The sequence below is a fragment of the Rhizobium sp. NZLR1b genome, assembly GCF_019685155.1.
Taxonomy (GTDB): Bacteria; Pseudomonadota; Alphaproteobacteria; order Rhizobiales; family Rhizobiaceae; genus Rhizobium.
In genome coordinates, this window is the sequence record NZ_JABDWC010000038.1 from 1 (window position 1) to 40,439 (window position 40,439).

At 57.2% G+C, this 40,439-nt stretch carries 34 protein-coding genes, 5 pseudogenes and 1 riboswitch; of the genes and pseudogenes, 20 read left to right on the forward strand and 19 right to left on the reverse strand.

The window, feature by feature from the left end; genetic code table 11:
- Positions 1-339 precede the first annotated feature (339 nt).
- The 13 genes and pseudogenes from HJB84_RS31850 to HJB84_RS31910 all read right to left on the reverse strand — a co-directional run bounded on the left by HJB84_RS31850 (position 340) and on the right by HJB84_RS31910 (position 13,281).
- Entirely contained in the window at positions 340-1,713 is a 1,374-nt protein-coding gene (locus tag HJB84_RS31850) for an ISNCY family transposase (protein ID WP_018445319.1), read from the reverse strand.
- 181 nt (positions 1,714-1,894) lie between these two features.
- Positions 1,895-2,986: an ABC transporter ATP-binding protein gene (locus tag HJB84_RS31855; RefSeq protein ID WP_221117843.1), complete on the reverse strand. Its 1,092-nt coding sequence runs from the start codon at positions 2,984-2,986 to the stop codon at positions 1,895-1,897.
- A gap of 115 nt (positions 2,987-3,101) precedes the next feature.
- The gene (locus HJB84_RS31860; protein ID WP_221117844.1) at positions 3,102-4,556 is read right to left on the reverse strand and encodes an ABC transporter substrate-binding protein; all 1,455 of its coding nucleotides are present in this window, start codon (positions 4,554-4,556) and stop codon (positions 3,102-3,104) included.
- Positions 4,557-4,600: 44 nt separating this feature from the next.
- Positions 4,601-5,629, reverse strand: a complete 1,029-nt coding sequence (locus HJB84_RS31865; RefSeq protein ID WP_221117845.1) for a carbohydrate ABC transporter permease — start codon at positions 5,627-5,629, stop codon at positions 4,601-4,603.
- The gene (locus HJB84_RS31870; protein ID WP_221117846.1) at positions 5,626-6,501 is read right to left on the reverse strand and encodes a carbohydrate ABC transporter permease; all 876 of its coding nucleotides are present in this window, start codon (positions 6,499-6,501) and stop codon (positions 5,626-5,628) included. Before HJB84_RS31870 ends, HJB84_RS31865 begins: the two co-directional genes overlap by 4 nt.
- Positions 6,498-6,665 (reverse strand): annotated as a pseudogene (locus tag HJB84_RS31875) (PfkB family carbohydrate kinase); the annotation flags it as partial. The gene HJB84_RS31870 and the pseudogene HJB84_RS31875, both read right to left, overlap by 4 nt.
- Before the next feature lie 42 nt (positions 6,666-6,707).
- Positions 6,708-7,163 (reverse strand): RbsD/FucU family protein, encoded by a 456-nt coding sequence (locus tag HJB84_RS31880; RefSeq protein WP_011654715.1) that lies wholly within the window; start codon positions 7,161-7,163, stop codon positions 6,708-6,710.
- A gap of 233 nt (positions 7,164-7,396) precedes the next feature.
- Positions 7,397-7,576, reverse strand: a pseudogene (locus HJB84_RS31885) (transaldolase family protein); the annotation flags it as partial.
- A 161-nt stretch (positions 7,577-7,737) separates the two neighbouring features.
- Positions 7,738-8,796 (reverse strand): ABC transporter permease, encoded by a 1,059-nt coding sequence (locus HJB84_RS31890; protein WP_018517315.1) that lies wholly within the window; start codon positions 8,794-8,796, stop codon positions 7,738-7,740.
- Between the two features lie 13 nt (positions 8,797-8,809).
- A complete protein-coding gene (locus tag HJB84_RS31895; RefSeq protein WP_011654713.1) occupies positions 8,810-9,799 on the reverse strand; it encodes an ABC transporter permease in 990 nt (329 codons plus the stop codon).
- Positions 9,792-11,276, reverse strand: a complete 1,485-nt coding sequence (locus HJB84_RS31900) for a sugar ABC transporter ATP-binding protein (RefSeq protein WP_011654712.1) — start codon at positions 11,274-11,276, stop codon at positions 9,792-9,794. Before HJB84_RS31900 ends, HJB84_RS31895 begins: the two co-directional genes overlap by 8 nt.
- An 82-nt stretch (positions 11,277-11,358) precedes the next feature.
- Positions 11,359-12,357 carry a substrate-binding domain-containing protein gene (locus HJB84_RS31905; protein ID WP_011654711.1) on the reverse strand — a complete coding sequence of 333 codons (999 nt, stop codon included), beginning with the start codon at positions 12,355-12,357 and terminating at the stop codon, positions 11,359-11,361.
- Positions 12,358-12,435: 78 nt separating this feature from the next.
- Positions 12,436-13,281 (reverse strand): sugar phosphate isomerase/epimerase, encoded by an 846-nt coding sequence (locus HJB84_RS31910; protein WP_011654710.1) that lies wholly within the window; start codon positions 13,279-13,281, stop codon positions 12,436-12,438.
- Positions 13,282-13,605: 324 nt separating this feature from the next.
- Between HJB84_RS31910 and HJB84_RS31915 the strand changes: the two genes are divergently transcribed.
- From HJB84_RS31915 to HJB84_RS31935, 5 genes are all read left to right on the forward strand, one after another.
- Positions 13,606-16,071, forward strand: a complete 2,466-nt coding sequence (locus HJB84_RS31915) for a thiamine pyrophosphate-dependent enzyme (protein ID WP_018517314.1) — start codon at positions 13,606-13,608, stop codon at positions 16,069-16,071.
- A 29-nt stretch (positions 16,072-16,100) separates the two neighbouring features.
- On the forward strand, positions 16,101-16,337 hold the full coding sequence (locus tag HJB84_RS31920; RefSeq protein WP_011654708.1) for a lipoyl domain-containing protein: 237 nt from the start codon (positions 16,101-16,103) through the stop codon (positions 16,335-16,337).
- Positions 16,334-17,128, forward strand: a complete 795-nt coding sequence (locus HJB84_RS31925; protein ID WP_221117848.1) for an alpha/beta fold hydrolase — start codon at positions 16,334-16,336, stop codon at positions 17,126-17,128. Before HJB84_RS31920 ends, HJB84_RS31925 begins: the two co-directional genes overlap by 4 nt.
- Before the next feature lie 4 nt (positions 17,129-17,132).
- Complete coding sequence (locus HJB84_RS31930; protein WP_011654706.1) at positions 17,133-18,089, forward strand: carbohydrate kinase; 957 nt, start codon at positions 17,133-17,135, stop codon at positions 18,087-18,089.
- Positions 18,090-18,270: 181 nt separating this feature from the next.
- Positions 18,271-19,254, forward strand: a complete 984-nt coding sequence (locus HJB84_RS31935; RefSeq protein WP_011654705.1) for a sugar-binding transcriptional regulator — start codon at positions 18,271-18,273, stop codon at positions 19,252-19,254.
- Positions 19,255-19,906: 652 nt separating this feature from the next.
- Here HJB84_RS31935 and HJB84_RS31940 read toward each other — a convergent pair.
- The 3 genes from HJB84_RS31940 to HJB84_RS31950 all read right to left on the reverse strand — a co-directional run bounded on the left by HJB84_RS31940 (position 19,907) and on the right by HJB84_RS31950 (position 22,365).
- Positions 19,907-20,893: a molybdopterin-dependent oxidoreductase gene (locus HJB84_RS31940; protein ID WP_221117849.1), complete on the reverse strand. Its 987-nt coding sequence runs from the start codon at positions 20,891-20,893 to the stop codon at positions 19,907-19,909.
- A gap of 4 nt (positions 20,894-20,897) precedes the next feature.
- Positions 20,898-21,917 carry a carbon-nitrogen hydrolase family protein gene (locus HJB84_RS31945; RefSeq protein ID WP_221117850.1) on the reverse strand — a complete coding sequence of 340 codons (1,020 nt, stop codon included), beginning with the start codon at positions 21,915-21,917 and terminating at the stop codon, positions 20,898-20,900.
- Positions 21,918-21,981: 64 nt separating this feature from the next.
- On the reverse strand, positions 21,982-22,365 hold the full coding sequence (locus tag HJB84_RS31950; protein ID WP_221117851.1) for a RidA family protein: 384 nt from the start codon (positions 22,363-22,365) through the stop codon (positions 21,982-21,984).
- 179 nt (positions 22,366-22,544) lie between these two features.
- Here HJB84_RS31950 and HJB84_RS31955 point away from each other — a divergent pair, with 179 nt between their 5' ends.
- The 12 genes and pseudogenes from HJB84_RS31955 (at position 22,545) to HJB84_RS32005 (ending at position 34,258) form a co-directional block, all read left to right on the forward strand.
- Positions 22,545-23,465 carry a LysR family transcriptional regulator gene (locus HJB84_RS31955; protein ID WP_018517308.1) on the forward strand — a complete coding sequence of 307 codons (921 nt, stop codon included), beginning with the start codon at positions 22,545-22,547 and terminating at the stop codon, positions 23,463-23,465.
- Positions 23,466-23,627: 162 nt separating this feature from the next.
- Complete coding sequence (locus HJB84_RS31960; RefSeq protein ID WP_221117852.1) at positions 23,628-24,833, forward strand: aminotransferase class V-fold PLP-dependent enzyme; 1,206 nt, start codon at positions 23,628-23,630, stop codon at positions 24,831-24,833.
- 1,175 nt (positions 24,834-26,008) lie between these two features.
- Positions 26,009-27,070, forward strand: a complete 1,062-nt coding sequence (locus HJB84_RS31965; protein WP_221117853.1) for a homoserine dehydrogenase — start codon at positions 26,009-26,011, stop codon at positions 27,068-27,070.
- Positions 27,067-28,485 carry an aldehyde dehydrogenase family protein gene (locus HJB84_RS31970; RefSeq protein ID WP_032984729.1) on the forward strand — a complete coding sequence of 473 codons (1,419 nt, stop codon included), beginning with the start codon at positions 27,067-27,069 and terminating at the stop codon, positions 28,483-28,485. Before HJB84_RS31965 ends, HJB84_RS31970 begins: the two co-directional genes overlap by 4 nt.
- A gap of 45 nt (positions 28,486-28,530) precedes the next feature.
- A pseudogene (locus HJB84_RS33890) lies at positions 28,531-28,683 on the forward strand (dihydrodipicolinate synthase family protein); the annotation flags it as partial.
- Positions 28,684-28,689: 6 nt separating this feature from the next.
- A pseudogene (locus HJB84_RS31975) lies at positions 28,690-29,583 on the forward strand (lyase family protein); the annotation flags it as partial.
- Positions 29,567-30,373, forward strand: a complete 807-nt coding sequence (locus tag HJB84_RS31980) for a homoserine kinase (RefSeq protein WP_221117855.1) — start codon at positions 29,567-29,569, stop codon at positions 30,371-30,373. The pseudogene HJB84_RS31975 and the gene HJB84_RS31980, both read left to right, overlap by 17 nt.
- Complete coding sequence (locus tag HJB84_RS31985; protein WP_018517303.1) at positions 30,370-30,861, forward strand: Lrp/AsnC family transcriptional regulator; 492 nt, start codon at positions 30,370-30,372, stop codon at positions 30,859-30,861. Before HJB84_RS31980 ends, HJB84_RS31985 begins: the two co-directional genes overlap by 4 nt.
- 461 nt (positions 30,862-31,322) lie before the next feature.
- Positions 31,323-31,540: pseudogene (locus HJB84_RS31990) on the forward strand (IS110 family transposase); the annotation flags it as partial.
- 431 nt (positions 31,541-31,971) lie between these two features.
- A complete protein-coding gene (locus HJB84_RS31995; RefSeq protein ID WP_011654690.1) occupies positions 31,972-32,913 on the forward strand; it encodes an amino acid ABC transporter permease in 942 nt (313 codons plus the stop codon).
- Positions 32,910-33,713: an amino acid ABC transporter ATP-binding protein gene (locus HJB84_RS32000; RefSeq protein WP_011654689.1), complete on the forward strand. Its 804-nt coding sequence runs from the start codon at positions 32,910-32,912 to the stop codon at positions 33,711-33,713. Before HJB84_RS31995 ends, HJB84_RS32000 begins: the two co-directional genes overlap by 4 nt.
- A gap of 77 nt (positions 33,714-33,790) precedes the next feature.
- Positions 33,791-34,258, forward strand: a complete 468-nt coding sequence (locus HJB84_RS32005) for a RidA family protein (protein ID WP_221117856.1) — start codon at positions 33,791-33,793, stop codon at positions 34,256-34,258.
- A gap of 64 nt (positions 34,259-34,322) precedes the next feature.
- Here the strand turns inward: HJB84_RS32005 and HJB84_RS32010 are convergent, their stop codons facing one another.
- Complete coding sequence (locus tag HJB84_RS32010) at positions 34,323-35,276, reverse strand: LysR family transcriptional regulator (RefSeq protein ID WP_011654687.1); 954 nt, start codon at positions 35,274-35,276, stop codon at positions 34,323-34,325.
- A 165-nt stretch (positions 35,277-35,441) separates the two neighbouring features.
- Between HJB84_RS32010 and HJB84_RS32015 the strand changes: the two genes are divergently transcribed.
- The gene (locus tag HJB84_RS32015) at positions 35,442-36,281 is read left to right on the forward strand and encodes an ABC transporter substrate-binding protein (protein WP_115156523.1); all 840 of its coding nucleotides are present in this window, start codon (positions 35,442-35,444) and stop codon (positions 36,279-36,281) included.
- A 126-nt stretch (positions 36,282-36,407) separates the two neighbouring features.
- A complete protein-coding gene (locus HJB84_RS32020) occupies positions 36,408-37,595 on the forward strand; it encodes an aminotransferase class V-fold PLP-dependent enzyme (protein ID WP_221117857.1) in 1,188 nt (395 codons plus the stop codon).
- Between the two features lie 349 nt (positions 37,596-37,944).
- Here the strand turns inward: HJB84_RS32020 and HJB84_RS32025 are convergent, their stop codons facing one another.
- On the reverse strand, positions 37,945-38,115 hold the full coding sequence (locus tag HJB84_RS32025; RefSeq protein ID WP_221117858.1) for a hypothetical protein: 171 nt from the start codon (positions 38,113-38,115) through the stop codon (positions 37,945-37,947).
- A gap of 555 nt (positions 38,116-38,670) precedes the next feature.
- On the reverse strand, positions 38,671-38,889 hold the full coding sequence (locus HJB84_RS32030) for a RodZ family helix-turn-helix domain-containing protein (RefSeq protein WP_020048045.1): 219 nt from the start codon (positions 38,887-38,889) through the stop codon (positions 38,671-38,673).
- 620 nt (positions 38,890-39,509) lie between these two features.
- Positions 39,510-39,621, forward strand: a riboswitch (TPP riboswitch).
- 93 nt (positions 39,622-39,714) lie between these two features.
- On the opposite strand from HJB84_RS32030, the gene HJB84_RS32035 reads away from it, so the two are divergent.
- Positions 39,715-40,439, forward strand: a 725-nt coding sequence (locus tag HJB84_RS32035; protein ID WP_221117859.1) for a phosphomethylpyrimidine synthase ThiC, incomplete at its 3' end; no start/stop codon positions are given.

The window sequence follows — 40,439 nt, forward strand, 5'->3', positions numbered from 1 at the left end:
TCATGGTCTCGACCAGGCTGAAGATCGTCATCCTTGCTCCCAACATTGGCTTTGACCAGTGCGTCGAGAGGCGAGACTGTCGCATCTCTAACTGGCCCAACTGTCGCATTACTAAATAGCCCCTACAATAACTGTGGCGGCAAGGTTGAATTGTCCGCCGGTTTGCAAAGTAGAAATGTCACTTTGGGCGCGTCTTCAGCCATTTAGAAATGCAACACTCGACATGTCCTTGCGCTGCGGCAAGCCCCCGACCGGACCGGCTGGGCCGGGTTGCAAGGGAAGGGAGGGGGCGGGTGAGACGCACCAACCGGCTTTAGCTTTGACAGTTGGAGCAGCCGGTCATTCCGCCGCCTGCTGCCGGGACAGCGCTCGAAGCCGCTTGGCGATGACGACTGGATCATTCATGAAATCCGTCTGCTTGCCCGGCTTGCGGCCCCGCGGTGTGTAACCGTTCTTCTCGCTGTTGGTCTTCACCTTCGGCGGCAATCGCTGATCCTGCTGTTCCTTGATGTAGGTCAGCACGTCGGAAAGCCGCTTGTTGTCGGTGATCGCTGCATGCGTCACCCGCTGGTCCTTGTCGAACACCCGATAGGACAGCGAATGGCCCTTCCAGCGCACGTCGAGCCGGCCATCGGCATAGGCATAGGTCTCGACATAGCGGCCGACCAGCCCACGCGTGATATCGGTCTCTTCCAGCATGATCCGCTGGCGCTCGAACGAGAATGTCAGCTGCGCCCCGACATACCGCTGCTCACGCTTGCACAGAATGTCCTTGAGCCGGTCCAACGCCAGGTTCACCGGCCGGTGCAGATTGTCAGATCGGGCAGGGGCAACCGCAAACCGCGCGTTGTAGCCTTCCATGAACGTCGGCAGAAACGCATTGCCCGCCTGCATGTCGCAGATCCCTGCCAATCGCATATCCTTGATCAATCGGTCCTGCAATGTCTGGTTCATGCGCTCGACGCGGCCCTTGGCCTGGCTTGAATTTGCGCAAAGAATCTCGATGTTTAGCTCGCAAAGCGCCCGGCCGAACTGGGTCATGCCCTGGCCGCCCTTGGCGTCCTTCTTCGCCACCCGGAACACCGAATGCTTGTCGGAATAAAACGCCACCGGCGCCCCGTGATCCTGCAGATAGAGTTCCAGCGCCGCAAAATAACTGAAGGCGCTTTCCGAGCGCACAAAGCGCAACTGCATCAGCTTGCCCGTCGCATCGTCGATGAACACCAAAAGCGTACATGGTGGCCCACGATCTTCGAACCAGCGATGCTCGGAGCCGTCGATCTGCACCAGCTCACCATAAGCCTCACGCCGCAATCGTGGCTGATGGAAGCTGCGACGCTGCTGGCGCGATTGCCAGATACCGGCCGCCGTCATCCATTGCCGAAGCGTCTCGCGCGACACCGTCAGCCCATCGAGCTCTGCAAGCTTCTCGGCCGCCAGCGTCGGCCCGAAATCCCAATAGCGCTCGCGAATGAGCGTCAAAGCATAATCGCGAAGCCCATCGTTGATCCGGTTGTTCGACAGCCGGCCGATCGCCTTGTGCCGGATCGACGCCGCGCCACCCGTTCTGATCCGCTCCAACAGCCGGCGCACCTGGCGCTCGCTCAGCGCCAGAACATGCGCCGCCGACACCAACGTCATTCGACCGTCGATGACTTTCGACAAAACCTCGATCCGCTGCAGGTCACGCTCGCTCATCGCAATCAGTCCCATCGGCAATCTCCCACGTCATCAAACGCGGGGAGTGTGACATTCCAACTTTGCAGAAACAGGACACTTCAACTTTGCGGCTACAATAACGTATCGCATAACCTAATTTATGGAACTGCAGCTTTGAGAGAAAAAGATGGCAATGTCGCGGCCAGACCCAGTTGAACGGTGACACCCCGCAGGTTCAGCGTCTCAGAGCCTCACCAGTACTTTTCAAGAAGAAATGCATCTTTTCCGGATCGATCGGAACATCGATCGTGTCCTCCGGTCTGACCCTGGATGAAGCGTGAATCTGAGCGGTAAACGCACTCGCACCAGCTTTACCGATGGCAAGCGTGTGCGGGCCGAGAGGCTCGATATCCGCGACGTGCACGCGAATCGTCGGAAAGGTGCTGTCCGCGGTCATCGTGTGCTCTGGCCGAATACCGAGAACGACAGCCTGGCCAATACCTCCCGAGAGATGCTCCTCCATGCGTGCGGGAACGGCAATCGCCACGTCGCCTTCCGCCCGGAAGACAACGCCGCCGTCGCCGGCCTCCAACCGTCCTTGAACAAAATTCATGCTGGGCGCGCCGATGAAAGCGGCGACGAAGAGGTTCTTCGGCGATTCATAAAGCGTGATCGGGTCGGCGGCCTGTTCGATCCGACCCTGGTTCATCACCACGACCCGGTCGGCCATGGTCATCGCCTCCACCTGGTCGTGCGTCACATAGACGATCGTGGTCTGCAGACGGCGGTGCAGCAGCTTGATCTCGGTGCGCATTTCGATGCGCAGCTTGGCGTCCAGATTGGATAGCGGTTCATCGAACAGAAAAACATCGGGCTGGCGTACAATGGCGCGCCCGATGGCGACGCGCTGACGTTGACCGCCCGAAAGCGCACTCGGTTTGCGATTGAGATAGGCGCCGAGATTGAGAATGCGCGCAGCATTTGCAACAGCAGTGTCGATGTCCTCTTTCGGCATTCCACGCACCTTCATGCCGTAGCCAATGTTTTCGGCGACTGTCATATGCGGATAGAGTGCATAATTTTGAAACACCATCGAACAGTTGCGCAGCCCCGGACGCAACGCAGTAACGTCCCGCTCGCCGATGCGGATTTCTCCAGACGTCGCCTGTTCCAGCCCAGCAATCATTCGCAGCGTGGTTGTCTTCCCACAACCCGAAGGCCCGACGAGAACCACGAATTCCTTATCCGAAATTACCAGATCGAGCGGAGGAATGACCGCAACGCTACCAAAGGACTTGGTGACCTGATCCAAACGCACCTGCGACATGCTGCAACCTTTTCATGAGAATTCCATCGCCTACCCGAAGCGGCGATGGTCCCTTCCTCTGCCAACGATGCTGATCCCACCCCGCAGAGCCGGGATGGGATTTATTGAAGACGGCCTACTTCGCAGCCAGGCCCATTGACGAGCGATAGGCTGCCCGTTGTTTGTCACGGCCGAACTCGTCCGTAAGTTTGTTCCATCCGTCAGCCACGGTATCCAGCGCCTGCTGGGGCGTCACCTCTCCAGCCAATGCCTTGGAAAGCTCGATCTCGAGAATTTCCGTGTAGGAGAAGTAGCCCGGCAGGCGCATATCGAGCGCCGTGTTTTTCGCTGTGACGGCGTCCTTCTGCGCGCCGAGATATTCCTTAGCCTCGCGCTCGGAAAAGATCTTCGACCACAACTTGGTATTTGTCGTATGCGAAAGGCGATAAGGGTTGACGCCTGTGCCGCCGGTAATCGCCGCCTGACCGGAAACCGCCGGGCTCGTCAGGAAGTGGATATAGTTCCAGGCCGCCTCCTGGTTCTTGGAGGACGACGGAACAGCCGCCTGCCAGCCACCGAAGGCCATGAAGGAGGTCTGGACGACCTCGGCCTGCTTGTCCCACTTCTTGGTCTTGTAGTTCCAGATTTCGTCCGAGCCCGGCAGCGATGCCGAACCGACATTGCCAGCAACCTTCGACTGTTTCGGGTCGGCGGCGATGACGCCGGTGTCGCCCCAGCCGATCGATTCCGCGACCTGTCCGCCCGCAAAGGCGGCATTGACTTCGCCGAAGGAGAAGTTGAGCGCGTTCGGCGGTGCGAGCTTGGAGGCGCGGATATATTCCTCAAGGCCGCGAACCCAGCCCGGATTGTTGACCTGCGCATCCATCGTATCCGGATCGAAGAACATGCCGCCCGGATTGTCGGGATGGCTTGTGTAACCGGCAACATGGCTGAACAGGAACCAGAATTGCTGGCCACCACGGCGGAAGGCTTCCGCCGTGCCCCAGAGGCCCTTATCCGGCTGCTGAAAGAATTCAGCGATGTCGAGATACTGCTTCCATGTCTTCGGCGGGGCTAGATCGTAGCCATACTTTGCCTTGAAGGCGCTCTGGTTTTCGGCGTTTTCAAACAGATCGATGCGGTAGGTATAGGTATGGGCGTCACCGTCCATGGTCTGCGACAGGACCTTGCCGTTCCAGACCATCAGTTGCTCGCGGTAAACCGGGGCAATGTCCTCCCAGTCGGCACCCGATTGCATCGCTTTCGGCATTTCCGAGAGATAGTCGGTAAAGTCCGGTGCCCAGGCCGGTGCGAAGGCGACCACGTCGAACGTGTCTTCTCCCGAGGTCAACGAGGTTACGATTTTCGGATAGAGTTCCGACCACGGAAATTCGACGACATTCACCTTGCCGCAGGTCTTTTCTTCCCAGCCCTTGGCCGCGAGTTGCAGCGCAGAGGCGATATAGGGGCCTGTCTGCGTCGTGGCGGTGAGCGTGACACCGGTGTAGTCCGGTTCGCACGCGAGCGCGGATGTGATGCCCGCCGCGGCAAGTAGTACTGCGGCCGTTGAACTCAATAGCAATCTTCTCATGTTTTCCTCCCGGGAATTGAACAATGACTAGGGTTGTTGAACGGTCACTTTATCGCTCCTAAAAGCAGGCCAGACCGCATCAGCCTGCTCAAAATGCCCGCCATGACGACCATGGGTATGATCGCGACCAGGGCGGCTGCCGATATCGCCCACCATTCATCGCCGCGTTGGCTGTTCTGGCCTGCGACGAGAATGGGAAGGGTCTGCCATTTGGCATTGGTCAGGAAGAGTGCGAACAGGAATTCGTTCCAGACGAAGGCGAGCGTGATCATGAATGTCGCGATCAGGCCCGGCTTGGACATGGGCAGGACAATACCGAAGAAAATCCTCCACGACGGCACATTGTCGACCATCGCCGCCTCCTCCACCTCGACTGGCAGCGCCGCGAAGAAATCGCGCATCAGCCAGATCACGATCGGCAGCGAGAAAGCGACATAGGCGAAGGTAAGACCCGTATAGGTATCCACCAGCTTGATGCCCATCTTGCCCATTTCCGTATACATCAGGAACAATGCGAAGGCGGCGACGATCGGCGGAAACATGCGCTGGCTCACGAACCAGAAGACGATATCATCATTGCCGAGGAGCGGCCCTGGAAGCTTCATTCGGCTGGAGCCGATGGCGAGCGCAAGCGCTGCAACAAAGGCAAAGATCAGCGAAATAGCCTGTCCCAAGCCCAGCACATGGCGGCCAAGCAGATATCCGCCAAAGGCAACGACGACGAAAATTACGCCGGACAGCAGCCTGACCTCGAAGGTGAAGCGCACCAGAGCATAGGCTGCCATTGATCCGATAAAGGTGGCCAGTACCGATGCCGAAAGCCCGACGATCGTCGAAGCGATAAAGGTGTTATAGAACTGGCCGCGCGCGCCCGACAGAAGCTCGCTCCAGGCTGTCAGCGTCGGGTCGAAATCGACAAATGGAACATAGGTCGGCCCGCCGACGACGCCGAGCGGCGATTTGAACGAGGTGATCGCCACCCAGTAAAGCGGGAAGAACGTGAAGGCCAGCCAGAGCAGGCAGCCTGCGAGCGCCCACCAGCGGCCGGCTCCTTTGAGGTCACGCACGCTCATTTGTGCTTCTCCAGATAGGGCTTCAGGATGGCGAGATAGACGAGCCCGATCACGGTAATGACGATCAGGAACAGGAAGGACAGGGCGGAGGTGTAGCCGAGGTTGAACTTCTTGAAGCCCTCCTGATAGGCGAACAAGGTGAGCGTTTCGGTCGAAATGCCAGGTCCTCCGCCGGTCATCACGAACACCGTATCGATGATCTTGTAGCTCTCGATGAGGCGGATGAAGACCACAGCCACCGAAATCGGCAGCATCATCGGGAAAGTGATCCCCCAGAACTGCTGCCAGGGACTGGCATTTTCAAGCGCGGCAGCCTCGTAGACGTCGTCCGGCAGGGTTTGCAGCCCGGCAAGAAGCATCAGGATGACGAAGGGTGTCCACTGCCACACTTCGACGGTAATGATGGCGCCGATAGCCCATCTGGTCTGCGTCAGAAACGGCAGGTTGGGAAAACCGAAGACGGTCATCAGCTCATTGAGCGGGCCCATCGTGGGGTTGAGGATCTGGCGGGCAATGAGTGCAACGGCAACGGGCGCCACCAGCATTGGCACCAGGAAGCTGACCCGGAACAAACCTTCGCCGGGCACCCGACGGTTGAGCGCCAGCGCCACGGAAAAACCGATGACATACTGCAGCGTCACCGCGACAAAAGCGATGACCGTCGTCGTCCAGGTGACACTCCAGAAGCGCGGATTCTGAAGCAGTTCCGTATAGTTGCCGAAGCCGACGAAACGCGCGGGGATCGGCGGCACGAGGCGCAGGCTCATGAAGCTGGTGGTCAGCGAATAGATCAGCGGGAAGATCGAGATCACCAGCACGATCAGCAGCGCCGGCCAGATGAAGAAGTGTTTGATCGGATCGTTGCGGGTCATGCTGCGCCTCCTTTCTGGAGAAGTGCCTCGATTTCCTCGATCTTCGGCATTGCAGGCGCGGTACCCCGCCGCGTCACCGCAATACCGGCGGTCGCGCAGCCGAAGCGCACGGCCTCGACCGGAGTAACGCCCCGCGACAGCGCTGCCGAGAAGCCGACGACGAAAATCCCGAGGATCGAAACACCCACCTTCATTATCGTTTCCCCTCAAACGGTTTCCGGCGGAATGACGCCTTTGGTGAAGAGGAAGCAGCCGTAGAAGCGGTTTTCGCCCGTGGTGATGACGCAGTAGGCCTTTTTTGCCTCCTCATAGAAGGCGAAACGCTCGATGCCATACATTAGCGCCGGTTTGCCCTCGGCGCCGTCGACAACGGCCTGGACTTCCTGTTGCACGGGAGGGATCTCGTCCGGCGCGCCCATGATTTCCATTCGCCCGGCGGACGGCTGTAGCGGCGTATCCAGCGGCATTACCGAAAGAATAGCTTTGATGGCGCGGGCGGCCGACACATTGTCTATCCGCAACAGCTTGCCGAGCACCGTTTGCCGGGCAATGGAATCCGAAGGAAAATTGGTGTCGGAAACGACGACCGTGTCGCCATGCCCCATGGATCGGAGCGCGTGCAGCACATCCGCATTCAGAGCCGGATCGATATTTTTCAGCATGAAAATCCTCCCTTAGTTGCACCATTTCGCAGCACCTCGTGCCGCAAAACCGAGCCCATAACCGCAAGTCCGTTACAACTCTGCGATTCCCTCAAATTCCGTCGTTCTCGCCTGCCGGTGCGGTTCTCCTCCCGCCCGCATGACCAGAGTTGGAGCCCTTAATCTCCGTAGGGGATCCAGATATTCTTCACATCCACAGCGCGGCGAAGGTATAGCGCGCCCTCGGCGGAGGCCTTGCTCCCCCACTCGAATGCTTCCTCAAAATCTTCATCGTAGATAGGAGTTTTTAGCGCCTGGAGCACAATGGTGGGATTGGTGGTACAATCCATTGGCTTGAGGCGCTTGACGGCTTCAACGTCGGCGGTGTCGGCGACTACCGTCGTCATTTGACGCAATTGCGCAAGCTTGTCCATGAACTGAACTTCTCCTCATATCTATTCGGCAAGTGACAATCGCTCGGCAATTCCACACATCGATGGTGCTCCACGCCGGCTCAGCTTCGTGGTTTGGTGCAGACATTTTTGAGCGCCACTGTCGTTAAGGCATCCTCCGTCCACTTTCCAAGACGAACAGATCAGGGGTTTTCGGACACGGCGCTCTTTGCTCTCCAGAATTCGAAGAGGTGCAACCGATCGAATATGCCTGTGCCTGAGCGGAGCGCGGAAACGCCGATCAGAAGTGCCCCCCAGATGGCAATTGTCAGGAACTGGCTAAAGTTCATCAAATTGAACGCGGAGGAGATCAGCTGCAAGAGCAGCAACGCAGCAAACAACCCTGATACTTTTCCGGTGCCGCCATATGGATTGATGCCCCCCAGAACCGCCGCCAGGATGCTGATGAGAAGGAAGCTCTCGCCATAGGACGCGTTGGCAGAATTGAATCGGGCCATCATTACAAGCCCGCCGCATCCTGCAAGCGCGCCCGATAAGGCATACGTCAAAAGCAAAACTCGTTTGACATGTATGCCCGAGAACTGGGCAGCTTTCTCGTTGGCGCCGACAAGGTAGACCTTCTGACCGAAGGATGATCGCCGAAGAACCACCGACACGAACACGCAAAGGGCAACAAACAGCAGGAACGCAAGCGGTACCCCCAGATAGGTTCCATTTCCAATCGCAACGATTGGATCTGGAAAGCCTGACAAGACGTTTCCACGCGTCAGTCCAATGGCAAGACCTTTGCAGGCGATCATGGTCCCCAGTGTGGCCAGAATGGGGGATACTCCGAGATAGGCGATGATGAAGCCGTTCAACAGGCCTATCAGAATTGCGACGGCGAGGCCCGCGGCAACCGCGCCTACTTGCCAGGTGAGCCAAAGCACACTTCCAGCATCGCCCCACGGAATTGTGAACTGCAACACCGACGCTATCGTCAAAGCGCAGAGATTGGCCGTCGAAATGATCGACAAATTCAGCCCGCCGGAAAGGAGCGCAAGCATCATCGCAAGACCAAGAATGCCAAGTTCCGGGGTCTGAAAGGCTATCGACTGAAATGTTCCCACACTCAGCAGCCGATCGCCGAGAATGAGGCCAAACACCGCTAGAACGGCCATGAAAATGGTAGCAAGCGTCATCGTTGTGGCGTTCTCTCGAACGAAACGGGATATGAGAGATCGATTGGCGGACGGCTTCATGGTAATTTCCTCCCTAGGACGCGAGTCCAGCATGCCGACGCCGCTGAGACAGCGCAGTCGCCGAGACCGCAAGCAGAATAACGCAGCCGACAAAGAACTGATTCCAGTATGAGGACACTCCAAGCAATATCAGTCCGTTCTGCAAAATTGCGATGAGCATCACGCCCAGTACGGCGCCAAACACGGAGCCGTTGCCACCGGCCAGACTCGCGCCGCCAAGAACGACAGCCGCAAGCACTTCGAGTTCCTTGCCGATGAGCGTCGTCGGCGTAACCGATTGGGCCAGCTGGGCTTGCGATATTGATGCGATCGCAGCCATGAACCCCATATAACCGTAGACAAGGCACCTCAGGCCGAAGACATGAAAACCAAGGCGTTCGGCGGCTATCTCATTCCCCCCCATGGCATATATTTGACGACCGATGTTTGTCTTATTGAGCAAGACCCAGGTCATAAAGAATGCGACCACTAGCAACAGCGCCTGGAAATTGATCGCATAAGGAAATCCATTACTGTCGGTGAATTCGAACCACCAGATCCCTTCGCGGAAATAGCTGGGAAGCGAGGTGATATAGTCGCCGCGGGTGATATATATTAGCAATCCATAAAAAATATTGAGAGTGGATATAGTCACAATAACCGAAGAGATGCGAACCTTATGAATAATAGCCGCATTGAATAGCCCACATAGTATACCAGTGCAGCAGGCGACAAGGAACACTCCGAACCACCCAATTGGATAGGTCTTGGCAATCATGAGAGCCACATATTGAGCGACGCTGGCTATGGCAGTAAAGGAGATGTCGATCCCACCGAACACCAAGACCACAAGCAGACCGGCTGCAAGAATGCCTGCAAACGAAGTGGAGGTGAGAAGGTCAAAAAGGTTTTGCAGCGTCAGAAAACTGTCCGTCGCTGCCGTGAGGAACAGGGACAATACGATGACGACCGCAAGCAGCCAAAATTCGTGACTTCGTGTCCAGCGTTGAATTGTCTTAGGCATAGATTTCCTCCTGCAGATTTCTCTCGGTCGACGAAAGCGGATCCACTTCGCTGACGAGCCTGCCTTGCCGCATGACCAGGACACGATGGGTGTGGTAGAAGACCTCCTGGGCTTCGTCGGAGATGAGCAGTACCCCGACGCCTTCTGCCGCCAATCGGTGCACTATCTCATAGATTCCGTCCTTGGCCTTGATGTCCACGCCGACGGTTGGGCTATCGAGTATCAGCACGCGGGGTTTTGTGGCCATCCACTTGCCCAACACTACCCGTTGCTGGTTGCCTCCTGACAGAGTTCCGACGGGATTTTCGAGGTCGGACACTTTCGTGTTCAGGCGAACGATCCAATCATCGGCTGCGGCTACACGTTTGGCGGGGTTGATGAGGCCGAATTTGCCGGCCAAGCTGTCGAGGACCGTCGCGAGGATGTTTGCAGAAATGGGCTGCCCCAGCGCCAGGCCGAGCATCAACCTGTCTTCCGGGACGTAAGCCACGCCGCTGGCTATTGCGACACGATTGGAGCTGGCTATCAGCGGCTTTCCGGAGACTTCAATCGTGCCGCGGGACGGTGGATTCATACCGAAGATGCTGAGTGCGAGTTCTGTCCGTCCGGAGCCCAAAAGCCCGGTAAGGCCGACGATCTCTCCTTTGCGAATGTCGAAGCTGATATCCTCGTAGTGGCCTGGTCGAGACAGGTTTCGAACCGCCAGCACAACCTCCGCAGCCTCGCCTCCGGGCCGCGGAGGCGCATAGTGGAACTCATGACCGGTCATCAAGGTCTCGAGCCGCCGTGAAGTGATCTCGCTGGCATCGAAGGTCCCCACCTTACCGCCGTCACGCAGAACCGTTACGCGCTCGGCTATCTCCATTACTTCATCGAGACGGTGGGATACGAACACCGTGCAAATGTCTCTGCTCTTAAGGTCGTTGACGACACGCAGCAGAGAATCCACCTCATGCCGGGTCAACGAGGCGGTGGGCTCGTCCATGATGACCAGCTTTGCGTCGGCGGCCATGGCGCGGCAAATCGCAACCAGTTGCCGGTTTGCGATAGAGAGGTCCGACACCATCGTCTCCAGGTCGAGATTGACGTTGATGCGGGCCATGGCTTTCGCCGCAATGTCATTTATGCGGTTCCAATTCGCGAGCCGAGGCAAGCCCATGTGGCTGCCGATGGCGATGTTCTCCGCCACGGACATATTGGGGAAGAGGGAGAGATCCTGATAGATAACCTGGATGCCACTCTTGGTGGAAAGAATGGGGTCCAAACGCGCATGTTCGCGACCCTCCAGAACGATGCTACCACCTGGATCGGGCGCCTGCACGCCAGCAATAATCTTGATCAGGGTGGATTTGCCCGAACCATTTTCGCCAACAAGACAGTGAACTTCGCCGGCCTCCAGCGACAGATCGACATCTCGAAGCGCACGAACTCCGCCGAAATGCTTGGAGACATGGGTCAATTCAAGGAATGTGGTCATAGTGGGCTTTACCCTTAGTCGCTGGCATCTGTCCTGCCGCAGGCGAGCGCGGACCCGCCTGCGGTATTTCCTGCAAGGACGGCTACAGACCTTGGGCGATCAGGCCATCCACGGTTTCTTTGTTGATGTGGGTGATCTTGTCGACCTTGATGAGCTTTCCGGGAACATCCACCGTAGCCTTGCCGAGGCCGGGAACATCCATCCCGTCCTCGATTTTCGTTCCGTCGAGGACCAATCTGGCGACGGCAACCATCGCAGAGCCAGCTTCTCTCGGGTTCCACATGAAACCTTCCCGAATGACGCCGTCCATGATCAGGTCCTTGGCCTGCGACGGCAGCACCGTGCCTATGACGGCAACCCGCTTGCTCAGGTGCTTTTCCTTCACGGCGTTGCCGGCGGCGATCGGACCGTTCGAGCCGAACGCGAGAATACCCTTGAGCTTCGGATAGGCCTTCAGCACGTCGATGGTCGTGCGGTAGGCGCTGTCGATTTCGTCGGCGCCAGGGAAGCGATCGGCCACGAGGTTCATCTTGGGATAATGTGCCTTTTGATAGGCGATGGCCGCGTCGGCCCACTTGTTGTGCAGCGGGGTAGTCAGGGTGCCGACATAGACGACATAGTCCCCTTCCTCGCCCATTTCCTTGGCGAGGCTCTGCATTTGAACTTCGCCGAACTTGGTCGAGTCAATAAGTTCGACGTCCCAGTCGCGGCCCTCCTGTTCCGGCCCCTCGTGGACAATAACCTTGATGCCTGCTGCCTGAGCCCGCTTGAGCACAGGCTCGCAGGCCTTGACGTCCAGGGGCACAAGGCCGATCACGTCCACCTTTTTGGCGATCAGATCTTCCAGCAGCTTGACCTGCTGAGCCGGGTCGATGTTTGCCGGACCGGTCATGGAAACGTCGATGTTGAATTGCTTCCCTGCCTCCTGCAGGCCGCGCTCAAGGGCACCGAAGTACGGGATGCCGGCAATCTTGACAACAGTCACCATGACTGGGTCGGCCGCCATCGCGAGGTTTGGCGTGGCAATCAGCCATGCCACGCCTGCGGCCAAAGAAAACTTCAAAATGTCACGACGTTTCATGCTCTTCTCCTCCTGTGAGCGTTGTAGACTCTAGATTTTCGGAATTGCGTCTGCGGCCCGTCGCCGCCAGATGTCGCCTCAGAGGCCGTAGCGTGTCGCCAAGCCGCGCAAATACGGCAGCCCTTGATCAAGTACAGCGCCAGCATTGGGCGCGGCCGGCCGCCACATGCAGAGTGCCGCAGCAAGCTGTGGCGGTACCGAGACAAAGCTCTCAATGACAAGATCGCCATCGAATCCGGTGTCGCGCAATGTCCGGAAGACCAGTTCCCAATCTACGGTACCGGTGCCTGGGACACCGCGATGACTTTCGGAAAGGTGGATATAGGGCGAGCGTCCCGCGGCCTGGCGGATGCCGTCGTCGAAACCACTCTCCTCTACGTTCATGTGATAGGTGTCGAGGTGGACGAAGGTATTCGGTTCATCGATTTGCTCAAGCAGCCATATTCCTTGCGCGGCCGTATTGAGAATGTGGGTGTCGAAGCGTGTGCAAGGTTCGACACCGAACGTCATGCCGAGTCCAGCAGCGCGCCGGGCTACCGGCTTCAGTGCCCGAACCACCGCTTCGTACTCGCTACTAGTTGGGGGAACACCGGTCTTGTAGCCGAGCGCCGAGTAGGTGACGCCAGTCAGCATGGAGCACCCAATGTGGTGAGCGGCGTCGAGAACTTGAAACAGATATTGCGTACAGGCTTCCGGAGCCAGGTGAGCCATCTTGTCTTCGGGCAGGCAAAGCGACGCGGTTGCCTGAAGACCATGATCTCGGATTATCGACTTTGCGTGATCCAGATCGATTTTGGCCGGCTCGAACAAAGGGATCTCGATTATTTCCAGCCCGTATCGCGCCGCCTCAGGGATAGCGGCGTTGGCCGCCTCTGTCGTCCACTCGGGCGCCCACAGACTGAAGTGCATTCCAAATTTTGCCATTGCATTTATCCTCCCGTAATCCGCTGCAGAGCCAACGAGAACGCTGGACCAGACAGCGTCAGCGCGACATTTCTTCACCGCTGATCATTATGGGAATAGTCATCGAAAAATTTGCAAAGGTCAACACAAATATATCTTGTGAAACACATTTGTTTACAGGCTCCAACACCATGCCACGCCACAAATTGCCGTTCCGTCGCATTTGTACGATCATCGCTTAAAAGAACCTAACACAAAAATCTTTCTTGAAATACATTTGTTGTGACGATATATGTCTAGTGGCTAAGGGGATTGTGACCCCGGCAAATCCCATCGGAGGTCAGAATGCCCAAGGAAATCCACATCGACCCCAGGACCTTCAAGGTGCGCAGTACGTTGAAAGCACCCTCAATTCCTATCCACGCGTACGATGAGAATATCGAGGCGGAACGTGCCCGGTATGGCGACGAAGGATTGCTGCAAATTCTGCGCGATATGATTATCATACGCGAATTTGAGACGATTTTGGCTTCGCTAAAGGGAAAGGGAGCATATTGCGGCATTGAGTTTAACTACAAAGGGCCGGCTCACCTTTCGATCGGGCAAGAGGCTGCTGCCGTCGGAGCGGCAGCCTCACTCGAGCCGCATGACCATATTTTCGGCAGTCATCGCAGCCATGGCGAGTTCATCGCGAAGGGCCTTTCTGCGATCCGAAAGCTCCCGGATGATGCCTTGCGTCTGATTATGGAGAGCCATGAGCGTGGTACGCTTCTCAGGACCGTGGAGACCTCTCTGCAGGGTCCGAAAACAAGCGAGACCGCGGAGAATTTTCTACTGCTCGGCCTGCTTTCAGAGATCTTCATGCGCTCAACCGGTTTCAACCGAGGCATGGGCGGGTCGATGCATGCCTTCTTCCCGCCTTTTGGGACTTATCCGAACAACGCAATTGTCGGCGCGTCCGCCGGAATAGCCACGGGGGCCGCATTGCGAAAGAAGCTTGCGGGGGCCAGCGGCATCACTGTGGCCAACGCGGGCGATGGCTCTACTGGCTGCGGGCCCGTCTGGGAAGCTATGAATTTCGCCGCTATGGCACAATTCGAGACGCTGTGGGCAGATGCTTTCAAAGGAGGTTTGCCGGTCCTGTTTTTCTTCACCAACAACTTTTATGCGATGGGCGGTCAGACCATCGGTGAAACAATGGGATGGGACCGCCTGTCTCGCATAGGGCTGGCGGTCAACCAGCAAGCCATACACGCGGAAACCGTCGACGGAACAAATCCGCTCGCCGTTGCTGACGCCGTCGCACGCAAGCGCGAGCTTTTGGTTCAAGGCCGCGGGCCCGCCTTGCTGGACGTAGAATGTTACCGCAGCTCGGGTCATTCAACGACAGATATCAACTCATATCGGACGAAGGACGAGATGCAGGCGTGGGAACAGCACGATCCTATCATTCTGTTCTCCAATCGCCTTCAGGAGGCCGGGATTGTGACCGCTGGCCAGGTCGCCGAACTGCGCGAACAGACAACGGATCGCATGCGCTCGATTACTGCGATCGCGGTCGATCCGGCACTTACTCCTCCCGTTGATATTCATGCAGATCCAACGCTGATCGGCAAGCTCATGTTCTCGAACACCAACATAGAGCTGCCCTCGCAAGAAGTTTCGCTCCTCAAGCCTGTCGACGAGGTGAGCCGGATCCGTCAGGACGCGAAGAAAAGTCGATACGGCTTTGCCGAGGACGGAGCCAAGCTGTCACCCATGCGGGCTATCACATTGCGTGACGCGTTGTTCGAGTCCGTCTTGCACCACATGACGCACGACGGCAGTCTTGTCGCCTATGGGGAAGAATGCCGGGAATGGGGTGGCGCATTCGGCGTTTACCGGGGGCTTGCCGAAATCCTACCGCATGATCGGTTGTTCAATTCACCGATCTCCGAAGCTGCGATCGTTGCGACGGCGGTCGGCTTTGCGCTCGAGGGCGGCCGCGCGCTGGTGGAACTGATGTATGGCGACTTTCTAGGCCGGGCGGGCGACGAAGTCTTCAATCAGATGGCAAAATGGCAATCGATGTCCGGAGGTGAGCTGAAGGTTCCCGTCGTTTTGCGTTGTTCGATCGGTTCGAAGTACGGTGCCCAGCATAGTCAAGACTGGACGGCATTATGCGCCCATATTCCAGGCCTCAAAGTTGTATATCCGGCAACGCCGTATGATGCGAAAGGCCTGTTGGCTTCCGCATTGTCAGGCAACGATCCGGTGGTTTTCTTTGAAAGCCAGCGCCTCTACGACACCGTGGAAGAGTTCCGCAATGAAGGCGTGCCGACCGGCTACTACCAACTTCCCATTGGTGAACCCGATTGTAAGCGCGCTGGAGAAGACGTCACAATTCTGACGGTGGGACCTTCGCTTTACTCCGCGCTCGCTGCTGCTGAAGAACTCGAAAGCACCTTCGGCATCTCGGTCGAAGTGATTGATGCGCGTTCGCTTGTTCCATTTAACTATGAACCCGTGCTTGCCTCGATAAGGAAAACCGGACGCATCGTACTGGTATCGGAGGCCTCGGAGCGCGGCAGCTTCCTGATGACGCTCGCCGCAAACATTACGCGATTCGGCTATGAAACTCTTCACGCCGCGCCTCGTGTAATCGGCTCTCCGAATTGGATCGTGCCCGGCGCTGAGATGGAATCAACCTACTTTCCCCAGAAAGATGACATCATTGATGTCATCACCAGCGAGTTGTTTCCAGGCCAGCGCAGCAACCGCCGCAGCATACGTGACTGGGACGATCGGGAACTTGCCCGTCTCGGTCTGTGAACCAACACATTTTTGAGCGAGGAACACATATGGATATCCCGATCATCATGCCGAATCTCGGAAACGAAATCGACGAGGCCCAGATCGACGAGTGGTTCAAGACGGAAGGCGACATGGTCACCGAAGGTGAACAACTCGTCCTGATCACGACACCCAAGGTCACCATGGAAATCGAAGCCCCAGCGACAGGCATTCTGAAGAAAATCCTGATTCCCGCAGACGAGCTTGCGGCAGTGGGCTCCACGCTTGGGATCATCGAGACATGACAAACGCGACCGCAAACTTACCGCTTCCAGTCTTCCGCTTGGGTGGGTCGGGGCCGAACCTTCTGCTTCTCCACGGGTTCGGAGCTGATCGAATGAGCTGGATAGCCAATCAGGACGCGCTCATGCAGTCGTTTGCGGTTTTTAGCTGCGACCTGCCTGCGCATGGCGGTCAACCGCCTGGCAGGAATGGCATGAAAATCTCGGAGATGGCCGATGAACTGATTGACGCACTCGCGCGACAGAACGATCGCTTTGTAGTGGTGGGGCATTCACTGGGCGGCGCAATCGCCATCGAACTGGCAGCCCGCCGACCGGATTTGGTCGCCGGCCTTGGCCTGATCGCACCGGCTGGTCTGGGCAAAGAGGTCGGTCGAGAATTTCTGAGCGAACTGCCTGAACTTAACGAGTTGGGCTCTGCGTTGGCGCTACTTCAGCGTTTGGTCTCGCGCCCGCGCCTGATAACGTCACCGATCGCTCAACGGCTCCTCGATCACCTGGAACGACCGGGCATTCGTGCCGCTCTTAGAGCCCTGGCTTCGGAGTTAAGCCATGTCGAGACCTCGATTGAACCCCATGTGGCCTCCATAGCCGTCAGCAGAGTTCCACGGATCGTCATTTGGGGAGAGGAAGACACGATAAATCCGATCGACCGCCCGAGACTGTCGAGGTTCAACGCTCAAGTGCTGACTCTGCCGGATACCGGGCATCTTCCTCACGTTGAGGCAAGCAGAGCCGTAAGCCGGCATCTTTGTGAATTTCTGAAGAGTGCCGTATTGGAATTGGGGGGATGAGTTCATGATCGTTGTCTGCGGTGATGCCTTGATTGACTTCTTGCCGGTCGCGCTCCCGGAAGGTGGCAGTGGCTACATCCCTGTCTGTGGTGGATCCTGCTGCAACATCGCGACAGCGATTGGCAGGTTAGGCGGGAAAGTCGGATTCATGGGAGGGCTGTCCGAGGATTTTTTTGGCGCCATGCTGGTTCAGCAATTCAACGAAGCGGGGATTGATCTTCGCTATGCAACCCGCCTGCCTTTCGACACGACGTTGGCTTTTGTGCGTCTGGGCGACGACGAGCCTGAGTACGCGTTCTATGACAGCGGCAGTGCGGCACGGCACTGGACGCTGAAAGGGGCACCATCTTTGGGCACCGAGGTTGACGTCCTGCACATCGGTTCGGTCACGTTGATTCACCCCCCTGTCTCGAGCGCTTGCGAGTCGCTGTTCGAGAACGAACAGGGTAAGCGCGTGCTCTCAATCGATCCAAACTGCCGGCCCGGTCTGGCGCAGGATCCAGAGGCATATCGCCAGCGTCTCAATCGCCTTTGCGGTATGGCTGATATCGTAAAGCTGTCGGTGACGGATCTCGGATTCATGCAGCCGGGTGTTGGGCCGCATTCAGCAGCGGAGAGTTGGCTTTCAAACCGGGCCAAGATCGTCCTCGTCAGCCGGGGTGCGGGCGGCGCAACGGTTTATCTTGCGGGTGGCAGAGTCGTTGAAGTTCCAGCACGCCCTGCAAGGGTTGTTGATACCGTTGGAGCCGGAGACGCACTCATTGCAGGCTTTCTCACCCATCTCCAGCAGAGCGGCGACTTGCATCGCGATAGCATCGGTGCCTTGACAGGTGACCGGGCTCGCAAAGCTCTCGAGTTTGCCGCACATGTTGCAAGTCTTGCCTGCGAGCACCGCGGAAGTGACCCGCCGTGGCGCAGAGAAATCATCGTGGCTGGATACGACGAGAGCAGTCAAATGTGACGCCAAGCACCGCAAGCTATTGCGGAGGTTAGCCGCGCCAGTTAAGGGTGAATCGCCACGTCTAGAGATGCTTTACTCGAAGATCTGCGAACGGATTTGGGCGCCGTTCGCATCGTGGGCGCAACGATTATCCAAGTTGGTAGAATTATGGGCTGCCGACACTTTCGGAGGGGCGGATTGGATGACAAAACTGACAAGGATGCCCCCCACCAGCTTGCTGGACGCTGAAAGCCTCAGGTTGAAGGCAGCTTTTCTTTATTACAATCAGAAACTTACCCAAAACGAAGTCGCCGCAAAACTGGGGGTCAGCCGCAGCACAATCGTTAAGCTCCTCGATGAGGCGCTGAAGCGGGGCGAAATCCAGATTTGGGTGAAGCAGGCCGCAAGCGAGTTGGAGCTGGCATCTGAGCTGGAAGCCGCGCTCAATCTCGACGAAGTGATCGTCACGCCGCCGGCGAAAGATGTCGACGGAACGGCCCGGGCCGTTGGGCAAGCGCTGGGTCAGTTTCTTTCCGACACCATTCCCAACAACGCGACGATCGGGGTTGGCTGGGGACGAACGCTCAGTGCCGCGCTTTCGAGTTTTCGCCCGCTGCGGCGCGAAGGGGTAAAAATTGTGTCTCTGCTTGGAGGTACAGTGGAAGCCCAGCATGAAAACCCGATCGATTTTACCTGGCAGCTCGCCAATCAACTCGGGGCGCAATGTTTTCTTTTGATGGCGCCGCTGCTGGTTGACTCTCCCGACACCAAAGAACGCCTAATCGAAAAGTGCGGCTTGAATCGGATCATGAAGCTGTCCGCCGATCTGGACATTGCACTGGTGAGCGTCGGCGATATCGGCACCCATTCAACATCGCTGTCGGTCGCATCTCTTGCGCCAGAGGAGTTGGAGACGCTCATCGGCAAGGGAGCAATGTGCGATGTTCTGTGCAATTTTCTTGATCGAGACGGCCGCACGGTGGACCATCCGGTAAACGATCGGGTGATGTCAGTCGATCTCGATACAGTGAGACGCGCACGGCACGTGGTTATCGCATCGGGGGGAGAACAACGAGCCGCCGCAATCTTGGCAGCTATCAGGCGAATCGGCTGCAATACTTTGGTGACTGATGAAAGCGCTGCGCGTCAGATGCTCAGCTTGCTCAGAAGTCCGAGGGTTGATTGATAATTTTCGTCGCCGTTTTTTCCAGTTCGCCGCCAAGAACGACGGCTGGGCCGAATCGCTCAAAACCACCGTGACGGCGTGGCCGACCATATGGGCTTCCGGATGGCCGAGCTGCCGAGGGCCGTGCGCTGATGTCCTGCACCCCGGACCAGAACGCACTGGGCCTGGCGCTGCCGTGCGCCTCGGGGATCGAGGGTTATCTTAAAGGAAAAGCAGGAAAACAATGTCCCCATCCTGGCGCCGGGCGAGATCTGGTCCGCGGCCTGTAGGTTCGGCTGCCTCTCGGCCGATTTGGCCCAAACACTGAACGACAAGATGATGCGTGCTTCGATCGCTTAGGAGTCGAAGTGGGTTCGGCACTCCGCCCGCATGAAAAGCGATCTTTCTGAAGCAGGACTCAACGAGCCGGAACGCACTTCTCCTAAATGTTCATGTGGACCTTAGTTTTTCGTGCCTGGGCTCGCTTGAGAACGGGTCGCAGCGCTAACCCAGAAGGCGTGCCGATTTCCAATCGCCAAGCTTGCAATCGTGGGTGCGATGAGGAGTTGGACAACCGAAGAGATCTCTCCGCGATAAATGGCGAGATCGGCATCGGTTGCATCGGAAAAATCGTGGTGCCGTGTCACCTCCTGATTGCTGTAGAAGCGGGGCACTAGAAATCAACTTGAACTTGAACCGAGTGCACCGCGTTTCTCGCATCAGATACCGGCTGTTCTTCCCCAAGCTCATTTTTGCAGCGACATAACAGGACGTGGGGGCCTGGCTCCGGCGACCAAGTCAACTCGAACCGCTGCCAACTTCTTCCCTCGCGCGGCCCTACTGAGGCAGTCCGCCATGAGCCTCCACCGTCCACGCTGACCTCGACGCTAGAGATCTGGCGATCTCCCCAAGCCCAGCCCCATATTTCCGTTGGCATGTCCGCTGACAGCAGATCATTTGGGGACGGCGATACGATAACGGACTCCGGGGTCACGTCCCAAACCGGCTTCGTTCCCGACGCGGTGGGGTCATTATAGAACCGCGTCGTATAGGCGCCGCTTGCGCGCCGGTTCGCGGCCGTGATGGAACCAACCCACTTTACGGAATTCGTGCCATACCAACCCGGCACAACCAGTCGAACCGGACCTCCACGCTCCGGAGTGAGCGGCCGGCCGTTGATCTCAAGTGCAAGAAGAACCTCTTCCGCGAGTGCTTTCTCGATAGGCAGGTCTTTTTGATAGGCTTCTTCAATTTCGGCGTATTCGCCCCACTCGAGGCCGGAAGTCCATACATATGACGCATCGGTGCTGATCTTTGCACGTTCCAGAACAAGCGACAGCGGCACGCCTTTCCAAACCACATTTCCGATCCTGCGCCTGGCGACTGTCGGGGCAAGCGGACTTCCAGCGCATTCGTGAAATGACATGTACTCGCGCTGAGGCATCGCTTGAAGATCCGAGAGACGCAACCTCGTTGGAGTGCCCACGAGGCCATCGACATCCAGATGCCAATGGTCGGGGTCGATGTTCAGAAACCCCATATGTGTGACCAGAAAAAGATCGTCCTCCGGGGTGATCCAGGAGTTAAGGGCATGAACCCCTTCTGCCGGACCTTGAAAGGAGAAACCCTTCTTTATCATGTGCATACCCGTCCGCGTCATCGCCTTACTCCTCTAGGGCCGGTGCATCGAGGCGGGTTCCATTTTCCTCCCGGCCTTCTTGGAACCGGATCGGTTTGCGGCGTGTCCGATTGACAGTGACGTCGAATATATCAAAGCGGTTGTAACCAGCAACGACGTCGTGAAATCGTTTCGGTTCAACACACTCGTCCAGATCGATATGGGCATAGCCGATACCTTCATCAATCATTTCGTCACCAAATGGCGCTCCAGTCGGTCCGAGGAAAAAGCTGCTGGCCCGCGGACTGGCATCTATGATCGCTGCGATCGCAGGATCATCCAAAGCAATAGATCTGCGTGCGCTTTCATCCAACCGACCGGCGACAACGATGCCGAAGCACTTGGCCTCGAAACAATGGGCTGAGGCCCGAATGCGGTTGGCCGCCCTGTTATCGTAGTTATCGCTCTCCGTTGGAACACGAGTGGGCCAGATCGGCGGATAGCTACTTATATGAACCTGTTCGGCCTGCGTCATCAGACTGTAGCGCGCGAGTGGATTTGTGTTTTCCCCGCAGATGAGACCGCCGATACGGCCTATTCTTGTATTTGCGACGACCAGACCCGCGCCATCGCCCGGATCCCAAACCAGTTTCTCGAAAAACGTTGCGACCAGCTTCCGATGATGGATGAGGATTTCGCCTGTATCGGAAATCAAGACATTGCTATTCCACAGTCCTCCAACACTTGCCGGGTTGCGCTCGGAGAAACCGATTGAAACGAATACACTGTTATCGGACGCAGCTTTGCGCACACGCTCAATTTCTGGCCCATCCACATATACCGAGGCGTTCAGGAAGCGTTTGAAATGTCCGTGCGATTGAATGGGTGGGTAAAGTGCCGCCCAGACGGGAAACCCGGGAAGAAAGCTCTCTGAAAAAACCACAAGTGATGCGCCATTTCGAGCAGCCTCTGCAATTACCGAACAAGCTTTCTCCGCGCTCGCCACCGGATCAAGATAAACCGGGGCGACATGAGCAGCGGCGGCTTTGAAATTCATGTTTCCCATCGACATTCCTCTACTCATGAAGTTTTGGCGACTAGCCATTTCGACAAGCTCGCCAATGACCGGGTCACGATTGCCGTTTTGCCGTTAGACCGATTTCAATGCGTGCACCCAGCGGCAAGCTGGCGCAGCCGATTGTGGTGCGGGCAGGATAGGGCGATGAAAAACGTGTGGCGTAAATCTCATTCATCTGACCAAAGTCGTCCATGTCGGTGAGATAAACGTTGACGGATACGACATCATCCGACCCCAAGCCTGCTGCTTCAAGAACTTCAAACAGATTATCGAAACACTGGCGTGTCTGATCGGCGACGGTTCCGTCGACAAGTTTGCCGGTGCTGGAATCGAGCGGCGTCTGGCCCGAGCAAAATAACAGGTCGCCGGCCCATGTCGCGTGCGAATATGGTCCTACTGCCGCAGCGTTCGAAGCATTCACAGTTTGTCTAGACATGGTTTCTCCCAAGGCAGGTTAAGCAGCGCGACCTGCTGGCGACCAGCATATCCGCAAGTGGTTTGCGTCATGATATGCTGCATGTTCGCCTTTGCAGCCCGCTCGAAACTATCAAAACGAATTTGTGCGCCAACCCGAATTGGATGCACTACTCTGTGCAAAAATAGACGGAGGGTCGCATGGCGACTGCAATCGATCATCTTGACTGGGACGATCTCAAACTTTTCCTCATCGTCGTACGGTGCAAGAGCGTGACCGGAGCCGCCCGGGAACTGAAAGTCAGCCACTCCACTGTTTCCCGTCGGCTTGCTCGCCTGGAATACACGGTTGGCGGCGCACTCGTCGAAAGGACCAGGGATGGACTTCTGCTGACCCCAGCCGGGCTTGTTACGATGCGGCGAGCGGAGGAAATCGAGAATGGGGTGAATGCGCTTCGCAGCGACGTGAGCAATCGAGACGAGGTACGCGGTACGGTCAGATTAGCCACCATGGAGGGCATCGCAACGCTTTATCTCTCCGAGCGCCTCGTTGAACTCAGTAGTCGGTACCCTGATCTTGACATCGAGCTTGTGACATCGCCGCAAACCGTTCGGGTCGCTCGCCGGGAGGCAGATCTTTTCCTAAGCTTCTTCAAGCCACATGGAACTGCTCTCGACAGTCAGCTGATCGGACGCTTCAAGACTGGCCTATTCGCTTCGCAGGCCTATCTGGAACGCAATGGCGTTCCCTCTCAAGCGGCGGATCTTCGCGAGCACCGCTTTGTCGGCTATATCGAAGAGCTAGTTCAGCTCGAAAGCGTTCTATGGCTAGAGGAACTCGTACCCGCCCCAACGATGGCGTTCAGCTCAAACAGCATGATGTCGCAGATGTTCGCGGCGTCTGCGGGCGCAGGAATTGTAGCGCTTCCTGAATTCGCACGCAGTCTGAAACTCGGGCTCATTCCAGTGCTTGAAGAGTTGAGCGGCGAACGTGAGATCTGGATGTCGGCACATCAGGACCTAGCTTATCTGCCGAGAGTGAGAGCCGTAAAGCAGTTCGTGAAAGCGCTGGTTCGTCGGGACGAACAACGCCTTCTGGGAAACGTACCCTGGTCACGGTGAAAGGCGCACGTTGCTGCCCGCCGAGCAGGCTGGCCTGTTAACTGGCGCCGGGTCACGCCACGCCGTTCAAATCTGCACAGTAGGTTGCAAAAGTATCGGCTTCCGCCGCAGTTTTGATTGCGTCAACAAGATGGGTGGCTAGATTAAAGGAAGGAACTCCTCATGTCGCAAATCAACCGCGACGCCCGCAAGGCTTTGGACCTTCCTCGCCTGCGTGCTGATACTCCCGGCACAAGAAACAGAAACCACCTCAACAATGCTGGGGCGGCGCTGATGCCGAGTCCGGTGATTGACGCAGTGATTGGGTACCTGAGCCGGGAGGGCGAAATCGGTGGCTACGAGGCAGCAGCGGAGGCCAACTCGCTGTTGGAGGGAGCCTATGACAGCTTGGCCACTTTCGTAAACTGCGCTCGCGACGAGATAGCGATAGCTGAAAACGCGACGATCGCCTGGCAGCGCGCCTTCTATTCCCTTTCTTTTGGCCCTGGAGACAGGATTCTGACGGCAAGTGCCGAATTTGCGGCCAACTACGTGGCCTTTCTGCAGGTTGCCAAGCGCACCGGCGTATCGATCGAAGTCATTCCGAATGACGCCTCTGGCGTCCTTGATCCGGACGCGCTGACGAAAATGATTGATGAGCGCGTTCGATTGATAGCGGTCACTTGGATCCCGACGAACGGCGGGCTTATCAATCCAGCAGCAGCGATCGGTCGAATAGCGCGAGACAACGGCATTCTCTATCTGCTCGACGCCTGCCAAGCTGCGGGTCAAACGCCGATCGATGTGAATGCTCTCGGCTGCGACATCCTCACCGCTACCGGCAGGAAGTTTCTCCGTGCGCCGCGGGGAACGGGTTTCATGTACATGCGAAAATCAGTTCTGGAGAAGATCGAGCCAGCGATGATCGATCTCTACGGCGCGCCCTGGACCGCACCCGATCGATACGAGTTGCGACCTGATGCCAGACGCTTTGAAACGTGGGAAAAGAACTGTTCGGTTCGTCTCGGCTTGCGGGCAGCAGTGGATTACGCGCTCGAAATAGGGCTCGAAAACATCGAAGCGCGCTGCAGTCACCTTTCTTCAAGGCTTCGGGAAGGTCTGAGGGGGATGCGTGCCGTATCCGTACATGATCTTGGGGCGCCGCTCGCGTCCATCATCTCATTCACCGTTAACGGCTGGGATTCGCCAGCCGTCATGGCCTATCTGGCTGGCAAGGGAATCAACGTCTCGGTTTCCCCGCCCTCTAGTACACCCGTGGACGCGTATACGCGACAACTCCCGCCGGTGGTGCGAGCTTCCCCACATTATTACAATTCGGAGGAGGAAATTGAGGCATTCCTAGATGCAATTGCTGGTATTGCCGCGTAACTGATCGGCGCGACTGGATCAACTGGATACCAATAATGCCATTTTGTTCGGCTATTGGTGAGGCTTCTTCGCGGGAACACGGGCAACGTCCCATCTAGGCGGCGAGCAGACTTCATCGTCGTTTTGTTCATCCTGGCCCTAAAAGAGTGCCTCTGGCGCCACCCACACCGGCTTCGGGGGTACATGTCGGAGAAGTGGCAGTTCGCGACTTCAGGGTTGGTGGTGGCGTCGTAATGTATCGCGCGAGAAAGATAGCAGGCAAGCGAATATCATCACTTCCACCGGTGATATTTAAAATTTACGAGTTCAGAAAGGGCCGCAGCGTCGCAGGGTCCACACTCGCCTGATCGCTAGTCAGAGCTCTGTCAACGGCGATTAAATCGCACTCGTCGCGCTCGTTCCGATCAATCTTTCTAGCCCTTGTCTCCGCCCCTTGACCTGTAAAGGCGTTCAGGAAGTCTGCGTCGAAGCCGAATAAGACCCCGCCAATGTTGTAGCACGGGTGAGTTCTCGGCCGCGTCCGCCGAGGTTTACGCCTTTCTCGATATCGATCGCAGGAAAGTCCGGTTTCAGAAACGCAGCTGCAGGTGATGTAGGAGATCTACCCAGCGTCCACCAACGGCAGCAACAAATGTGCATCAGCGCTGGTCTCGCATAGCCGTGCCGCGGAATCCTGCTGCTTCCACTGGCTTACGCTAATGATGGTCGGAAAGTCAGGGCCAACCGCCTCATCGATGGCGGCGACGGCCACGCTTGGAAAGCGTGGCCGCTGGGTCGAGGAGATGGCCACGCGCACCGCGGCTTGCCCGGACTCATCAAGTCCGGATGGCTTTCTACCGGCAATTCAAGTTCCCAGTCCGTTTAGCGAACCGAACATACAACGCAAATTTGCGGCCCCATTTGGTCGCCTGCATCGTGTACGGCATTGCCGGCTCCAACTACAGCCGGCGAGATCGTGCCTGCTCGGAACGACGATCCTTGGAGAACAAGCATCACCTATGCGTCTGGCAGACGGCGCTTTGATCGTGTCCGGGATGCCCGTGATGAAACTCTCAAGGACCTGACCAGCGCGGCAGCAAATTGAGCAAAGTGCGCTGCCCTTTGGCTCGTTTGCCACGTTCCGGTGGATCGTTTCGCATCCTATGATTACGCCATAAACTTCACGGAGGATCGTTATGACAATTTACAATATCGCTCTGATCGGATTTGGCGGCGTCAATCGCGCCCTGACTGAACTCATCGCCGCCAAGAACCAGCTCTGGGAACGCGACCTTGGCTTCCGCCTGAATATTGTCGCTGTGAGCGACCTCTATTTGGGTTCGGTAATCTCGCCAAATGGTCTTGATGCAAAAACTCTGGTCGACGCGAAGTTCGAAAAGGGTGGCTTCGGACAACTTTCGGGTGGAAGTGCTGAAGCTGACAACGAGACCATCATCAAGACGGCGCCGGCAGACATCGTAGTCGAGGCAACGTACACCAATCCCAAGGATGGCGAACCCGCCGTCTCGCATTGCAGGTGGGCACTTGAGACCGGCAAACACGTGGTAACCACCAACAAAGGCCCTGTAGCCATCGCTGCCCCAGCGCTCAAGGCGTTCGCAAAAACCAACGGCGTGCGCTTCGAGTACGAAGGCGCCGTGATGAGCGGCACACCTGTTATTCGCATGGCGGAAAGAACCCTTGCCGGCGCCGAATTGAAGGGCTTCGAGGGGATCCTCAACGGCACATCCAACTTCGTCCTCGGTCGCATGGAAAGCGGTCTGGATCTCGCCTCCGCCGTCAAGGAAGCACAGAAACTCGGTTATGCCGAAGCCGACCCGACCGCAGATGTGGAAGGTTTCGACGTTCGTCTGAAGGTTGTCATCCTGGCAAACGAACTGCTTGGCGCGAATCTCAAGCCTGAGGATATAAGCTGCAAGGGCGTCTCCGGTCTTTCACTCTCCGACATCGAGGAAGCCGCCAAGGCAAACAGCCGCTGGAAGCTCATCGGGGCTGCGGTCCGCAATGACGACGGCAGTGTGACCGGCAGTGTTTCCCCCAAACGGCTTGGCCTCGATCATCCGCTGGCAGGCGTCAACGGCGCCACTAATGCAGTCTCACTCGACACCGAACTGCTGGGCGCCGTGACGATCACCGGACCTGGCGCTGGCCGCATCGAAACTGCATATGCTCTTCTTTCCGATATCGTCGCCATTCATTCCGCGGGCGCTTCTTCCACCGCTAAGGAAGCTGCATGATGCACAACCTTGCACTCACCCAAGCGACAGGCCTCGAAGAAATTGCCGTCACCAGCCCCTTCGACGGTACGCTGGTCGGAACAGTTGTGGAAACCTGTGCTGCAAGCGTGGATGCGCTCCTTGAGCGAGCCAGGCGCGGCGCGCAGATTGCCAGAACCCTGCCCCGTCACAAGCGGTCGGCGATCCTTGAAACGGCCGCAGCAGCAATCGAGGCCTCGCGGGAGGAGTTCGCGCTCCTGATCGCCAAAGAGGCGGGCAAGACGATTACGCAGGCCCGCAAAGAGACAATCCGGTGCGTCAATACGCTCAAGCTGTCCGCCGACGAGGCCAAACGCAATGCGGGCGAAGTCATCCCGTTCGATGCTTACGCGGGCTCGGAGTCTCGCCAGGGTTGGTATACGAGAGAACCGCTGGGGATTATTGCTGCCATCACGCCCTACAACGACCCACTCAACCTCGTTGCCCACAAACTCGGTCCCGCGATTGCCGGTGGCAACGCAGTGCTTTTGAAGCCGTCCGAGTTTACCCCACTCTCTGCCGTCAAGCTCGTCGAGGTCATGATCGAAAGCGGTCTACCTGAAGAGATTATAACGGTTGCGATCGGTGGCCCTGAGCTTGGAAAGGCTCTTGTTGCGGCGAGAGACGTTCGCATGATCTCGTTTACTGGCGGCTTTGCCACCGGTGAAGCGATTGCCAAGACCGCGGGCCTCAAAAAACTTGCCATGGATCTCGGCGGCAATGCGCCTGTCATCGTTATGGAAAATTGCAACTTCGATGCGGCCGTCGAGGCCTGCGTATCCGGAGCCTACTGGGCGGCCGGTCAGAACTGCATTGGCACGCAGCGAATTCTGATCCAGCGGCCGATCTATCAGCAATTCAAGGCGAAATTCGTCGCAGATACCAAGAAGCTCAAGACTGGCAATCCCTTGGATGCCGATACCGATGTCGGCCCGTTGATCTCCGAAAAGGCTGTCAGCAGAGCGATCGCAATGGTCGAACGGGCGCTCGCTGCCGGCGCGACATTGCTTTGCGGCCATAGGCCAGCCGGCAATCTCTACCCGCCGACCGTCCTGGAGGATGTTCCGATATCCTGCGACGTGTGGGGCGAAGAAGTATTCGCGCCGATCGTCATTCTTCAGCCCTTCGATGGATTGGCTGATGCAATCGGTCTTGCAAACGGCCCTGACTACAGCCTTCACGCCGCCATTTTTACCAATGACCTCGAAGCGGCGCTCGAAACTGCAAGCAAGATCGAGGCCGGTGGCGTCATGGTCAACGACTCCTCCGACTACCGGTTCGATGCAATGCCGTTTGGCGGCTTCAAATATGGCAGCATGGGCCGCGAGGGTGTGCGGTTTGCCTATGAGGACATGACCCAGCCGAAGGTCGTGTGCATCAACCGGTTGAAGCCTTAACAGCTCTTTCCACGCTCAATGCCATCAGCAATGTCGGGGTAAACAATGTTCAAGGGTTCTATCACTGCGCCTGTCACGCCATTTGCTGATGGCCATGTGGATGAGGGCGCGCTGCGCGATCTCATCGAATGGCAGATCGACGAAGGGTCCTTCGGCCTTGTTCCGTGCGGAACGACGGGGGAAAGTCCGACGCTCAGTCATGCCGCGAGTTCTGTGAAAGTCGGCCGGACACAGTTGCAAGACGCTGCGCCCGTGACCGCGGGGAAGGAATTCGAAGCGTTTGCTGAATTCATTGACGAGGATATCGTTCAAGTCCAGTACGCCTCTAAGCTTCTTAAGGAGTTAAACCTCTGCGGTTCGGCGAGCGGCACGGCAATCAACGTACCCTCAGGCTTCGCGCAGGCGGTATGCGATCACCTGTCCCAGAAATCCGGCTACCGGTTAATTCCGGCCCGCAACTTCATCGAAGCCACATCGGACACGGGCGGGTTCGTCTCCTTCGTGCTTGAAGGCATTGCCTTCAACCTGACGAAGATTTGCAACGACCTTCGGCTGTTGAGTAGCGGTCCCCGTGGCGGTCTAGGAGAGATCCGCTTGCCGCCGGTCCAAGCCGGCTCGTCGATCATGCCTGGCAAGGGCAATCCCTTCATCCCGGAGATGATGAACCAGATTAGCTTTCAGGTTATCGGCAATGATCTTACGGTGACGCTCGCCGCCAGTGCCGGTCAACTGCAGCTGAACGCGATGGAGCCGGTCATCGTTTTGAATATCCTGCAGTCGATGCGCATGCTAACCAGAGGCATGGTGATCTTAATGGAACGCTGCATCGATGGCATCGAAGTTGACGTCGATCGTTGCCAGGCGTTGCTCGACCAATCTATCGTTCTTGCTAAGCCGTTGGCGAAGTTGATCGGATACAGCAAAGCGGCAGATCTAACCAAAAAGGCGCTGGTCGAAAAGAGAAACTTACGAGATGTTGTCGAAGAAGAAAGAGGTCTGACGGAAAGCCAGGTTCATCAGATTTATGGAGATACCGCGGAGTTTGCGAATTTCTCAAGAAGTGGTTGGACGGAGGGGAAAGATGGCCGTTTTCACTGAAATATCCGACGAAGACCGAAACTCGATAGCCGCAGCCTACGGTATGACATCGTTGTCGTCGGTGATCGGTATTGCCGACGGTGACAGGGAAACGACCTATCTTTTCCGGACAGCGGGCGGTGAATTCATCGTCACGCTTTTCGAAAACGGCGCCGAGCCGCTGGATCTGGAACGCGCGTTCGCAACGATGGAGAAGCTGAACAACAGGGGTATTCCATGTCCTAAACCGACGCGGACGGTTGATGGCGACGCCACCTTCCAGGCCGCCGGTCGCCTTGTTGCCATCGTGAGCTTTGTAGCGGGATCATCGACAAACAATCCAACGCCAGAAAAGAGCGAAAATCTCGGCCGCCTCATGGCGCGGATCCACGTGATCCTGCAAGGGGGCCGAAAACATTCTCTGGATGAGCTGCCAACGGGTGCCCTGCATGGAGCCCTGGTACCTTCCAATGTCTTCTTCCTCGGAGAGAACGTCAGCGGTGTGATTAACTTCCGGCTCCGGCACGATGACGTGCTGATTTCTGAGATTGCGGACGTTCTCATTAGCTGGGCGAGCCAGCCGGCTGGAGAGCTGGACGAACAGAAAGCCCGGGCCATCTTGGCAGGCTATGAGAGTGTAAGACAGCTGACTGAGGCGGAAAAGAAAGCACTTCCCGCGTTCGTCCTCGCATCCGCCGCCAGACACTATGCTAGCAAAAAGGAAAAGATTTATATGCTTGAGGCGGCTGTACGCGCATTTGAACCTTCGGGATTTGGCCAAGTTGCCCGGCAACCGGCCTGTCGGGCATGAGATATCTTCTCGACCGCATCGACGAACAAATCCTAAGCGCGCTGCGGACCAACGCACGGGCCTCTCACGCTGAGCTATCGAGCAAGGTCAATCTGTCCCGTAATGCTGTTCGCGTTCGGATAGAACGGCTAGAACGCGAGGGCTTCATCAAGGGTTACACGATCGTCACTGGGGATGGCGGAAACGATAGCCCGATCACCACCGCATTGATGTTTGTCTACCGCCAGGACCGTATGAGGGGTGGCGAGATCATCCAAGCTCTGCGGACAATTCCCGAGGTCGTCGCTTGCGATGTGATGACGGGCGATTTCGATCTCGTCGTCAGAGTGGAATCTCCGCGAGCCGATCGAATTCGCCAGATCTGGCAGCTGATATCCGAGCTCCCGGGCGTACGGGACACCCTTACGGCATTCGCTCTTTCCTCCGTTGTGCGGAGGGATGAGGTTCGCCGCGGCCAAAATCCGGCAGCTTCCAATGAGCCTTTATGAGCCCTGTTAAGAAACTGCGAAACATGCGTGCACCGACCAATGCAGTCGAACTTCTACCGAACGGCCGAGATCGGCGCATGTGAAAGCGCATTGTACCCGGCATCAGATCGTATGGATGCCGCGACCCCGCCGGTTTTCTGACCCGGCGTTTCCACTCAACGATGTGGGGAAACGCCTCCAGTGGCAATCGCGGAGGACCTTTTTTCCGGCTACGTCAATATGTGAGAGATGGGTTGAGGGCTGACGGGAGCAAGGGTGTTTGCCGCGGGCGGTGGTCTATACGACGCGGCCGCCTGCGAGATCGACGTGTGGAACCGGCAGGCCGCGCCAACAACCAGTCGCAGATCGGTCTACCACGACGGGACTCCGAGAAGTCGATAAGAGGAAGCACCAGAAGGCCGCAGCGGAAAATACAAGTCTCCTTCGACAGCGCCTCATGGACGTGAACGAGCCGCCTTGACGATAAGATTGATGGTGAGGCCTGCTCCGAGCACTGCTTGCGTTCAAGCGCGGCGAGCCACGTGTATGCGCAATGGTCAAAACGCCGGGCCCAGACGATGAAGATCGGAGTCGCATTTGCGGGGAAGTGTTGATTGCGGAACGGGTAAGGCATGTCAATCGCGCAAGGGTCTGCTCTTCGCCCCAGGGCGTCACTGGCTATCAGCCGCTTCGCAAGGATTGCGGGTTGCACAAAGTTCGGGACAGCGATTTCACTAAGTCGCGGACAAAAGTCGCGTCGGATTTAGATCGATTTTCGTGAGCACCGATCTGGCAATTTGTCCTCGTATTTTGAGCGAGGACATGATGCCCAGACGGAATCCCCAAATCGTAACGAACCCGCAAGACGCGGCGTCGCAGCTTTTCGCCCGTTTTAAGGGCGAGCCCCTTGCCTTTGAGGATTGGCCTGCGGGTGGTTCCGCCACGTTTCTAATCCTCATGCACCGCGTGCATTTTAACGATGCGAATTATTAATTTGATTGAATGCACCGTCGGGCCTCACAACGAAGGGAGGCGAGATCAAAATTTTCGAGACGTGGGTGACCGCGCTAATCGGGGGACAACCCAGATATCGGGAACTGAATGTGCCCATCTAGTCAAGCGGAGGCGAGTATGACTGGTAGTCAATCCACAAGGAGATCGGCCGACAAGATCGACCCGGAACAACTGACCATCGTTCCACTGCGACACCCTTGGAGGTGGGTGGCCGTCGCCTTGGTCTTAGTGTCGGTCGCCGGCATGATCAGGTCAGCAATTTCCAATCCCGAGTTTCAGTGGCCCATCGTCGCGCAATATCTGTTCAACCCACTCATACTCGATGGTCTTTGGCAAACCGTTCTAATCACAGCGGTCGTGATGGCCCTAGCCACTCTCGGGGGAACCATCGCCGCATTGATGATGCTGTCTCCGAGCAAGCTGCTTTCTGTGCCCGCTGCGGCCTTCGTCTGGTTCTTCCGAGGCACTCCAGCTCTCGTCCAGTTGATCATCTGGTACAATCTGTCGATCGTCGTCAAAGATATCACGCTTTGGCTGCCGGGGGTCGGCACAGTGTATTCGGTGTCTACAAATGACATCATGACCCCACTGGTCTCGGCCATCGTCGCACTCTCGCTTCATGAAGCGGGATATATGGCCGAAATCGTCAGGAGCGGATTGAAGTCGGTCAACAAGGGCCAGTACGAGGCGTCGGCATGTCTTGGGATGAATCCTAGCCTGGCGCTGAGGAGGATTGTCCTTCCCCAAGCGATGAGAATAATCATTCCGCCGACCGGAAACGAGACGATCAACCTTCTCAAGACGACCTCTCTGGTCAGTATCATCGCTGTGGGCGATCTGCTGTACTCGGCCCAGTCCATCTATGCCCGGACGTTCGAGACCATCCCTCTGCTCCTTGTTGTGTCTTTCTGGTACCTCGCCGTAGTCTCGATCATGTCTGGCGGTCAGTTCTACCTGGAAAAACATTTCAGCCGCGACGAGCATCGCATCAATCCCGGAATCACGAGGGCAATACTCGGGAACCTGGCCAAGATCGGTCGGAAGGAGGCGCTGGCATGACTGCACCCGGCACACATCACGAGCGCTTCGGGATCGCATCTACGACGATGGTACATGCCAAAGGCATCCGCAAATCCTACGGCCATCTCGAGGTGCTCAAAGGCGTGGACCTCACGGTGCCGTCCGGCTCGGTCGCTTGCATCATCGGCCCTTCAGGATCGGGAAAGAGCACATTCCTGCGCTGCATCAATCACCTCGAGGAAATCAATGGCGGGTTGATGCTCGTCGACGGAGACTTCGTTGGCTATCGCCTAGAAGGCAACAAACTCTACGAACTGCCGCCGAGCGCGATATGCCAGCGCAGGGCCGAGATCGGAATGGTTTTCCAGCAGTTCAACTTGTTTCCTCACATGACCGTGATCGAAAATCTTATGGAGGCTCCTTTACGCGTGAAGCGGGAGCCGGTTGCGCAGGCGACGGCAAAGGCGATTGAACTTCTCAAACGGGTGGGCCTTGCCGAAAAGAGGGACGCTTACCCGAGGCAGTTGTCGGGCGGCCAGCAACAGCGCGTGGCTATCGCACGGGCGCTCGCGATGAACCCAAAGGTCTTGCTTTTTGACGAGCCGACATCCGCACTCGATCCAGAGCTCGTGGGCGAAGTGCTCGAGGTGATGAAGAGTCTGGCGCGCGAGGGAATAACCATGGTAGTCGTGACGCATGAAATCGGGTTCGCCCGCGAGGTTGCCGATCAGCTTATTTTCATGGACGGCGGGCTTGTCGTCGAATCCGGCAACCCGCGAGAGATGATTGCCAACCCGCAGTCTCCCCGAACACGTGAGTTTTTGGCGCGCGTCCTCTGACGCGCGGAAAAACTCCCGGACCGCCCTCCGAAATTCATCTATCCACAGCCACAGAAGCTGAAGGACAGGACTTGCCAATGAACTCTTCTTTCGAGCAGCGCATCATAGAACTGGCCATCGATCTCCCGAAACCGCCCGAATCGGTCGCGAACTACGTCGCGACTCATCAAGTCGGGAACCTCCTGTTCATTTCAGGGCAGCTTTGCGTGTCTCCCGGCGGCACACTCGTGGCGTTGGGATCGCTCGGGGAAAACGTCTCTGTCGAAGACGGAATACGAGCTGCTCGGGCCGCCGCGATCAATGTCATAGCTCAAGCTAGAGCCAGCCTTGGAAGCCTGGACAAGATCAAGAGGGTCGTTCGACTGGGTGGGTTCATCGCTGCGACGTCTGCGTTTTCCGAGCACGCTCGCGTCATGAACGGTGCCTCGGACGTCATCGTTGAGATTTTCGGCGAGCAAGGGCGGCACGCGCGGAGCACCGTCGGGGTTTCTTCCCTGCCATTGCAGGCCGCAGTCGAGGTCGAAGCCCTGTTCGAGCTAGACTGACAAATGCCTGCATGCCCCCTTCGGCGGTTTGTCGCAAACGCGGCTTTTCAGGCCGCAGGCGCGTTCAAAGCTCCAGTCGTTCATAGACGCCTTGTTTGAGCGTCCTCTGCCTGTCAGACACGTCTTTGATCAGGTTCCGGAACCATACATGCCCGGGGTCTAGTTCATTCGATCTATCGAAGATTAACGAAATAGTGACATCGGGAAGTTCGAGCGGCGGAGGAACGATCGCTGTCTCGCTTTCTTCAGAGAGTGCCAGCAACACGCCGTCACCGAACGCCGAAATCAGCTCCGTGCCTTTAATGACCCATGGAGCAACGAGATAGTGCGGTATCGTTGCAACCACTTTTCGATGAAGGCCGAGCTTCTGCAAGGTTATGTCCGCGACGCCGGCTGCGATGCCGTCCGCGGATATCTGAAGGTGCGGCGACGCGAGGTAACGATCCAGCGACATGTCGGCCATCGCCGGATTTCCAGTCCATCCAGCACAAACCATCCGATCCCTCGAAAGCTCCACGACCTCGAAGTGCTCGGCATCGAGCTTGGGGTTGCCAAGCACCGCGCATTCCACTTCGCGGTTCTTCAACGATCCGAGTGCGTCGGGTTCCCTGGCGTGGACCACATTCAACGAAGCATTGGGCGCGAGCATCGAGAAATTCTCGATCAGTTCGGGCAAGTAGGTGACGGCCGTATAGTCCGAAAGGCCAATCCGAAAATTTCTAGAGGTGGTCGTCGGATCGAAATTGAGGTGTCGGTCCACCGCCACCCGAATTTCGTGCAGGGCCTGGGAAATGACCTCCGCCAATTCTTTCGCCCGGGCGGTCGGCTCCATGATCCCCGCTTCTCGGGTGAAGAGGTCGTCTTTAAAAACGTCGCGAAGCCTGCCCAGTGAATGGCTTATGGCTGACTGGGTGCGCCCCAGTCTGTCTGCAGCCCTGGTCACACTCCGCTCCCGCATGAGGACGTCGAAGGTCCTTAGGAGATTGAGATCGATTTGGTTCAAAGAGAACTCGGCCATATCGGGACCCTCGGGTGCTTTTGCTCGCCGTCAAAAGATATCGGCGGTCCGCAGAAGATCATGAACGCAGCTCATATTGTCAATGCATCTTTTCAATTCGATTCACTGTCCAGGATGTGCTTCCTTACCCGTGCTAAACGCCAACGTCCAAAAAAGGGGATCATCATGAAAGCCACGCATCTGGGTATTTTCGTCGCCCTCACGCTTGCGCAGAACGCCATCGGAGCGGAGGTTCCGGTCACGGAATCCGTCAAGTCGTCCGGTACGCTCACAATCGCAAATGGGCTCGATTACGCACCATTTGAGTTCGTCGATGCAAACGGCCAGCCGGCTGGCCTGGACGTGGATTTGGCGCACGAGGCGGCGAAGCTCATCACGGCTAAACTCGACCTTCAGCGCATACCTTTCGCTTCTCAAATTCCTTCGCTCTCGGCCGGAAGGGTCAAGGTAGCGTGGGCGACGTTTACGGTGAAGGAAGATCGCTTGAAGCAGGTCGACTTCGTCACGTTCCTCCAGTCAGGAACCGTGGCGATGGTTCTCCCTGACAAAAAAGACTCCATCTCGGATGCGAAGAGCCTGTGCGGCAAGCGGGTGGCTGTCCAGACCGGATCGGCGGCCGATTTCACCACGGACAAGCTGAGCGAGGACTGCGCGAAATCCAACCTGCCCAAGATCGACAAGGTCATCTATCCCGAGCAGAAAGACACGATCCAGGCGGTGCTGACAGGTCGGGCCGACGCTCGTTTCGACGACTCCACCGCGGCTGGATATTACGAGCAGACCAGCAATGGAAAGCTCGTCGTTGCTCCGGGAGTCTACGATGTCCTACCTTTAGGCGTCGCCGTCCAGAAAGGCGACAAGGCCTCAGCTGAAATGATGCAGGCAATTTTTCAGGAACTCATCGCCAACGGCAAGTACAAGACCGTCCTCGACAAGTATGGCATGTCGCTCGCGGCGGTCAAAAAATCCCGTATCATCACCTCTGTCGATCAGATTGCCGAATAAGCCCCTTACGAGCGGATGAGCGCCATCCGCTCGCTTTCACCCTCGCTTTGGCTTGTTTGCCGTGACCAAATTCACCGAGCGACGGGAGCAGACGGAAACTACGCCATTTTTTCACCGAGATCATGTATGAACGCACACGCTTCAACGAGGCACCAGACCTATCTGAACGCGGCCGAACTCGCATTCATCCGCAGCCAATACCCGATTGTCAAAGAATGCATCTATTGGAACAACGCCGCTGTTTCCCCTATATCGATCGGCGTGCGGGATGCGATCGCCCGGCAGGCGACACTCCATGCCACGGACACGTCCGGGATCATGGTGGCAAGCGCGCCGACATGCGACAAAGGACGCAGCCTTGCCGCCAAACTTGTTGGCTCGACTGCGGAACGGATTGCCTACATCCAGAACACCTCGCATGGCCTGTCGCTCGTCGCCTTGGGAATCGACTGGAAGCCTGGTGACAACCTGGTGGTTCCTGAGCTCGAATTTCCCTCAAACTTTCTCATCTGGGAGACGCTTTCCCAGCAAGGTGTGGAAATCCGCACGATGAAGGCGCGCAACGGAGCGCTTGCTCCAGATGATCTTCGTTTCCTGGTCGACAAGAGGACGAAACTGGTCGCAGTGAGCCACGTTCAGTTCTACAGCGGTTTCCGGGTCGATCTCGCCGGATTCTCGCAAATCTGCGCCGATCACGACGCATTGTTGGTCGTCGACGGCACGCAGTCGGTCGGGGTGCTGAGCGTGGACATGGAGGGCGAAGGCGTAGATGTCCTCGTTGTGAGCGCCCATAAATGGATGCTCGGACCAGTCGGAATAGGCTTCGCCGCGTTCTCCGAGAGGGCTTTCGAACGCATCAAGCCGCGCATTGTCGGTTGGTTGAGTGTGAACGACGCCTTCTCCTTTCATCGTGTTCTCGATTTTCTTCCAGACGCCAAGCGGTTCGAACCAGGCACCGAGAACGGCGCAGGCATCTTCGGATTGGCCAAGAGACTTGAAGAGATCGATTCCATCGGCATGGAGAAGATCGAGAGCTATGTTATGGAACTCGGAGCGCGGATTCGGAGGCAGGCTAAATCCGCAGGGTACGAAATCATGAGTGATTGGCCGGAAGAATCCCAGTCGGGCATCATCCTGCTGAAGAATCCAAAGGTGGCCACCAGCGTACTGTTTGCAGACTTGGATGCTGCCGACGTGAAATGCAGCGTCAGGAACGACGCCATCCGTTTTTCGCCTCACTACTACAGCAATGACGATGAGCTCGCGCTGGTCTCCGAGGTCTTACGGGGAGCAACATCCCGAGCCAATGCGTAACCCGCCACTCGCTCGAAGGCGGCACTTCGATAGTGCGCATGCTGCTTTTGCTGCATTCCGGCCAACCAAGATGATTCCGGTGATCCTGGACAGCAAGAAGTGGCGTCGATACAACGAAATCGATTGTCGATCAGCAGCCATTCGTTCGCAAGAAAGTCTAACCGATACGGCTTGTGCTCGACCTGCAGGTTCAATAAGAGACCGAGCCGAACAGCACGCCACTGCGCGGCAGCAACTTGTAATCCGCGATCCTCGCTTCGAGAAACGCTTCTTCGGCCGGCGATTCACAGAACGGCAGGAAGTAGCTCTTCCGATCCGGATCTTCCGATGTCGCCGTCCAACGCCGAGCCTACCAGGCGTCGACCGGGGGGTCCGGCTTCGGATCCACGATGTTGTAAATCGTCGAGGCGAAGAGGGCACCCAGAAGGAAGAGAAGAGGAACAACGAAACAGCCTGCGAAGCAGATCACCGTGAGAATTGCGCGGATGACGATCATCTTTTGCTGAGCCTTGGCGTTCACGCTGGTTCCCATGCAATGCCGGCGCCACTGGCAAGGCTCGTGGGCGTGTAAACAGGTCCCTGTACAGCTCGTTGTTGACCAGTGCCGCCAATCCCATCACAGATTAGTGCGGCAAGGACAACATGGGACCGGAACAGCGTTTACGAATAGGATTGGCCGCCGCAATATATGTTCGCTGCTTCCCCTCAGAAATGCCTTTTGATAATTCCGCGCATATGGCGCGCCGCCAGTGTTGCGATTGCTGGAAGAATAAAATCGGTGAGATCGCTGATTGATCACCGTGCCACGATGATCGCGTGCCTGGTTTCCACCAATCGCAGTCGGCAAGCTGTCTCTACACAGCAAGGGCGCGACGAATGACTTCAGGCGCTAGCCAATTCATTCGGGCCAGCCAACTAGGCGGAAGCGTCCAGCCCGACTGAGTCTGAAGCCTGGATGGCCCTATAAACCTTAGGAGCGTTGAAGGGCTTCCCACTAAGCGTGTCCTGTACCCGGTGAGCTGCGGCAGGCGCCCTCCTTAGGTCAGCTGCGTACGAGTTCAGCGCGACGCGTGCTTCAGATTTTGCCTAAAACTCCTAGAGCGGCCGCGGTCCTTCGTATCCTTGAGGCGTCAAAATCCGCGTCGTTCTCAAGAGCTGTCACCTCGGCCACGGTCAGACCGGTGGTTTCTGCGAGGTCGTCCAAAGAATAGCCGCGAGCCTGGCGAGCCTCTGCAAGCAGGGCGCCGATGGATGGGACAGCAGGGGATTTCGCAATCTTCGAGGCCATGTTCATGTCTTTAAGCTTCCTTCTGGCGGCCGGAAAACAAAAGGTTTCTCGTTCCACCGCTGCCGACCGCGTCCGGCAGCGGTGGATTTCTCCGATTTCGCGGGCGCTCTTTCTAGCAGTTTGTGCGATGGAGTACAGGTCTAACGTGGTGAAGGAGTGGACGACCCTTGCCTCCGGCGGTCAACCTTTCCCCCTGCGATCATCATTGGCGCCCGCTAGTAGAACGACGTCTTGCTGCAATCGACATTGATCGCCGTAATCAAGTACAGGGCTTGGACTGAAGACGAGCAGCTTTGCGTGCCTCCTTTGAAATTAACATCTATCAGGTTTCCATATGCCGGATGGAAGCGCCGTCTCAGTCGAACGCTTGCAAATCAGATCGGCGACCGACCGAGGATATCATGGACGACATGAATTCGACGCCAGCAAAGGACGGCTCGGGTACATAGGCTTCAACAGGTGTGAACCAGCACGGCATCGAAAGATGGTAGCAAAGTAAAATCTTGCTGCCGGTATTCCATTCGTTTGATCGCGGCGACCAGGCACGATAGCCTAAGTGTGACCCGGATCCCAAGCCATGGCAGATTGTGGCTTGACAGTCTACTCGGCAAGCCTCTACCCTTTTTGGCATTCACCAGGGGGGTCCCGGCAAGGGGCTGAGATACTGCTATCGCGCGCAGTGACCCGTTGAACCTGATCCAGTTCATACTGGCGTAGGGACGGTGCAAGCGCTCGAGAGGTTTCGGATTCACGCGTGGAATCCGTGCCGGCGTCTTTCCATCATTCCGGCTGAGGACTGGGTCTCCAAACTCAAACTTGGAGCCTCAAACCATGAACATCGCCGCAAAGAATATCACCCCAACCGTCACCACCGGCCCCTTGCCGGCATCCAGCAAGATCTACATTCGGGGGGACATCCATCCCGACATTTGCGTGCCGATGCGCGAAATCAGCCTGCATCCGACATCGGGCGAGCCGCCCGTTGTCGTCTACGACTCGTCCGGACCCTATACGATCGAGGGCGCCGAGATCCGTATCGAACAGGGGCTGCCGTCACTGCGGCGTGACTGGGTTCTCGCCCGCGGCGACGTCGAGGCCTATAAGGGCCGCCATGTCCGTCCCGAAGACAACGGCTTTGCCAGCGGCGAAAGGCTGACGCCCGAATTCCCCGCGCTACGCCAGCCGCTGCGCGCAAAGGATGGCAGTGCCGTCACCCAGCTCTCTTATGCGCGCGCCGGCATCATCACGCCCGAGATGGAATTCATAGCCATCCGCGAGAACCTCGGCCGCAAGGCGCAGGCGGACGCCATGATCTGCGACGGCGAAAGTTTCGGCGCCCATATTCCGGACCACGTGACGGCGGAATTCGTCCGGCAGGAAGTGGCGGCGGGTCGGGCGATCATCCCCGCCAATATCAACCATCCCGAAGCCGAGCCGATGATCATCGGCCGGAATTTCCTGGTGAAGATCAACGCCAATATTGGCAATTCTGCTGTCACCTCGTCCATGACGGAAGAGGTCGAGAAAATGGTCTGGGCGGCCCGCTGGGGCGCCGA

Excerpts from the sequence above, each read along its gene's own strand:
- HJB84_RS31890 (WP_018517315.1), bottom strand. The coding sequence starts at position 8,796 with ATGAAGCCGTCCGCCAATCGATCTCTCATATCCCGTTTCGTTCGAGAG.
- HJB84_RS31935 (WP_011654705.1), top strand. The coding sequence starts at position 18,271 with ATGACAAAACTGACAAGGATGCCCCCCACCAGCTTGCTGGACGCTGAA.
- HJB84_RS31965 (WP_221117853.1), top strand. The coding sequence starts at position 26,009 with ATGACAATTTACAATATCGCTCTGATCGGATTTGGCGGCGTCAATCGC.
- HJB84_RS32010 (WP_011654687.1), bottom strand. The coding sequence starts at position 35,276 with ATGGCCGAGTTCTCTTTGAACCAAATCGATCTCAATCTCCTAAGGACC.
- HJB84_RS31910 (WP_011654710.1), bottom strand. The coding sequence starts at position 13,281 with ATGGCAAAATTTGGAATGCACTTCAGTCTGTGGGCGCCCGAGTGGACG.
- HJB84_RS32015 (WP_115156523.1), top strand. The coding sequence starts at position 35,442 with ATGAAAGCCACGCATCTGGGTATTTTCGTCGCCCTCACGCTTGCGCAG.
- HJB84_RS31945 (WP_221117850.1), bottom strand. The coding sequence starts at position 21,917 with ATGGGAAACATGAATTTCAAAGCCGCCGCTGCTCATGTCGCCCCGGTT.
- HJB84_RS31905 (WP_011654711.1), bottom strand. The coding sequence starts at position 12,357 with ATGAAACGTCGTGACATTTTGAAGTTTTCTTTGGCCGCAGGCGTGGCA.
- HJB84_RS31930 (WP_011654706.1), top strand. The coding sequence starts at position 17,133 with ATGATCGTTGTCTGCGGTGATGCCTTGATTGACTTCTTGCCGGTCGCG.
- HJB84_RS32020 (WP_221117857.1), top strand. The coding sequence starts at position 36,408 with ATGAACGCACACGCTTCAACGAGGCACCAGACCTATCTGAACGCGGCC.
- HJB84_RS31920 (WP_011654708.1), top strand. The coding sequence starts at position 16,101 with ATGGATATCCCGATCATCATGCCGAATCTCGGAAACGAAATCGACGAG.
- HJB84_RS32005 (WP_221117856.1), top strand. The coding sequence starts at position 33,791 with ATGAACTCTTCTTTCGAGCAGCGCATCATAGAACTGGCCATCGATCTC.
- HJB84_RS31925 (WP_221117848.1), top strand. The coding sequence starts at position 16,334 with ATGACAAACGCGACCGCAAACTTACCGCTTCCAGTCTTCCGCTTGGGT.
- HJB84_RS31985 (WP_018517303.1), top strand. The coding sequence starts at position 30,370 with ATGAGATATCTTCTCGACCGCATCGACGAACAAATCCTAAGCGCGCTG.
- HJB84_RS31880 (WP_011654715.1), bottom strand. The coding sequence starts at position 7,163 with ATGCTGAAAAATATCGATCCGGCTCTGAATGCGGATGTGCTGCACGCG.
- HJB84_RS32030 (WP_020048045.1), bottom strand. The coding sequence starts at position 38,889 with ATGAACATGGCCTCGAAGATTGCGAAATCCCCTGCTGTCCCATCCATC.
- HJB84_RS31850 (WP_018445319.1), bottom strand. The coding sequence starts at position 1,713 with ATGGGACTGATTGCGATGAGCGAGCGTGACCTGCAGCGGATCGAGGTT.
- HJB84_RS31980 (WP_221117855.1), top strand. The coding sequence starts at position 29,567 with ATGGCCGTTTTCACTGAAATATCCGACGAAGACCGAAACTCGATAGCC.
- HJB84_RS31970 (WP_032984729.1), top strand. The coding sequence starts at position 27,067 with ATGATGCACAACCTTGCACTCACCCAAGCGACAGGCCTCGAAGAAATT.
- HJB84_RS32000 (WP_011654689.1), top strand. The coding sequence starts at position 32,910 with ATGACTGCACCCGGCACACATCACGAGCGCTTCGGGATCGCATCTACG.
- HJB84_RS31995 (WP_011654690.1), top strand. The coding sequence starts at position 31,972 with ATGACTGGTAGTCAATCCACAAGGAGATCGGCCGACAAGATCGACCCG.
- HJB84_RS31960 (WP_221117852.1), top strand. The coding sequence starts at position 23,628 with ATGTCGCAAATCAACCGCGACGCCCGCAAGGCTTTGGACCTTCCTCGC.
- HJB84_RS31915 (WP_018517314.1), top strand. The coding sequence starts at position 13,606 with ATGCCCAAGGAAATCCACATCGACCCCAGGACCTTCAAGGTGCGCAGT.
- HJB84_RS31900 (WP_011654712.1), bottom strand. The coding sequence starts at position 11,276 with ATGACCACATTCCTTGAATTGACCCATGTCTCCAAGCATTTCGGCGGA.
- HJB84_RS31955 (WP_018517308.1), top strand. The coding sequence starts at position 22,545 with ATGGCGACTGCAATCGATCATCTTGACTGGGACGATCTCAAACTTTTC.
- HJB84_RS31860 (WP_221117844.1), bottom strand. The coding sequence starts at position 4,556 with ATGAGAAGATTGCTATTGAGTTCAACGGCCGCAGTACTACTTGCCGCG.
- HJB84_RS31950 (WP_221117851.1), bottom strand. The coding sequence starts at position 22,365 with ATGTCTAGACAAACTGTGAATGCTTCGAACGCTGCGGCAGTAGGACCA.
- HJB84_RS31855 (WP_221117843.1), bottom strand. The coding sequence starts at position 2,986 with ATGTCGCAGGTGCGTTTGGATCAGGTCACCAAGTCCTTTGGTAGCGTT.
- HJB84_RS31940 (WP_221117849.1), bottom strand. The coding sequence starts at position 20,893 with ATGACGCGGACGGGTATGCACATGATAAAGAAGGGTTTCTCCTTTCAA.
- HJB84_RS31865 (WP_221117845.1), bottom strand. The coding sequence starts at position 5,629 with ATGAGCGTGCGTGACCTCAAAGGAGCCGGCCGCTGGTGGGCGCTCGCA.
- HJB84_RS31895 (WP_011654713.1), bottom strand. The coding sequence starts at position 9,799 with ATGCCTAAGACAATTCAACGCTGGACACGAAGTCACGAATTTTGGCTG.
- HJB84_RS31870 (WP_221117846.1), bottom strand. The coding sequence starts at position 6,501 with ATGACCCGCAACGATCCGATCAAACACTTCTTCATCTGGCCGGCGCTG.